56 protein-coding genes (2 of these 56 only partly in view) are annotated in these 56226 nt (G+C 59.8%); 26 read left to right on the forward strand and 30 right to left on the reverse strand.

Annotation, left to right across the window (positions count from 1 at the left end; all coding sequences use genetic code 11):
• The 3 genes from HNR46_RS00985 to HNR46_RS00995 all read right to left on the reverse strand — a co-directional run.
• A protein-coding gene (locus tag HNR46_RS00985) for a lysophospholipid acyltransferase family protein (protein ID WP_184014922.1) crosses the window boundary here: on the reverse strand, nt 1-814 show its 5' portion. The gene continues 413 nt to the left of window position 1, outside the view; the window shows 814 of its 1227 coding nt (coding positions 1-814); the start codon lies at nt 812-814; the stop codon falls past the left edge of the window.
• A gap of 87 nt (nt 815-901) precedes the next feature.
• Complete coding sequence (gene smpB / locus HNR46_RS00990; protein WP_184014924.1) at nt 902-1360, reverse strand: SsrA-binding protein SmpB; 459 nt, start codon at nt 1358-1360, stop codon at nt 902-904.
• Nucleotides 1361-1398: 38 nt separating this feature from the next.
• Nucleotides 1399-1605, reverse strand: a complete 207-nt coding sequence (locus HNR46_RS00995) for a DNA-directed RNA polymerase subunit omega (protein ID WP_184014926.1) — start codon at nt 1603-1605, stop codon at nt 1399-1401.
• A gap of 266 nt (nt 1606-1871) precedes the next feature.
• Between HNR46_RS00995 and HNR46_RS01000 the strand changes: the two genes are divergently transcribed.
• The 10 genes from HNR46_RS01000 to HNR46_RS01045 all read left to right on the forward strand — a co-directional run bounded on the left by HNR46_RS01000 (nt 1872) and on the right by HNR46_RS01045 (nt 13908).
• Complete coding sequence (locus HNR46_RS01000; protein ID WP_184014928.1) at nt 1872-2681, forward strand: hypothetical protein; 810 nt, start codon at nt 1872-1874, stop codon at nt 2679-2681.
• Between the two features lie 18 nt (nt 2682-2699).
• Entirely contained in the window at nt 2700-4391 is a 1692-nt protein-coding gene (locus HNR46_RS01005) for an AAA family ATPase (protein WP_184014930.1), read from the forward strand.
• A gap of 3 nt (nt 4392-4394) precedes the next feature.
• Nucleotides 4395-5048, forward strand: a complete 654-nt coding sequence (locus tag HNR46_RS01010; protein ID WP_184014932.1) for a paraquat-inducible protein A — start codon at nt 4395-4397, stop codon at nt 5046-5048.
• The gene (locus tag HNR46_RS01015) at nt 5045-5689 is read left to right on the forward strand and encodes a paraquat-inducible protein A (protein WP_184014934.1); all 645 of its coding nucleotides are present in this window, start codon (nt 5045-5047) and stop codon (nt 5687-5689) included. The genes HNR46_RS01010 and HNR46_RS01015 overlap by 4 nt, the downstream gene beginning before the upstream one ends.
• On the forward strand, nt 5686-7350 hold the full coding sequence (locus tag HNR46_RS01020; protein WP_184014936.1) for a PqiB family protein: 1665 nt from the start codon (nt 5686-5688) through the stop codon (nt 7348-7350). Before HNR46_RS01015 ends, HNR46_RS01020 begins: the two co-directional genes overlap by 4 nt.
• On the forward strand, nt 7347-7916 hold the full coding sequence (locus tag HNR46_RS01025; protein WP_184014938.1) for a PqiC family protein: 570 nt from the start codon (nt 7347-7349) through the stop codon (nt 7914-7916). The genes HNR46_RS01020 and HNR46_RS01025 overlap by 4 nt, the downstream gene beginning before the upstream one ends.
• Nucleotides 7917-7993: 77 nt before the next feature.
• On the forward strand, nt 7994-8425 hold the full coding sequence (ndk, locus tag HNR46_RS01030; RefSeq protein WP_184014940.1) for a nucleoside-diphosphate kinase: 432 nt from the start codon (nt 7994-7996) through the stop codon (nt 8423-8425).
• A 238-nt stretch (nt 8426-8663) separates the two neighbouring features.
• Nucleotides 8664-11606 (forward strand): ankyrin repeat domain-containing protein, encoded by a 2943-nt coding sequence (locus HNR46_RS01035; protein WP_184014942.1) that lies wholly within the window; start codon nt 8664-8666, stop codon nt 11604-11606.
• 2 nt (nt 11607-11608) lie between these two features.
• The gene (locus HNR46_RS01040; RefSeq protein ID WP_184014944.1) at nt 11609-13246 is read left to right on the forward strand and encodes a sensor histidine kinase; all 1638 of its coding nucleotides are present in this window, start codon (nt 11609-11611) and stop codon (nt 13244-13246) included.
• Complete coding sequence (locus tag HNR46_RS01045; protein ID WP_184014946.1) at nt 13234-13908, forward strand: response regulator transcription factor; 675 nt, start codon at nt 13234-13236, stop codon at nt 13906-13908. Before HNR46_RS01040 ends, HNR46_RS01045 begins: the two co-directional genes overlap by 13 nt.
• On the opposite strand, the gene mnmM is transcribed toward HNR46_RS01045, so the two are convergent.
• The gene (gene mnmM, locus HNR46_RS01050; protein WP_184014948.1) at nt 13874-14431 is read right to left on the reverse strand and encodes a tRNA 5-(aminomethyl)-2-thiouridylate-methyltransferase MnmM; all 558 of its coding nucleotides are present in this window, start codon (nt 14429-14431) and stop codon (nt 13874-13876) included. The two genes, HNR46_RS01045 and mnmM, sit on opposite strands and share 35 nt — an antisense overlap.
• 118 nt (nt 14432-14549) lie before the next feature.
• On the opposite strand from mnmM, the gene ilvC reads away from it, so the two are divergent.
• Nucleotides 14550-15596 carry a ketol-acid reductoisomerase gene (gene ilvC / locus HNR46_RS01055; RefSeq protein WP_184014950.1) on the forward strand — a complete coding sequence of 349 codons (1047 nt, stop codon included), beginning with the start codon at nt 14550-14552 and terminating at the stop codon, nt 15594-15596.
• 221 nt (nt 15597-15817) lie between these two features.
• Complete coding sequence (locus tag HNR46_RS01060) at nt 15818-17473, forward strand: MFS transporter (RefSeq protein WP_184014952.1); 1656 nt, start codon at nt 15818-15820, stop codon at nt 17471-17473.
• Nucleotides 17474-17579: 106 nt separating this feature from the next.
• Here HNR46_RS01060 and HNR46_RS01065 read toward each other — a convergent pair whose 3' ends face one another.
• The 12 genes from HNR46_RS01065 to HNR46_RS01120 all read right to left on the reverse strand — a co-directional run bounded on the left by HNR46_RS01065 (nt 17580) and on the right by HNR46_RS01120 (nt 31227).
• On the reverse strand, nt 17580-18044 hold the full coding sequence (locus tag HNR46_RS01065; RefSeq protein ID WP_184014954.1) for a hypothetical protein: 465 nt from the start codon (nt 18042-18044) through the stop codon (nt 17580-17582).
• Nucleotides 18045-18116: 72 nt separating this feature from the next.
• Complete coding sequence (locus HNR46_RS01070; protein ID WP_184014956.1) at nt 18117-18953, reverse strand: class I SAM-dependent methyltransferase; 837 nt, start codon at nt 18951-18953, stop codon at nt 18117-18119.
• 31 nt (nt 18954-18984) lie between these two features.
• Nucleotides 18985-19905, reverse strand: coding sequence for a 2-dehydropantoate 2-reductase (locus HNR46_RS01075; protein ID WP_184014958.1), 921 nt, complete (start codon nt 19903-19905; stop codon nt 18985-18987).
• Between the two features lie 7 nt (nt 19906-19912).
• The gene (locus HNR46_RS01080; RefSeq protein ID WP_184014960.1) at nt 19913-20827 is read right to left on the reverse strand and encodes a histone deacetylase family protein; all 915 of its coding nucleotides are present in this window, start codon (nt 20825-20827) and stop codon (nt 19913-19915) included.
• A gap of 62 nt (nt 20828-20889) precedes the next feature.
• Complete coding sequence (locus HNR46_RS01085; protein ID WP_184014961.1) at nt 20890-22104, reverse strand: glycoside hydrolase family 99 protein; 1215 nt, start codon at nt 22102-22104, stop codon at nt 20890-20892.
• 118 nt (nt 22105-22222) lie between these two features.
• Nucleotides 22223-23182: a cysteine synthase A gene (cysK, locus tag HNR46_RS01090; RefSeq protein WP_184014962.1), complete on the reverse strand. Its 960-nt coding sequence runs from the start codon at nt 23180-23182 to the stop codon at nt 22223-22225.
• Nucleotides 23183-23199: 17 nt separating this feature from the next.
• Nucleotides 23200-23919 carry a phosphoadenylyl-sulfate reductase gene (locus tag HNR46_RS01095; RefSeq protein ID WP_184014963.1) on the reverse strand — a complete coding sequence of 240 codons (720 nt, stop codon included), beginning with the start codon at nt 23917-23919 and terminating at the stop codon, nt 23200-23202.
• A complete protein-coding gene (locus HNR46_RS01100) occupies nt 23916-25637 on the reverse strand; it encodes an NADPH-dependent assimilatory sulfite reductase hemoprotein subunit (protein ID WP_184014964.1) in 1722 nt (573 codons plus the stop codon). Before HNR46_RS01100 ends, HNR46_RS01095 begins: the two co-directional genes overlap by 4 nt.
• Nucleotides 25638-25673: 36 nt before the next feature.
• Complete coding sequence (locus HNR46_RS01105) at nt 25674-27437, reverse strand: assimilatory sulfite reductase (NADPH) flavoprotein subunit (RefSeq protein WP_246417846.1); 1764 nt, start codon at nt 27435-27437, stop codon at nt 25674-25676.
• A gap of 125 nt (nt 27438-27562) precedes the next feature.
• The gene (locus HNR46_RS01110) at nt 27563-27973 is read right to left on the reverse strand and encodes an OsmC family protein (RefSeq protein ID WP_184014966.1); all 411 of its coding nucleotides are present in this window, start codon (nt 27971-27973) and stop codon (nt 27563-27565) included.
• The gene (locus HNR46_RS01115) at nt 27966-30575 is read right to left on the reverse strand and encodes a bifunctional serine/threonine-protein kinase/formylglycine-generating enzyme family protein (RefSeq protein WP_184014968.1); all 2610 of its coding nucleotides are present in this window, start codon (nt 30573-30575) and stop codon (nt 27966-27968) included. Before HNR46_RS01115 ends, HNR46_RS01110 begins: the two co-directional genes overlap by 8 nt.
• Nucleotides 30550-31227 (reverse strand): sigma-70 family RNA polymerase sigma factor, encoded by a 678-nt coding sequence (locus tag HNR46_RS01120; protein WP_184014970.1) that lies wholly within the window; start codon nt 31225-31227, stop codon nt 30550-30552. The genes HNR46_RS01115 and HNR46_RS01120 overlap by 26 nt, the downstream gene beginning before the upstream one ends.
• A gap of 184 nt (nt 31228-31411) precedes the next feature.
• Between HNR46_RS01120 and HNR46_RS01125 the strand changes: the two genes are divergently transcribed.
• Genes HNR46_RS01125 through lipB form a run of 5 tightly spaced genes read left to right on the forward strand, consistent with a single transcriptional unit; the run spans nt 31412 to nt 35208 of the window.
• Nucleotides 31412-31942 carry a hypothetical protein gene (locus HNR46_RS01125; protein WP_184014972.1) on the forward strand — a complete coding sequence of 177 codons (531 nt, stop codon included), beginning with the start codon at nt 31412-31414 and terminating at the stop codon, nt 31940-31942.
• The gene (locus HNR46_RS01130) at nt 31939-32763 is read left to right on the forward strand and encodes a hypothetical protein (protein ID WP_184014974.1); all 825 of its coding nucleotides are present in this window, start codon (nt 31939-31941) and stop codon (nt 32761-32763) included. Before HNR46_RS01125 ends, HNR46_RS01130 begins: the two co-directional genes overlap by 4 nt.
• Nucleotides 32764-32813: 50 nt before the next feature.
• Nucleotides 32814-34010 (forward strand): DEAD/DEAH box helicase, encoded by a 1197-nt coding sequence (locus HNR46_RS01135; RefSeq protein ID WP_184014976.1) that lies wholly within the window; start codon nt 32814-32816, stop codon nt 34008-34010.
• A 60-nt stretch (nt 34011-34070) separates the two neighbouring features.
• Nucleotides 34071-34574, forward strand: coding sequence for a crossover junction endodeoxyribonuclease RuvC (gene ruvC / locus HNR46_RS01140; protein WP_184014978.1), 504 nt, complete (start codon nt 34071-34073; stop codon nt 34572-34574).
• 10 nt (nt 34575-34584) lie between these two features.
• Nucleotides 34585-35208 carry a lipoyl(octanoyl) transferase LipB gene (lipB, locus tag HNR46_RS01145; RefSeq protein ID WP_184014980.1) on the forward strand — a complete coding sequence of 208 codons (624 nt, stop codon included), beginning with the start codon at nt 34585-34587 and terminating at the stop codon, nt 35206-35208.
• Nucleotides 35209-35292: 84 nt separating this feature from the next.
• On the opposite strand, the gene HNR46_RS01150 is transcribed toward lipB, so the two are convergent.
• Nucleotides 35293-36000: a YebC/PmpR family DNA-binding transcriptional regulator gene (locus tag HNR46_RS01150; protein ID WP_184014982.1), complete on the reverse strand. Its 708-nt coding sequence runs from the start codon at nt 35998-36000 to the stop codon at nt 35293-35295.
• Between HNR46_RS01150 and HNR46_RS20770 the strand changes: the two genes are divergently transcribed.
• From HNR46_RS20770 to HNR46_RS01165, 3 genes are read left to right on the forward strand one after another with little or no spacing between them, the layout of a single operon-like run.
• Nucleotides 35999-36430, forward strand: coding sequence for a BrnT family toxin (locus HNR46_RS20770; protein ID WP_246417847.1), 432 nt, complete (start codon nt 35999-36001; stop codon nt 36428-36430). The genes HNR46_RS01150 and HNR46_RS20770 overlap by 2 nt on opposite strands.
• A 10-nt stretch (nt 36431-36440) precedes the next feature.
• Nucleotides 36441-36713 carry a CopG family antitoxin gene (locus HNR46_RS01160; protein WP_184014984.1) on the forward strand — a complete coding sequence of 91 codons (273 nt, stop codon included), beginning with the start codon at nt 36441-36443 and terminating at the stop codon, nt 36711-36713.
• Nucleotides 36710-37117: a VanZ family protein gene (locus tag HNR46_RS01165; protein WP_184014986.1), complete on the forward strand. Its 408-nt coding sequence runs from the start codon at nt 36710-36712 to the stop codon at nt 37115-37117. Before HNR46_RS01160 ends, HNR46_RS01165 begins: the two co-directional genes overlap by 4 nt.
• An 8-nt stretch (nt 37118-37125) precedes the next feature.
• Here the strand turns inward: HNR46_RS01165 and recR are convergent, their stop codons facing one another.
• Genes recR through HNR46_RS01180 form a run of 3 tightly spaced genes read right to left on the reverse strand, consistent with a single transcriptional unit; the run spans nt 37126 to nt 41589 of the window.
• On the reverse strand, nt 37126-37725 hold the full coding sequence (gene recR / locus HNR46_RS01170) for a recombination mediator RecR (RefSeq protein WP_184014988.1): 600 nt from the start codon (nt 37723-37725) through the stop codon (nt 37126-37128).
• A gap of 7 nt (nt 37726-37732) precedes the next feature.
• On the reverse strand, nt 37733-38155 hold the full coding sequence (locus tag HNR46_RS01175) for a hypothetical protein (RefSeq protein WP_184014990.1): 423 nt from the start codon (nt 38153-38155) through the stop codon (nt 37733-37735).
• Between the two features lie 50 nt (nt 38156-38205).
• Nucleotides 38206-41589 (reverse strand): DUF7133 domain-containing protein, encoded by a 3384-nt coding sequence (locus tag HNR46_RS01180; protein WP_184014992.1) that lies wholly within the window; start codon nt 41587-41589, stop codon nt 38206-38208.
• A 112-nt stretch (nt 41590-41701) separates the two neighbouring features.
• Between HNR46_RS01180 and ftsY the strand changes: the two genes are divergently transcribed.
• The 4 genes from ftsY to HNR46_RS01205 all read left to right on the forward strand — a co-directional run bounded on the left by ftsY (nt 41702) and on the right by HNR46_RS01205 (nt 45108).
• On the forward strand, nt 41702-42553 hold the full coding sequence (gene ftsY / locus HNR46_RS01185) for a signal recognition particle-docking protein FtsY (protein ID WP_184014994.1): 852 nt from the start codon (nt 41702-41704) through the stop codon (nt 42551-42553).
• Nucleotides 42553-43584, forward strand: a complete 1032-nt coding sequence (locus tag HNR46_RS01190; protein ID WP_184014996.1) for a beta-ketoacyl synthase N-terminal-like domain-containing protein — start codon at nt 42553-42555, stop codon at nt 43582-43584. Before ftsY ends, HNR46_RS01190 begins: the two co-directional genes overlap by 1 nt.
• Nucleotides 43581-44690, forward strand: a complete 1110-nt coding sequence (locus HNR46_RS20775) for an HAD-IB family phosphatase (RefSeq protein ID WP_246417848.1) — start codon at nt 43581-43583, stop codon at nt 44688-44690. Before HNR46_RS01190 ends, HNR46_RS20775 begins: the two co-directional genes overlap by 4 nt.
• 85 nt (nt 44691-44775) lie before the next feature.
• A complete protein-coding gene (locus HNR46_RS01205) occupies nt 44776-45108 on the forward strand; it encodes a hypothetical protein (RefSeq protein ID WP_184014998.1) in 333 nt (110 codons plus the stop codon).
• Between the two features lie 119 nt (nt 45109-45227).
• Here HNR46_RS01205 and HNR46_RS01210 read toward each other — a convergent pair whose 3' ends face one another.
• From HNR46_RS01210 to HNR46_RS01255, 10 genes are all read right to left on the reverse strand, one after another.
• On the reverse strand, nt 45228-45731 hold the full coding sequence (locus HNR46_RS01210) for an 8-oxo-dGTP diphosphatase (RefSeq protein ID WP_184015000.1): 504 nt from the start codon (nt 45729-45731) through the stop codon (nt 45228-45230).
• Complete coding sequence (gene gcvP / locus HNR46_RS01215; RefSeq protein ID WP_184015002.1) at nt 45728-48562, reverse strand: aminomethyl-transferring glycine dehydrogenase; 2835 nt, start codon at nt 48560-48562, stop codon at nt 45728-45730. The genes HNR46_RS01210 and gcvP overlap by 4 nt, the downstream gene beginning before the upstream one ends.
• 69 nt (nt 48563-48631) lie before the next feature.
• The gene (gene gcvH / locus HNR46_RS01220) at nt 48632-49009 is read right to left on the reverse strand and encodes a glycine cleavage system protein GcvH (protein ID WP_184015004.1); all 378 of its coding nucleotides are present in this window, start codon (nt 49007-49009) and stop codon (nt 48632-48634) included.
• A gap of 14 nt (nt 49010-49023) precedes the next feature.
• Nucleotides 49024-50112 carry a glycine cleavage system aminomethyltransferase GcvT gene (gcvT, locus tag HNR46_RS01225; RefSeq protein WP_184015006.1) on the reverse strand — a complete coding sequence of 363 codons (1089 nt, stop codon included), beginning with the start codon at nt 50110-50112 and terminating at the stop codon, nt 49024-49026.
• A gap of 121 nt (nt 50113-50233) precedes the next feature.
• Complete coding sequence (fabF, locus tag HNR46_RS01230) at nt 50234-51484, reverse strand: beta-ketoacyl-ACP synthase II (protein WP_184015008.1); 1251 nt, start codon at nt 51482-51484, stop codon at nt 50234-50236.
• Nucleotides 51485-51544: 60 nt separating this feature from the next.
• Nucleotides 51545-51787, reverse strand: coding sequence for a hypothetical protein (locus HNR46_RS01235; protein ID WP_184015010.1), 243 nt, complete (start codon nt 51785-51787; stop codon nt 51545-51547).
• Nucleotides 51784-52527 (reverse strand): hypothetical protein, encoded by a 744-nt coding sequence (locus HNR46_RS01240; protein ID WP_184015012.1) that lies wholly within the window; start codon nt 52525-52527, stop codon nt 51784-51786. The genes HNR46_RS01235 and HNR46_RS01240 overlap by 4 nt, the downstream gene beginning before the upstream one ends.
• Nucleotides 52527-52949 (reverse strand): ExbD/TolR family protein, encoded by a 423-nt coding sequence (locus HNR46_RS01245; RefSeq protein ID WP_184015014.1) that lies wholly within the window; start codon nt 52947-52949, stop codon nt 52527-52529. Before HNR46_RS01245 ends, HNR46_RS01240 begins: the two co-directional genes overlap by 1 nt.
• Nucleotides 52946-53641: a MotA/TolQ/ExbB proton channel family protein gene (locus HNR46_RS01250; RefSeq protein WP_184015016.1), complete on the reverse strand. Its 696-nt coding sequence runs from the start codon at nt 53639-53641 to the stop codon at nt 52946-52948. Before HNR46_RS01250 ends, HNR46_RS01245 begins: the two co-directional genes overlap by 4 nt.
• Nucleotides 53642-53709: 68 nt before the next feature.
• A complete protein-coding gene (locus HNR46_RS01255) occupies nt 53710-54165 on the reverse strand; it encodes a hypothetical protein (protein ID WP_184015018.1) in 456 nt (151 codons plus the stop codon).
• Nucleotides 54166-54287: 122 nt separating this feature from the next.
• On the opposite strand from HNR46_RS01255, the gene HNR46_RS01260 reads away from it, so the two are divergent.
• Together HNR46_RS01260 and argH are read left to right on the forward strand one after the other, a co-directional pair.
• Nucleotides 54288-54788 (forward strand): Fur family transcriptional regulator, encoded by a 501-nt coding sequence (locus tag HNR46_RS01260; protein WP_184015020.1) that lies wholly within the window; start codon nt 54288-54290, stop codon nt 54786-54788.
• 107 nt (nt 54789-54895) lie between these two features.
• A protein-coding gene (gene argH / locus HNR46_RS01265) for an argininosuccinate lyase (RefSeq protein WP_184015022.1) crosses the window boundary here: on the forward strand, nt 54896-56226 show its 5' portion. 31 nt of this gene lie beyond the right edge of the window; 1331 of the gene's 1362 nt are visible here — the first part of the coding sequence; the start codon lies at nt 54896-54898; its stop codon lies beyond the right edge, outside the window.

Consider the following 56226-nt stretch of genomic DNA (forward strand, 5'->3'; position numbering starts at 1 on the left):
CGGTCACAGCTCGCGGGTCGCGACCATGGTGGTCCTCGGCCCCTGCTAGCAGGCGTTCGCAAAGTTGTTCCAAGCGGGATTGGAGCCCCCCCTGCCCCGCTTCGCCGAGGAATTCGGTCTCCTTCAGCGCCAAGACGCCGGTGCCCAGACGGATGATTCGATCATCGGTCGCCATGGCAGGCCGCGGGGTCCAGCCGATCCGATCTTCCAAGCGCGACAGTCGCGCATCGAAGGTGGCCTCCACTTCGGGACGGTGCTGGAACTGAATTCCCACAGGAAACAACCACGCCTTGCGCCCCGCCGGGAGTCGGCCTGCGGCCTTCAGGAGAATCGACGCCACGCCTTCCATCAGCGGGTCGAGTCGTTCATGGTGGTGGTAGATTTCCCCTTCCGGATAGATCACGAGAGGCTGGCCGCGTTCCAGCAAGCCGATGGCGGTTTTGATCGAGGAAAGGTCGGGGCCATCGCGATCCACGGAAAAGACGCCCATGGCCTGCAGCGACCAGGCGGTGACAGGAGAAATTTCAAAGACCTCCCGGGCCGCCATGAAATGGAGACCGAGGCGATGGCGGCGGCCCATTTCGATCATCAGATGGGGATCCGAATGGTCCGCGTGGTTGGGGGCCAGCAACACCGCATCACCGGCATCGACCCGTGCCCGCACGGCGTCAAAGCCCGCGTCTTCCACCTGATCGACCTGATACTTCCGGCGGAGAAAGTGGTAGCGATTTGCCGCCAAACCGAGCGGACGGAACCATGGCCGCACAGCGGGCGGACAAAAAGTATAGGGACGATCACTCCTCAAGCGACGCATTCCGGGAGTGTCGGAATCTCGCGACCGAGATTCAAGCTTCGCAGGAGTCGCTGAGGCGATCGCTGCTGCCGGTGCCCGAATGGGCTGTCACTGCCGGTTGAAACGGGCGACTTCTCGCTGGGCCTCGCGCAGTTCGACCTTCTTTTTCAGGTCGTGGCGCTGATCGGTGTGGGTCTTGCCCTTACCGACACCCAGTTCGACTTTCACCCGGCCGTTTTTCCAGTACATGCGGAGGCATGGCAGGGTCGAACCTTTGACCTCCATGGCGTGCTCCAGCTTGTGGATCTCCTGTTTGTGGAGAAGCAGGCGCCGGGGCCGGCGGATATCGTGCTGAAACCACTTTCCAGCAGTTTCCCAAGGCTGAATGTGGCAGCCATAGAGAAACATCTGCCCCCGATCGATGCGCGCGAAGGCATCGGCGATGTTCACCTTTCCTTCGCGGATCGACTTCACCTCGGTGCCCTTCAACTCGAGACCTGCCTCGTAGGTCTCCGAAATGTGGAAGTCGCGGCGCGCCTTGCGGTTGTTAGCAATATCGGCGCTCATGAATGGCACAATGGACCTGATGGCCCGGGCCGCAAGCCTCAGCCGTTGATCGGTTCGCCAGTGAGACGGATTTTGCCTTCAATGATTTCCTGAAGGGCAATATCAGCGGCACCCATGCTAGGGACCGTCGGGATCAGAGGCGAACGACCGCTGTTCAACTGGCGGACCCGCTTGGAAACCATATTGATGAGAACCAGGGGATCGCTCACGACTTCAGACGCCTTCTCGACAAGATCGCTTTTCATGGGTGTGCCTGCAAACCGGGAATGGGGCTTCGGCTGCTCGAACGGGATGATATTGTCTTGAGACATGCCAAGCCAGCCGGCCATTCCGCGGCCGGGACGCGGAGGAAATGGGCTTTCGGGGCACTTGACAAGACGAAACTCGGGCACATGAGTTATTTTCCCTGCAGAAACGAGATTTAGGCCCCTTGCGGCACGATTTCGCGGGTGTAAGCGCTTCACGATCACTCTCCTTGCCGATTCCCGGGTCCCTCTCTTAGTTTCGTTCCATGCACGTTTCGCGCCTCGCCGCTCTCCTCGCTCTCACTTTGGCCGCCTGCGGCCCCACCGCTCCTGCTCCCGCCGCCGGTCAGTCTTCGTCGCTGGCGCCCGCCCACAAAGCGGCGATTGGCCGGAAAATCTGGCAGAACGAATGCGGTGGCACGGTCGACGGTCTGACGTCTTGGAATGGTGGGGAGAACTTCCCCTCTCTCGGGATTGGTCATTTCATTTGGTATCCCGCCGGGGTTTCCGGGCCCTTTGATGAAAGCTGGCCCCGCTTTGCCGCCTATGCCGCCCAGCGAGGCACCCCGGTGCCACCGATCGGCCGCCAAGCGGATGCACCCTGGGCGAACCGTGCGGCCTTTCAGGCAGCGTTCCGTCGTCCCGATCTGAACCAACTCCGCCAATGGCTGGCCGGTCATGTGGAATTGCAGACCGACTTCATCATCGCCCGATCCCGCGCCTCCCTGCCGAAGATTCTGCAAGCTGCCACCCCAGCCGACCGCCCGCGCATCGAACGCAACTATCAAAAGGTCGCGACCACCGCGAACGGCCAGTATGCGCTCATCGACTACGTCAACTTCAAGGGCGAAGGCACTCACCCTGGCGAGCGCTATCAAGGCCAAGGTTGGGGACTGCTGCAGGTGTTAGCCGGCATGGCGGAGGTGCCTTCCGGGCAGCCTGCCGCCGCCGAATTTGCGGCCTCCGCCAAGCGGGTGTTGGGTCGCCGCATTGCCCAGGCTCCCGCCGAGCGTGGCGAGGGGCGCTGGAAGGCGGGTTGGTTCAACCGTTGCGATACTTACGCCCGCCCTCTCTGATTTCTGCGCTGCCTCGTCATGCCCCGCCTTCGCCTTCGCTTCCTCGTCTGCTGCCTGACTCTCTCGCTGGGAGCCGTTCTGTCTTCGGTCGCTCAGGAGGCCCGGCAGGAAACTCAGGAGGAATCCGCCACCCGCCGCAATCTTTCGGCGATCGAAGCTCAGTTGCCGCTTCTGGAGCAGGAGCAGAAATCGATGGCGGCACGACGTGCCGATCTGGAGAAATCTCTCACCGATGAGGAGAAGACCGAGATCGAGCGAGAAATCACCGAAAAGCGGGCCCGCATCCGCGAGATCCGCGCTAACATCCGATCGCTCGCCTCCGGTGTTCCGGAAGATTCCTGGGCCCGGGAGCCTTCCGCACCGCGCACCCTGAATGAGGAGTTTCAGGACGTTCTCAGCCCGATTCTTGAGCAGCTCCGCAGTGCCACCTCCGGCCCACGGGAGATTTCCGAATTGCGGGAAGACATCACCAACTGGGAAACCCGCCTGACCCTCGCCCAGCGCGCCCTGGAGCGCATGACCGGATATCCGCCAGACGAGCAGTTGGGCCCGGAAATGGCCACCCAACTCGAAGAGGTTCGCAAGCTTTGGGAAACACGCCGCACCGAAGCGAAGGGGGAACTCGAAGCTCTTCAGGCGAGGCTGGCTGAACGGGAAAACGACAATGAAGGTTTTGTCGAATCGCTGTCGCGAGGAGTGTCCGGCTTTTGGCGCGGCAAAGGCCTCAATCTTCTCCTTTCCATTCTCGCGTTTCTCGGGGTGTTTCTGATCGGTCGCCGGCTTCACGCGCTGCTCCGCCGCCACAGTCCCCTCCACAAACGCGAGAATGTCCCCGTCTATGCCCGACTTCTCGACCTTCTCGCCGGGCTTTTGATCGGGCTTTTCGCCACCTTTGCCTCGCTGTTGGTGCTCTACTTCCGCGGCGATTGGCTGCTGCTCTCGATTGCCACCATTGTGATCGCCGCCACGGTGATCGCCTCCCGCAATTCCATCCTGCCGTACGCCGAGCAAATCCGCACGATTCTCAATCTCGGCTCGGTCCGTGAAGGCGAACGGATCTTCATCGACGGCATCCCCTGGAAAGTCGAAACCCTCGGCTTCTACTGTGGATTCCGGAATCCGCAGCTTGGCGATTTCGTGCTGCGTCTGCCGATCCGTGAAGTGATTGGGCTGCGCTCGCGGCCCCTCCAGCGTAAGGAGCCGTGGTTTCCCTGCTCCGAAGACGATTGGGTGCTGCTCTCCGATGGGGTGTTTGGCAAGATCCTGACCCTCACCCCGGAATGCGTCGTGCTCCTCCAGCTCGGCGGGAGCCGCCGACAATATGCCATCCCTGATTTCCTCGCCCTGGCTCCGGAGAATCTCTCGAAGGGCTATCGCATCTCCACCTCCTTCGGCATCGATTACAATCACCAGGCCATCGCCACCACCGAAGTTCCGGAAATCCTCGTCCGTGGCATTCACCGCGCTTTGGTCGCCTCCGTGGAGCGGGAAAACGTGAAAAGTGTGAAGGTGGAATTCCGTTCCGCAGGTGCATCCTCGCTCGACTATGCGATCCTCGCAGACTTCAGTGGCGAAGTTGCCCGCAGCCGCAATATCCTTGAGCGCGTGATCCAGCGCACCTGTGTCGAATTGTGCAACGAACACGGCTGGGGCATCCCCTTCACCCAAATCACGCTTCATCAGGCGACACCCCCGCCCAGCGAAGCCTAATTCATGTTCCGCCATCACCCAGGACTGCCATGGCCCCGGCTCCATCGTCACGAGCAGGTCGCCTGCCCGTTTTGCGATGCCCTGCAGCCTGCACCGCGGCTGCGTGAGGGTGAGGCCGCGCTGTGCGGACACTGCGGCGAGGAGCTTTACCGCAATCGTCCGCGATCCCTCTCGCGCTGCGTCGGCTTCTCTCTGGCGGCGATCTTTTTCATGGTGCTGGCGCATGCCTTCCCCTTCCTCACCATGGAAGCCGCGGGCAATCGCACCCGCCTGGGTCTCTGGGAATCTGCTCGCGCCCTGTATCTCGATGGCGCCTTCCTGCTGTCGATCCTGACGGTGCTCTTCACCATCGTCGCACCGGCGGTGCTCGCCTGTGGATTGCTCTATGTCTGCGCCCCCCTGATGCGGGGCAAGGCGCTGCCCGGCACGGTGACCATTTCCCGCTGGATTCAACTTTCTGAACCGTGGTCGATGCTCGAAGTCTTTCTCCTCGGCTTCATCGTCTCCTTGCTGAAATTGGGCCACCTCGCCGAAATTCATTTTGAAACCGGCCTGTGGGCGCTTTCCGCGGTCGTCTTCTGCTTGGCGGCAGCGCTCGGCGGCATCGACCGCCGGGAACTCTGGGATCGCATCGAAGTGGCCAAGCTGTCCTCATGAATCCCGGCGTTTCCAAAGGCTCCTTTGCCATCGACCAAGGTCTCGCCAGTTGCTCGTGCTGCGGCAAGCTCAGCCCGCAGGAAGTCGAGCATTGCCCGCGCTGTGGCAAACGTCTCCATCTGCGCAAACCCCAGAGCCTCGCCCGCACCCTTTCCCTGCTCGTCGCAGCCATCGCCTTCTACATCCCCGCCATGGCCCTGCCGGTCATGATCGTGGATGGCGTCGGCACCAGTTCGGCCGGTGGGTCCACCGGTGGATCGACGATCATCGGCGGGGTCATCACTTTTTGGAAATCCGGCTCCTATCCGGTAGCGATTATCATCTTCACCGCCTCGGTGCTGATCCCCATCCTGAAGATCGTCTCCCTTTGCTGGCTCTGCCTGGCCGCCACCGGGCGCGCCGCGGGATCGCCCCACTCCCACGCCCTTGCCTATCACATCACCGAGCTGGTCGGCCGCTGGTCGATGGTCGACGTTTTCGTCGTCGCCATCCTCGTCTGCCTTGTCCGCCTCGGCAATCTCATGACCATCACTCCGGGTCCGGCCGCCATTTCCTTTGCGACGGTCGTGATTCTGACCATGCTATCCGCCATGAGCTTCGACCCACGCTTGCTGTGGGATCACCAGCGCCGCACCGCATGACCGACGTCCCACCATCCCCACCCACCGAAGAATTCCGCGCCTCCGTTCGTCCCCGGCGTCGGATCAGCAGCGTGTGGGTCGTTCCCATCGTCGCCTTGGCCCTCGCAGGTTGGCTGCTGTGGAAAAACAATGTCGATCGCGGCCCCTTGGTCTCCGTTCAGTTCGAGACAGCGGAAGGGATCGCCTCGGGAAAAACCGAGCTGCGCTGCCGCTCGGTGCCCGTTGGAATGGTGGAAGTCGTGAGCCTCACCAAGCAGCTCAAGACGCAGGTGCAGATCCGCGTGAAACCTGCCTACAGCGATTTGCTCCGGGCCGACAGCCGCTTCTGGGTGGTGCGTCCCCGGGTCTCCACAAGTGCCGTTTCCGGTCTCGGCACCCTGATCACCGGAGCTTACATCGAGCTGGATCCCGGCACCGTGAAGAAGCATTCCGATGAATTCGTCGGCCTTGAGGAGCCACCAGTCACCAGTCTCACGGTCCCCGGTCTCCGCCTCACCCTCACAGCCAAGGAAGCCGGGTCGCTCTCGGTCGGCTCGCCGATCTACTACCTCGGATTCGAAGTGGGCAAAGTGGAACGACGCATCCTCGACGTGGAAACCGAGCGGGTCGAGTTCCGCGTACTGATTCGCGAGAAGTATGCAGACCTGGTTCGCAAGGGCACTCGGTTCTGGAACAACAGTGGATTCGACGTCACCGCCGGTTCCGATGGTTTCAAATTCCGCACCCCCTCGGTTCAGGCTCTGGTGACTGGCGGTGCCACCTTTTCCACCCCATCTGAGCTCAAGGACAGCCCCGCGGCAGATGACGGCGACACCTTCACCCTTTACGACGACCAGAACTCGGCGGAGGACGCCTACTACCTCGCCGACACCCGAGCCATCCTGCTCTTCGACACGTCGATCCGAGGCCTTCAACGAGGGGCCTCCATCGAGTTTCACGGGATTCCTATCGGTCGCGTCATCGATATTTCCTTCAAACTCGCGGAACCCGGCGACACCCGCATCCCCGTATTGATCGAACTCGAATCGGAGGTGCTGCGCCGCACCCTGGAGCCCGATCTCACCGAGGGCCAAGATTTTGACCTGAGAATGGCAATCCAACGCGGCCTGCACGCCAAGCTCGCCTCCGCCTCGATCATCACCGGTGCCCTCTACATCTCCCTCGAGCTCGATCCCACCGAGATCCCCGAAACCATCGAAACGGTTCAAGGCTTGCCCGTGGTTCCCTCCACTCCGGGCGGCCTCGCAGAGATCCAAAACCGCCTCAATCGCATCCTCGCCAAAATCGAAGCTCTGCCGCTCGATGACACTCTCGCGAAATTCGGCCATGCTGCGGATGAAGCCACCGATACCGTCGCCGAGGCCCGAAAGACCCTCGCCACGATCGAGGAGACCGTCAATGAAGCGAAGACCCTCCTCGCCTCCGACTCCACGCAGAACCTCACCGCCGAGATCAACAAGACCCTCGCGGAGCTCCAAACCTCAGTGAATTCGCTCGGCCCGAATGGCGCCCTGCAGGGAGACTTGCGCCGTGCCCTCGATGAAATCCGGGCGGCCGCTCGGTCCTTCGACAAACTTTCTAACACCGTGGATCAAAAGCCCAATTCGCTGCTCTTCGGCCGCGAAACCCCAGGCGATCCCATTCCCCGCGCCCGCCGATGAATGTCCTTTCCCGATGCCTTCTCAGTGCTGTGCTGAGTCTCCCCGCGCTCCTCCTTTCGCACTGCGCGGATGCCAATCACTACTACATCCTCACGGCAGAGGGTCCGGCTCCGAATGGGGGCGGTGTTGGCATCGGCGTCGGCCCGGTGACCATTCCCGCCTACCTTGATCGCGACAACCTGGTCTTCCAACAGCAGGGCAACAGTCTGGCCGTAGCCGAGGCTCACCGCTGGGCCGGAGAACTCGATGAAAACATCGCCCAGGTCCTGGCCACGAATCTCGGCCGCCGCAAACATTCCGGCAATATCCGCTCCTATCCATGGGTCGACGACCACGGCTTGTCCTACCAGATCGTCGTCGACATCCGCCAGCTCCACGGCAACGACGAGGGTGATGCCGTGCTCGACGCCGTGTGGCAGGTCTACTCCCTGCCCGACCGTCGCTTGGTCAGCTCACGGAACTGGTCCGGAGTCGAAGCCCTCGAATCCGATGGCTACAATGCCCTGGCAGCGGCCGAATCCCGACTGCTCGCCCGCCTCTCCGATCAGATTGCCAGTTCGCTCTAAGCGGCGTTCCCTGCGCTTATCCTGCTCCCCGCCCGAAAGGACTTGCTACGGTCGCCCCACCCCCGTAACTCCGCGCCATGGCTCTCGAGACGACTCTCATTCTCTTCAAACCCGACGCCGTGGCCAAAAACCTCGTCGGCACCGTGCTCTCCCGCTACGAACAGGCTGGCTTCAAGGTCCGCGGCCTCAAGATGATGAAGCTTAGCGATGAAATTCTCGCCGAGCACTACTCCCACATTGCCGACAAACCGTTCTTCCCGGACGTGCGCGGATTCATGCAGGAGACTCCCGTGATTGCCCTCGCCCTCGAAGGCGACGACGTGATCTCCAAAGTTCGCGATCTCCTCGGCCCGACCGACTCCAAAGCGGCGGCGGCTGGCACCATTCGCGGTGATTTCGGCGACAAGGAAGGCGATGCCAAAATGCGGAACGTCTGCCATGCTTCCGACAGCCCTGAGGCCGCCGAAGCCGAGCTCAAGCGCTTCTTTGGCGAAGGCGAAATCTTCTGATCCACGCCGCCTCGCTCGCTGGGACTCCTCCCGCGATTTTCTTTCCCACCACGGCCGCTCCCTTTCCGGGCAGCGGCCGTTTGGCATTTCTGAGCACCTCCCTAACTTGAATCCTCTTCCTCCCTCGATCGAGCGGAGACGAGGAGGGGCGCTTCTCCCTCGACAGCCCGACCGCATCTCCCTCCATTCATGACGATTCCATGACAATCAGAATCCGGCATTCTGCTCCCATGCTGCCATGAAACGCCTCGCCTTGCTTGCCTTGTTTCTCCTCCCGCTGCATGCGGAAGAAGCCCCCCTCGACGATCTCCTGCGGGATGCTCTCTATGCGGAAGAGGTGGCTCGCGATCTCGCGAAAGCTGCTGAGCAGTATCAGCAGGTTCTCAAGCGTATCGAAGCCCATCGCCCCATCGCCGCCAGTGCCCTGTTCCGCCTCGCGGAGATCCGTCGCGAACAGGGCGACAAGGAGACCGCCGCGGCCCTCTATCAGCAACTCCTCCGTGACTACTCCACCGCAGTCGCAGAAACCCAGCTTGCGCGCCAGCACTTGGTGGAACTGGGCGGCAAGCTCCCTGAAGGCGCCCCGGCGGAAGACCCCAACCTCGTCCACCTCCAGGAACTGCAGGCCCTCGCCCGCTCCAGCCCCGATCTCGTCCAACAGTCCCGGCATGCGGAAGAGGCCGCCACCCGGGGGGATCTCCCCTCGCTGCAGTTTCTCGAAGAGTGCGGCAATGCTGCGGACCCTGCTCGCCTGCTCTCCTTGGCCGCGAAAGCAGGACATCTCTCGATCGTTCGTCACCTCCTCGAACAAGAACCCGCCCCGGATGCTCCCGCCAAGGACGCCGCGCTTTTTCGGGCCATCGAAGCGGGTTTCCCCGAACTGGCCACCCTGTTACTCGAGTCGGGAGCCAACCCCGATTTTGCCGATGCTCCCGCCTCCCTTTCAGGAGATCGCTCTCACCTCCAATCGACTCTCGACCTCGCCATCTCGCATCATCGAGTCGACCTCGCTACCTTGCTGCTCAAGCACGGCGCCGATCCCAATTTCATGGTGCCCGACCCGAATCATGGCGAGTCGGAAGCCCCCCTCCATCATGCCATTCGAGAAAGCGAATCCCTCGTCCACTTGCTGATCGACCATGGAGCGGATCCCAACTTGGCCACTTCCGTCAGTCACTTCACTCCCCTCCACGTGGCGAGTTATTGGAATCAAGAGCCCGACATCCTCCAGTTTCTCATCAAAAAGGGTGCGCAGCTGGAAGCGCTCACGGCCCCTCTTGCGGAAAGCGACTCCGCGTCCCCCGGAGAGTCCCCAAAGTGGCCGATGACTCCGCTTCACATGGCCTTGGACCGCAAGCATGAGTCCCAAGCCCTGCTGCTCCTCGATGCCGGTGCCTCCGCCCAACACCCCGGCATTCTCCGCGCGGCAGTGCGGACCGGAAACCTGAAAATCATCACCCGGATCCTGGACGCCGGAGCCCGGGAGTCGACCGAAGATGGCGATCTCCTTCGCCTCGTCGCCACCTCCCCCAGCAACCGGAACCGTTTACAGAAAAGTGATCTAGGGCCCGATGCCCTCGAGATCCTCAAGTTTCTGATTCAGCAAGGGTTCTCCCCGGCTGAGGAATGGCGGAAACAGGGGATGCCCGATGCGGCGGGCAATGCTCGGGTGGTCCTCGACGAAGCCTTCACTTTGCCCGAGCTCACCCGCCGATCCGCCATCACGTTTTTCTCCCGGCAATCTCAGCTCGTCCTCCCCCTGGCTTCGCCCGCCGAGTCCTCAATGCCTCCGCCCCTTCATCAACTGCTTCTCCATCCGGAGCTCATCTCGGCGTTTGAGGATGTCTTCGCTGGGAACAAGCTCGAATGGCGACGCTGGCGAAGCCCGAATGAGGGTCCACTGGAGTCGCTTCTTTTCGACCTTGCCAGCGACCGAACACTACCCCCGCTGCAGTGGGGAGATGTCATCGAATTGCGCTCCACAGCGGACCCTGCATCGACCTCTCCTGAGATGCGCGCTCCCGAGTTTCGATGGAATCTCAGGAAGCGCATCGACCTCCCCATCACCGCCGAAATCGCTGGCTCCAACCGCAACTTCCAGCTCCGGGGGGATGTGCTGGTCTATGACCCCACGCGCGACGTTCTTCCCCATGGCGATCTCGCTCAAGTCGCCCCCATGCTCTGGAATCCATTCCCGGTAGCCTCCACTGCCAGGGTCGTCATCCGCCGGGAAGGCTGGGGTGACATTATCTGGACCTGGGGAGACCAAGGTTTCCATCTGCAGGCAGGAGATCACTTGCGGCTGGAAAACACACTGAGCCCGCAAGAGGCGGAACACCGGTTCAAAAAGAATCGTCAAAGCTACGTCCATCTTCTGTTTCCCGACACTCCGTGCGCGATTCATTCCTCCCTGTCCTACCGCTCGGACCAGGGATTCTCCCCTTTCACTCTTCCCACTCTGGCTTCGCTGATCGCCGAAGCCTATGCGACCGCCTTTGACACTTCCGCCTATCCCCGTCCGTGGGAACAGGCCAACGTCCCCTATGCATGGAGCCTGCCTCATCCGGATTTCTCCTCGATCGTCATTCGAAGATTGAAAGACGATGAAACGGAGGAGGTTTTGCACGTCGATTGGGAAAAGGCGATCGCCGCCTGCACCCCTGAAACCACCGCTGATGATGTGCGCGAGGCCGACATCTCCCTTCAACCGGGCGACATCGTGGAGCTTTCCCTGAAGGACGATGACTCGCTGCCATGGAGGGGCTTCTCAGCGGCCACGGCTCGATTCTTCCATGGGGTCCTATCGGGGAGCGTTCAGATCTTTCCTCGGAACGAAAACCCGAGACTTCTTCGCCTCAACTGGCAGCCGGTCGAATGGAAGGAGACCGAAGTGGGATGGCTGCCACTTCTCCCCAAAGTCGGCTTCCCCACCTTCCGATATTTCGATCGCGTGCCAGCTCCCCACGGAAGCCTGGCCGAACAAGTCGGGGGCAGGCTCACTTCCATCGAGCGTGAAGGAGACAGCCAAGACGCACCCCTCTACAACTACTATATCAAAAGCGGTGACCGGCTGCTCACGGAGGCCCCACTCAAGGCCACTCAAAAAGTCGTTCCGAATACCAGGCCCTCCGAACGAACTCCCCGCCCCCGAGTCGTCGTCCCGCCCACCCCCAATCGCTGACCATGTCACTGCGCTGGCTCTATCTCGCAGTTCTTGGGCCGCTGGTGCTCCTTGCCACCCTCGCCTGGTGGGGCACTCGCGTGCAAATCAAGGCAGCATGGACCGACGCCAGAGACAACGCCGAGCTTCTCGCCCCCCAACTCGCACAAAGCCTCACCGCTGAGATTGCTTCCTCCTTTCGCCTGATTCCAATCTACCCGCATCCACCCAGCCCTGGACCGACCTCGCCGCAAGAGGAACACCTACAATCCGATGATCTCGATGTTCTCAACGCGCTGCGCGACGACGAGGATGCAGGAACTTCGGCTTCAGGATTGCCCCTTCGAGCGCTCGCTGCGTTGCGCATCGAAGCCCTCTTCCCCAACACTCAGGATCGCCAATCATTGATTCAGCTCCTGACCGAGTCGGCGCCCTCCGCACTGACGGCGCCCGCTCTGACTCAGCTCGGCACCACCACCGAGGTCCAATCCAACTGGCGACGCGACGAGGAAATTCGCCGCCAAACGCAGCCACTTCCCGCAAACATCTGGTCGATCCTCCCCCCCGCGATCCACACCCTCCCGAGCGAGGCAACGCCGCCTGTGGGCTTGGCCCGCCGCACCGAAAACCACATCGAATTCTTTTCTTCGGAGCAAGTTCGAGAGTGGCTGCAAACCCTTCAGCCCCCTTTATCGCCCGGGCTTCAAGTGGCGGTCTTGGCTGCTGGAAATCTTTCGAACCCTTCCCCGGATGGCCGATCGCTGGCGACGGCGAAGCTCGGCAGGGAGATCCCGCTTCTCCTGGAAGTTCGCGCTCTCCCAGAGCGGCTTGAGGCTTCTCTCCGTCGACAACAACGTTGGACTCTTGCCCTTCTCGCCGGAGCCATGGCCACCGCCGGCATCGCGCTTTTCACCATCCACCGCACCGTCGCCCGCGAACGCCGGCTCGCCGAGCTAAAATCGCAGTTCGTATCGAGTGTGTCTCACGAACTCCGGGCGCCTCTCGGGTCGATCCGCCTGATGGCGGAAGCTCTTCAACAGGGGAAAGTGGCCCATCCCAGCGAATTCCACACCCTCATCGCCCGAGAAGGCGCTCGGCTCTCTCACTTGATCGAAAACGTCCTCGATTTCGCCCGCATTGAGGACGGGCGGAAACGCTATCGCATGGAGGAAACCGATCTCACGGCCCTCATCCACGCCGCCATCGACCTCCTTCGACCGCAGGCCAAAGAACGGCAGGTCACTTTCGAAAGCCGATTGCCCGAACTCGTGGTCTCCGTCGATCCCGCGGCTTGGCAACAGGCCATGATCAACCTTCTCGACAACGCCCTCAAGTTCTCCCCCGAAGGAGGAATCGTCCGCGTCTCGGCTCATCAAATTCCAGCGCCACCGTCGCTCTCCATCGCCATCACAGATCAAGGACCCGGCATTCCCAAAGACGATCATGCGATCATTTTCGAACGCTTTCACCGACTCGGAAATGAACTGCGTCGCGAAACTCAGGGCGCTGGCATCGGCCTCAGCATCGTCAAGCACATCGTCGAAGCCCATGGCGGAGCCATTCACATCGATAGCCAGCCCGGACACGGCTGCACCTTCACCCTGATCCTCCCGCTGACCGCCCATCGCGGTTCACCCACCCCATCCCCATGCGCATCCTGATCATCGAAGACGAGCTGCCCATGCGCACCGCTTTGCTCGAAACACTCAAGGGGGAAGGCTACCGCACCCAGGCTGCCAGCGACGGCGTCACGGGGCTCGAACTGGCCTGCTCAGAGCCCTTCGACCTGATCCTTCTCGATGTCATGATGCCGCGGCTCGATGGCTACGCCGTTTGCCGTGCTTTGCGCCAGCGGGGCCGCGAAATGCCCGTCCTCATGCTCACCGCCAAAAGCCTCGTCGACGACCGCGTCGCGGGCCTCGACTGCGGTGCAGACGATTACCTTGTCAAACCGTTTAGCCTCCGCGAACTGCTCGCTCGCGTCCGTGCACTCCTGCGCCGCCAAGAACGCCACCACGCCGTCCCCGATCAGGTGACGCTCGGTCGCTCGCTGCTTAACTTTGCCACGGGCACCCTCACCCGAGATGGAGCATCCCAAGAACTCCCGGCCAAAGAACTCGGCATGCTGCGCCTCCTCATCGCCCGCCGTGGGGAAACCATCACCCGGGAAACATTTCTCGACGTCGTCTGGGGCTACCACGCCTTCCCCAGCAACCGCACAGTCGACAACTTCATTGCGACCCTGCGCTCACGCATCGAAGAGGATCCCTCCCGGCCTCAACTTCTCCTCACGGTTCGAGGTGAGGGATATCGCCTGGTCTGATCACCACCAGAAACGGAGCGCCTTCTCTGGCTGCGGCAAAGACTTCCCCATCCTGACTTTCCGCCCAGGAAACCACCGCGGCCGCTTCCTCATCCCCCCCCGGGTGCCCCGGATAGCAAACCACCGTTACCACGCCACCGGGCCGCACCACCGACCTTGCCGCTTCCAGAGCACGCAAGGTCTCCTCCGTCCGCGTGATCACGCCATGATCAGCCCCGGGCAGATACCCCAAATTGAACATCACCGCATCCACCGGCTTCTCCACTCGATGAGCCAACTCTGCGTGGCTTTCCTGGAAGAACTTCACCCATCCCGCACAACCCGCGGCTTCCATCCGCGCCTTAGATGCCGCAATCGCCGCCTCCTGAATGTCGAATGCCAAGACCTCACCGGTCGGCCCCACCAAGCGCGCCAGAAACAACGTATCATGCCCATTCCCAGCCGTCGCATCCACCGCCACGCCTCCCTCTCCCAGCACCTCCGACACCTGTTCATGCGCACGATTCGTCGCCCTTTTTGTCATCTCGGGGGCACGATGCCTTGAAACAGAAAACTTGACACTTGAAACCTGCGCAATTTTCGCCAGCTTCCGCCCTCACCTCCGAGGCACACACCTCGAATCCAGAACTACGACGACTACCATGGCCGCCAAGATCTACACCAACAAGGATGCCACCCTGACGCCGATCAAGAAGAAGACCCTCGCGGTCATCGGCTTCGGCTCCCAGGGCCACGCCCACGCTCTCAACCTCAAAGACAGCGGCCTCAAGGTCGTCATCGGTCTCTACAAGAAGTCGAAGTCCCGCGAAGTCGCCCAAAAGCTCGGCTTCGAAGTGATGGACACTGCCGATGCGGTCAAAGCCGCCGACGTCATCTTCGTTGCCGTGCCCGACACCAAGATCGCAGCCGTCTACGAGAAAGACATCGCTCCGAACCTCACCAAGGGGAAGACCCTACTCTTCTCCCACGGCTTCGCCGTTCACTTCAAAACCATCGAGCCACCGACCGACGTCAACGTCATCATGGTCGCACCGAAGGGCCCGGGCCACACCGTCCGCTCCCAATTCGTCGATGGCAAGGGCGTGCCCGGCCTGATCGCCATCCACAACGATGCCGACGGCAAGGCCAAGAAGATCGCCCTCGCATGGGCTCGCGGCGTTGGCTGCACCCGTGCCGGTGTCTTTGAAACCAACTTCCAGGAAGAAACCGTTACCGACCTCTTCGGTGAGCAAGTCGTCCTCTGCGGTGGCGCTTCGGCGCTCGTGAAGGCCGGCTTCGAAACCCTCGTGGAAGCCGGTTACCAACCGGAAATGGCCTACTTCGAGTGCCTTCACGAACTGAAGCTCATCGTCGACCTCATGAACGAAGCCGGGATCGCTGGCATGCGTTTCTCGATCTCCGAGACTGCCGAATGGGGCGATGTCACCGTGGGTCCGAAGATCATCAACGACTCCGTCAAAAAGCGGATGCAAAAGCAACTCAAGGACATCGAGTCCGGCAAGTTCGCCCGCGAGTGGATCAAGGAAAACGAAGAAGGCTGCAAGCGCTTCAACGAAATCCGCAAGGCCGAAGCCGCTCACCCGATCGAAAAGGTCGGTGAAAAGCTCCGCTCCACCATGAGCTGGATCAAGCAGAAGAAGCTCAAGAAGGGCGCGGCCCAAGCGAGCTACGTCTCCTCCTCCAAGTAAGCCGATCCCGGGAGCCGCACGGTTCTCGCAGCATCTCAACTTTCCCCAACCCGGTCCTCCTCAGGAGGCCCGGGTTTTTTGCGTCTTTCCCTGCGGCATTTCGTCACATTTTTGCGACATCTCCCGATAGGTCCCGCCCCCCCGCACCGTTCCTTCCGCCGCGGAAACTTGCCATCGCGACGGACGACCGCTAGAGACCCCGATACTCCAGACCAAAACCCATGACAGCAGCTACCCTCGATGACTCGGGCATTGCCCCGAATGCCAAACGACTCCTATGGGCCGGATTCACGGCCATCCTTGCCGCCGGTGTCGGCTTTGCCATCCGCAATGGCACCCTCGCTACCTGGAGTCAGCAATTCGGATTCACCAACCTCCAAAACGGCTTAATCGGAGGCGCCGGCTTTTCCGGATTCTGTTTCGGCATCATCATCGGAGGCGTCATTGTCGACAAGATCGGCTACGGAAAGCTCATCATCAGCGCCTTCCTCCTCCACGTTCTTTCGGCAATCGTCACCCTCATGCCGACCTCCGAGATGGGTCAGCAATCGGCCTTCCTCCTTCTGTTTTCCGGTACCTTCATCTTCTCGCTGGCAAATGGCACCCTTGAAGCCGTCGCCAATCCCTTGGTGGCCACCCTTTTCCCCAAGAACCGCACCCACTACCTGAACATCCTCCACGCCTCCTGGCCGGCGGGCATGATCATCGGTGCTCTCATCACCTTGGCCGTCGGCAATCACTGGTCGTGGAAAGCTCAGCTCGGGCTCTACCTCCTGCCCACCGTGGTGTATGGTCTGATGTTCTTTGGGCAGAGTTTCCCGAAATCGGATGCCTCCGCCAAGGGGCTCTCGCTCGGTGAAATGATGAAGGAAGTCGGCATCCTGGGCGCCAGCGTCGCTGGATTCTTGCTCTACTTGTTCACCCGCGATGCCCTCGGTGCGAACATCCTCGCCGGCCTCACGCAGTCGGACTTCTTCGTGAGCGGTGCCTGGAATGGACTCTCGATGCTGGTGGGAATCGGCTTCGTCGCCTGGGTCGCCGTGATCACCCGCGGTGCCATCGGCCACTGGCTGCTCTTCGTCCTCTTCCTCACCCACGCCGTGCTCGGCTCGCTGGAACTCGGCACCGACTCCTGGATCGAGAACATCAACGGCACCATCCTTACCCCGAGTGAGGGCAAAATTCTCTTCATCTTCGCCTCAGCGATGATGTTCGGACTCCGCTTCTGCTCCCACTGGATCGAGAACAAACTCAAGCTGTCCCCGATCGCTCTCCTCTTCGTCTGCTCGATCTTTGCGATCGTCGGCTTGTTCAGTGCCGCCGGCGTCAACGGCATCACCGCGGCCTTCGGTGCCATGTTCATCTACAGCATCGGCAAGACCTTCTTCTGGCCAACCATGCTGGCTGTGGTGGGCGACCGTTTCCCGCGCACCGGCGCCGTCGCCATGAGCATCATGGGCGGCATCGGGATGCTCTCGGTCGGTCAGCTCGGTGGACCCGGCCTGGGCTACGCCAAGGACCGTTTCACCGCTGAGCACATGGTCGCAACCGGCCATAGCGAAGTCCTTGAATCCCACCGTTCCGAAAAGCCCAGCAAGTGGCTCGGCTTCTCCGAAGTGACCGCCCTGGACGGTAAGGCGTTGGAAGAGGCGAAAAAACTGGCCGAAAGCGAACGCTCGGCAGGCCAGCAAGCCATGGTGGAAAGCGAGATCGCCGGTAGCCGCAAAACCCTCCGCTTCGATGCCATCCTGCCGATCGGTATGGCGACGGTCTACCTCTTGCTCCTGCTCTACTTCAAGTCCATCGGCGGCTACAAGGTGCTCACCATCACCCCGGAAGAAGCCTCTGGTGGTTCGCAAGGACCTGCGGGTTACTGATCCCGGCCAACCGGCTCAAGCTTTCCCAAAATTCGGGCGCGACCTCTCGCAGGTCGCGCCTTTTTTCATCGCAGAGGCGGGCTCCACCCATTCCTCTCGAAGGCTCTCACCCTTCGCTGGGCGGATAAATCACCGCCACCCGCTCGATGCCGTTCTTGGAAAACTCGTCCCAGTAGCGCTTTTCCAGATCGGCCGTGCGCTCCCGCCGTTGCTCCTCGCTCAACTTCTCCCAGTTTGCCAACCCGATCTGCCGGGCAAGGTCCCTGTCGGAGAGCCGAAGCACCAGATCCTCCCAGAAGCTTTCATTACGAAACTCCTCGTAGCATTCCCGGAAGAACGACCGGTCCTGAGCCTCGGGCTTCACTTGAAAACGCTGCTTCTCTTCGTCCCATTCGATGGCATCGCTGAGCCCGGTATTGTGGGCCTTCTCCAGAATCTTGTTTTCAAGACTGTCATAGGCGGAAACGCCGTCGTCCGAACCCGGCTTCCGATTCCACGAAGCGACATCGGCGGCGAGGCTCACCATCTCCACCAATGTCGCTAGTTCCTGTTCCGTGAAACGCAGATGCACGGGCGCAAGGAATCACCCCGTGCTGCCATGGGCAAGCCTTGAGGATCACCTGCGAACCCGGCCCCCTCTCCCTCAGTCGCTCGCGCGCACCAGCTTCAAGCCGAGGAACATGGGAAACTCCCGAGCGGCCCGATGCTCGCCTTTGCTTCGGATCCCGCCCGCCTGCGAACGCCGGTGACTGTAGAGTTCTTCACAACCGAACAAGGCCAAGCCCGCTTGACCGAATGCATTCAGCACCTCCGCCAACGGCCGGTGATAAAACAAAGTTTCCGAGCTCTCTCCTTTGCCAGGATGGGTCTTGATCGGAATTTCGAGGTCCACTCCATATCGATCGACCCGACGGTATTGAAGCCTCCGCCCCTCATCCCAACCCCAGTGTGTCTGGCGCGGAATCCGGAAACAGGGGTGCATGAAAATGACCACCATTTCGCCGCCTGGCTTCAAGGCAGCCGCGGCATTGCGCGCCATCGCCGGCAGGTCCGGAACGTCGTGGACCGCCATCAGGCAGGCAGCAAAATCAAAGTGCCCATCCGCCCAGGGGCTCGGCTCTGCGCACGCATCGGCGACGACGAATCGCACCGCGCGATCTCGCTCAAACCGCCGCTGAGCCGACTCGATCAAACGCGGGCTGGCATCGACACCGAGCACTTCACGCGCCCCCGCTTTCATCAACTCCGGAACCAAAACGCCTTGCCCGCAGCAAAGATCCAGACCTCGCAAACCGGAAATGTCCCCCAGCATCTCCAAAGTCGCCGGCAACACCACATGCTGGTGATAATCCGAGCCTCCCTTACCCACCAGCTGGTCATACCAAGCAGCCACCGGGTCCCATCCCTTCGACGGTGCTTTTTTCGCCGCTTTTTTCTTCGGGCGCCATCCGCCCTCTCCGCTCCGTCGTTGCCGATCCATGGGCCGATTGTCCGGGAGCAAACCGCCCCACTCAAGCCAGCTTCTCGCGAATCCTTGCAGCCAACTTTTCCATCCTTGGCACCGCCACCCCCAAAGACAAAGCCCGTCGCAGCGGCTCACCCCAAATCGCCTCGAACTCCACCGGACGACCTTCGACGTAGTCAATCATGCTCGAGGGACGATAAGGACCCATCGGTCGAGTGCGGCCGATTTCAAAGTCCACCAAACTGTCCTCCATCGCATAGCCCTGAGCACGGGCCACCGCCATCACCTCCCGCATCAAGCCCGCAATCTCTTCTTCAATTTCCGGCTGCGCCAACAGCACATCCGTGGTCACTCCTCCTTCCGCGATGGCCAAACCATTGAACGGAAAATTCCACACCAACTTCCGCCACTGAGCCGCCGGCAAAGTCTCGACCGCTGTCGACACCACGCCCGCCTGCCGGAAAGCTTCCGATAGCCGTTCTGCCCGCGGCAAACCCGGCTCAGGCACCCATTCCCCCAAAGTGACCTTGCCACCTGCCGTGTGCTTCACGTGCCCCGGCCCCAGACGATTGATGCAAACAAAGCACAACCCACCGCACACTCTTTCTGCGCCAAACAACTCCGCAAGCCGCTCACAATTGCCGAGACCATTCTGCAAAGTCACCACCTGGGTGTTGGGACCGACCATCGGTCGCAAGATCTCTTCAAACTGATCGTTCGCCGTCGCTTTCCATGCCACCAAGATCCAGTCCACCTCGCCAATCTCCTCGGGCGACCGAAACACCTTGGCTCCTTCAAGCACGGCATCGCCATCGACGCTCTCGATCACGATGCCTCGCTCCTTCACCGCTTCGTAGTCCGAGCGCAGCAAAAAATGCACGTCCTCCCCCTGCAACGCCAAACGAGCTCCATAGTAAAGTCCTACGGCCCCAGCGCCGACCAATGCGATTCTTCCTCCCAAATGCATGATGAAATCAGTGTCCGCGCAAGGCATCCGAAAGGCGTTTTGCCGTCTCCACCGTGTTGCGGTGAAGCTGCGCCGTGAACAGCGACTCCCGGTTGGTGCCTTCTCCGTAAAGCACAGCCACCGGGATGCGGTTGCGGATCAAAGCGCCCAATAGAACCTCATCGCGCCGCTTCATGTCTTCCAGCGTGAGATACATCTGTCCGAAGCGGTCGTCGCTGTGATTGTCCGCCCCTGCCACCCAAATCACCAAATCAGGAGCAAAAGTGTCCAAGGCCGCCGCCAGACTGCTGAACAGCTGCCGCAGATACATCGTGCCCTCCACGTAGCGCACCGTCTCCACATCCATCGATCCCGCACTCAGGGTTTCCCGGCGACCGGGACCGACGTGAATCGAATACGTGAAGACCCGCGGGTCATCCCGCAGCAGGGATGCCGTCCCATTCCCGGCTTGGGCGTCGGTATCGACGATCATGATTCGGATCCCAGGACGCTTGGCCTGCAAGTCGGCCACCGCAATCGCCACATCATTGAACACACTGAAGCCCTCCCCATGATCCCGAAACGCATGGTGGGATCCACCCGCCAAGGCGACGGCCACCCCTTCCTCCAGCGCCGCGTGGCACGCCAGACGCGTGGCCTCCACTTCCGTCACGCTGCGTTGATACAGCATCGGAGTCGCCGGCAGTCCGAGGCGGATCTGCTCTTTCATGTCGAGCTGCCCGCGATAGATCCGCTCAAGATAGCTCGTGTCGTGAACCCGCATCAGCAGGTGGCTATCGGCCAGCCCCACCTCCACGATCTCCTCGGCACGCAAGACCCCCCCCTCCAACAGCATGTCTTTGGATACACGGAACTTCTCGACCTGGAACGGGTGTCCGGCCGGCAAGCCAAGCTCAAGGTTCTGGGAGTAAAAGCAGCGCATTGCGGCAGCCCCAAGCAATCACAGGCCACCGGCCTTGCCCAATGATTTTCCCACGCAGAGCTTCAACGGTCCGGAAAGCTCGGCCACTCTTCGCTCCGTTCGTTTCTCAACCAGCCGCCAATCGCACCCGCTACCCGCAAGTACCGATCCTTCGGAACACCCCCTTCTTCCAAAAACGGAGCTCCCAACGGTGGATCGGGATCGAACTTCATCAGAGCAGTGCCTTCATCCATTTCATCGAACATGGCGAGATAGACGGCATCGCTGCCGGCCTTTTTCGCCGCGACTGCCTGCGACCAAAGAAATCGTCCCCCAAGCCGTGGAATCGCATCGAACTCGGCCTTCTGACCGCGAGATCTCATCAAATGATGCCAACTGAAGCCCGGAAACAACACCGGCAGATACCGCACGCCTTTCTCCCGACACCACGCAACATCCTTCGCCACCACCTCACGCCCTAGCCGCTCTGCGTCGTCGGGAGTCCCCAAGCGTCCCACCGCCCACGGGCTGATCACATCCGCACGGGCCAGCACCTCATGCAGCCGGGCATCTCCGACCGCATCGCGATCCAAAGTTCGCCAGTAATAAGGGACTCCCAGCATCACCGCAAAACCCTTATCGTGGAGATGATCCACCCAGTTCTGCCATTCGGCAAAGTCGGTCTGCCGATCGCCAAAGCCGATCCCCCAGGTCGCCACCACCGGCTTCCCCCCGATCTTGAGGTAGCTCTCCCCGTGAGGATCCCACTTCGAGGTTTCCAGCAACCGGGCCAAGTCCGACTTCAACACCTCCATCGGGCCCGATGGCAAACCACTTGTATCATACATCAGAGCCCACTGACGCCCCTCTGCCGTCGCCGCGGAGTCGACCTGGGTCAGCACCTGATCCAAAGTCCGCCGCATGACCGGGTCCCGCGTTTCGGTCGCGAAGCGCTGCAGAAACGCCGCATCCACCCCATACTCCCGCATCCACCGGAAATGCAGCCGAGTCACCTCCGGGTCCAACGAACTGAAGACCTCCGCCACCTTTCCGTCCCGATGCCGAAAAGGCGTGGGCCGACGCAAGCTCGCAGGCAACTCATCCACTGCCGGCCAAATCTCAATGCCCAGCTGCTCGGGAGTCGGTCCATTCGGGCCGCCGTAGTGCCTCCACCCGACCTTTCCTCCATCCCCCTCGCAGCGAAACCACCCCTGATACCCACAAAACACCTTGCCCTCCCATTCGTCCGCCCACGCGATGCCGACGAGAAAAACGAGAAACCAGAACGAGCGAGCCATCCCCCTTCCTACGTCACCTCCCGCTCCCGACTTTCCCTCGCGAAGCGGGGATGAGGAACGCAAAAAGCCCGGCCGCGAACGACCGGGCTGAAAGCCCCTGGGGACCCGCACGGTAGCCTCAAGCCTCAGCAACCGGGAGGTTCGTGACCTCTTCACGAACCTTTTCCGCAAGCAAGGTCGACAGGTAACGCTCCGTCGATGAGCAACCCACAGTGACGATCCGCTTGCCCGCGAATTCCGGCCGCTTGGCGAGCTGAATGGCGGCCCACACATTGGCACCCGTAGAGATCCCTGCTGGCAATCCTTCTTCCTGAGCCAGCGCCTGGGCCGTGGCGAGGGCGTCCTCATTGGTCACCTGAATGACTTCGTCGATGATATCCACGTTGAGGTTGCCCGGGATGAATCCCGCGCCGATGCCCTGAATCATATGAGGCCCCGGAGCGCCTCCCGAAATCACCGGGCTCGCCGTCGGCTCGACCGCAAACACCTTCAGATCCGTGCGCGATTTCAGCACCTCACCAACACCAGTGATGGTGCCACCGGTACCCACGCCAGAAACGAAGGCATCGATCTTTCCGTCCGTATCCCGCCAGATCTCCTCGGCGGTCGTTTCACGGTGGACCTGCGGATTGGCCGGGTTGTCAAATTGCCCCGGACCAAATGACCCAGGATTCTGCTCCACCAACTCCTTAGCCTTGGCGATCGCACCGCCCATTCCTTTGGCGCGAGGAGTGAGCACAATCTCGGCGCCCAAAAGACGCAGGAGAACCCGCCGCTCGATCGACATGCTTTCGGGCATGGTCAGGATGCAGCGGTAGCCTTTGGCACGGGCGACAAAGGCAAGGGCAATGCCGGTGTTTCCCGAGGTCGGCTCAATGATCAATCCGCCAGGCTGGAGAGTTCCATCCTTCTCAGCGGCCTCAATCATGGCCTTGCCGATCCGGTCCTTCACGCTGAATAGCGGGTTGAAGAACTCGGCCTTCACGCACACCTCGGCATCAAGGCCCGCGGTGAGCTTGTTCAATCGGATAAGCGGGGTGTTGCCAACCGTGGCAACCATGTTCTCTGCGATGGGCATAGTTTTCGAGTGTTGGGTTAAATCTGGAAATCGGTCTGTCCCGAGTCGAGGTGAAGACCGCATTCATACTTCTGACCATTGAAGCGGCTGGCTTCCGCATCGAGGCCATTCACGGCAGGAGCGGTGCTGTGCCAATCTCCCATCGTCGCGTAACCTTGCGCTGCCAGTGGATGAGGCGGCAAGCCACGGTCATGCATGTAGGCGGACACTCGGGCATCGACCCAATCGAGAATCGGATACACTTTCGTCATCCGGTTCTGCTTTTCCGCAAAAGGCCGCTCGGCTCGGGTGCTGGAATGGGAGCGCCGCAGACCACTGATCCATGCATGGGCATTCAATTCCTTGAGCGCCCGGTCCATGGGCTCGACCTTCGTCAGAATTCCATAGCGATCCAGACCCTCCTTGCCTTGCTCCCACAGCTGGCCATGCAGCGCCTCCATACGCGCCGAACTAAGCCGCGGTTGGTACACCCTCAGGTCGGTGCCAAAACGATTCACCAGCTCTTCCGCATACTGATAGGTCTCGGGAAAAAGATAACCTGTATCGATGAAAATCACCGGCAATTCCGGAGCGTGCTGGGCGATCAGATCCAGCATCACTGCCGACTGAAGCCCAAAGCTGGTGGATGCCACGAGGCGATCACCGAACACCTCGGAAAGCAGACGCAGCCGATCTCCCGCAGACAGCGGTTCGAGCTCGGCGCTCAATTCTTCCCCCGTCATCGATCGCGTCCTCATGCAGTTTCAAGGGCCTCCGGCTTGATATTGGCGTGAAAATCCGCGCCCTGTTCGGTAGCGATGACGTATCCAGCACGAATCACAAAATCCCCAAACTTTTCCCCATCTTCGCGCTCCTTGGCATATCGCTCCAGAATCGGAGAAAGCGTTTCGATGATCTTGGCCGCAGGCAGATCCTGACGGTAAAGCTTGTTAAGACGTTGGCCAGCGTGGCCGCCCCCAAGATACAAGTTGTAGCGATCCGGACCACGCCCCACGAAGCCGATCTCCGAAATGAACGGACGTCCGCAACCATTCGGGCATCCGGTCATCCGGATGGTGATGGCATCATGCCGCAAGCCAAACTTCTCCAACTCCTCCTCCAACAAGGTGAGGACATCAGGAAGATAGCGCTCCGCCTCTGCCAGCGCGAGGCTGCAGGTGGGCAACGCCACACAGGCGATTGAAGCCAGGCGCATGGCGCTGCGCTCGTGGCTACGGCTCATGCCAAACTTCTCCAACAGCGCCTCAATCTCGGGCCGACGTTCATCCGTCACGCTCGCGATGATCAGGTTCTGGTTTGCGGTCAGGCGAATGTCCCCTTGGTGCACCTTGGCAATCTCCCGCAGTCCTGTCCGCATCGGATATCCCGGCGTGTCGATGACGCGGCCTCCTTGCACAAACAAGGTGTAGTGGTGGACACCGCGCTCATCAGTCGTCCAGCCAAAGCGATCGCCGTTGTCCGTGAATTCAAAGGGCTTCACCTCATCAAGGTCGTATCCCAGGTAACGATGGAGTTCGGCCTTAAACCAGTCCACGCCACGGTCTTGAATGGTGTATTTCAAGCGCGCATGCTTGCGGTCGGTCCGGTCCCCGAAATCCCGCTGCACCATCACCACTTTCTCGGCGACGTCGACGACCTGATCCACCGAGCAATAGCCGATCACATCGGCCAAGCGCGGATAGGTCGCCTCGTTGCCATGGGTCATGCCCAGACCACCGCCAACGGCCACGTTGTAGCCCACCAGTTTCCCATCTTCGACAATCGCGATGAACGAGAGGTCATTGGCATAGAGATCCACGTCATTGGACGGAGGCACAGCAATGGTGATCTTGAACTTCCGAGGAAGATAAGTCTTCCCGTAGATCGGCTCGACCTCTTCTTCAGAGCTCTCCACCTTCTCCCCATCGAGCCAAATTTCGTGGTAAGCACCCGTCTGCGGAGTGAGGTGATCGGAGATCGCCTGCGCATCGCGCTGAACCTCTTCGTGAACCGAACTGAGATGGGGATTCGGATTGCACATCACGTTGCGGTTCACATCGCCGCAGGCCGCGATCGTATCCATGGCGGCATGATTGATTTCGGCAATCGTGCGCTTCAGATTCGTCTTGATGATGCCGTGCAACTGGAACGCCTGGCGCGTGGTCAGTTTGATCGTGCCATTGGCATAGTCGTCGGCCAGACGATCCGTTTCCAACCACTGCTGGGTCGAGGCCACACCACCCGCCAAGCGGATGCGCAGCATGAACGAATAGGCCTTATCGAGCTTGTGCTTGCGGCGATCTGGACGCAGATCACGATCATCCTGCATGTAGGTTCCGTGGAACTTGAGGAGCTGATTGCTATCCTCCGTCACGGCACCCGTCGAAAGGTCGGCGAGGTCGTCGACAATTTGGCCGCGCAGATAGTTCGAGCGCGTCTTGATACCCTCGTTGGCGGAAAGTGGTTTGTCGGACATGGAAATGAACGGTTGGGGATGAAATGGAATCAACAGTTAGTAAACGTCGCGCTGATAGCGCTTGGACTTCTTCAGGTCCTCCAGGTAGGCCTCGGCTTCCTCACGCTTGCGACCGCCTGCCGTGGTCACCACATCGATGAGAGCCTCGTGGACATCATGCGCCATGCGCGAGGCGTCACCGCAGACATAGAAATGGGCTCCTTCTTCCAGCCAGGCAAACAACTCGGCGGCCCGTTGACGGATGCGGTCCTGAACATAGACCTTTTCGGGTTGGTCGCGGGAAAAGGCAACGTCCAGCTTGTGCAAAGAACCATTCTTGAGGTGATCCTGCCATTCCAGCTGATAGAGGAAATCGAATTGATACCGTTGGTCACCAAAGATGAGCCAGTTTTTGCCGGACGCTCCGCTGGCAGCACGGTGCTCAACGAAGGACCGGAAGGGAGCGATGCCCGTGCCCGGACCCACCATGATGATCGGGGTGTCACCCTCCGTCGGCAGCCGGAAATTCTTGTTCGGCTGGGTGAACACAGGAACTGAATCGCCATTCTCAACGAGATCGGCAAGATAGGTCGAAGCCACACCCTTGCGCGGAGCACCGTGGGCATCGTATCGCACCGAAGCGACCGTCAGATGGACTTCTCCTGGATGCTCCAAGGGGCTGGAAGCAATCGAATAGAGCCGAGGTGGCAGTTTCCGCATCACCCCAGTCAGCGCTTCAGCCGACAATCCGTCCGGAGCAAATTGACGAATCGCATCGGCGATCCATCGGCCCCATAGATACTCCCTCAACTCCTCCTTGCCCTCATCCGCAAGCAACGCGGCGAGCGACTCCGAGGCGGGTGCCACTTCGGCAAGTTTCTTGAGCACGGCTTTGGATAGAGTCGTGATCTCAAAGTCTTCACGCAGGGCTTCCGCCAGCGGCTTGGCTTGGCCCCCTTTCGGTGTCACCGATTCTGAGCCACTAAGGCGAGCCGCCCGCAAAATATCCTCCACGACGTCGGGAGCATTCACCGGCAGCACTGCCAGGGCGTCGCCAGGTTCGTAAGTCAGCCCGGAACCTTCCAGGGAGAGTTCATAGTGCCAGGTTTCCTTGGCGGACCCCCGGCCATTCAAAAGCACCTTGTCGAGCAACTCGGCAGGGAACGGATTCTTCTTTCCGAATGTCGAACCAACCGGCGCCACCACCGGCGAAATTTCGCTCACCGCTGCCACCGCCGCCGGTGCCAGAGCCGTGAAAGCGGCCTCGACCCACTCCTGGTAAGAATCTTCGTAATCGACATCGCAATCCCGACGCTCCGCGACGCGTTTGCCACCCAACGTGGCCAAACGGGCATCGACATCTTTGCCCGTCTTGCAGAACTGCTCATAGGAAGTATCCCCTAGCGCGCACACCGAGAAAGATACCTTGGAGAGATCGACATCCTCCGACATCAGCCCCTTATAAAACGACGTTGCGGTTTCCGGTGGCTCCCCGTCACCCCAGGTGCTGACAATCACCACCAATCGCTCCGACTTGGCCAAATCGGCCGGCGAAAGATCGGCCATGTTCTTGACCGTGGGTTTGAATCCCCGGCTCTTCGCCGACTTAGCCGTGCGCGCGGCGAGCTCTTCGGAGTTACCCGACTCCGTTCCATAAAGAATCGTCAAAGGAACCGATACAGCCGCTCCAGCAGTCGCTGGCGCCGCCAAGGCAGGGCCCCCGCCCGTGCGAGCAGTCAGCCATCCGCCCAGCCACGATTGCTGGTCCGTCGACAGTTCGGCCAATAGCGCATCAAAGCGACTGCGCTGGTCGGAATTCAAGGGAGCGTGAGCCGGAAGCATACCTTAGTGTTTTGCTTTGTTTTCTAATGTTTAGGTGCAGGGACTGTGCATTCCCTGCTTGGTGGCGCAAGTGAAAATGCGAAAAATCAAGAGGTCGGGACGGCTTAGCCGACCCAATTCCAATGCATCACGACTTCAATATCGGGGTGGATGCTATGAAAAACCGGGCATCCCTTGCCTGCGGCTTCAAGCATCGGGCGCTCCGCGTGATCCGCTGGGAGAGGAATGTCCAAATCGACTTCAAGCTTCACAATTCGCCGCGGCGTGTCGGCGGACATGAACTTGCGGACGTTCACTTTGGCACCCTCCATCGGCAGTTCCTTTCGCTGAGCCACGATGCCCATGATGGTGAGCATGCATGACCCCAGAGCTGTCGCTACGAGATCGGTGGGTGAAAACGACTCGCCACGGCCGTTGTTGTCGACCGGTGCATCGGTGGCGAGAGTGGCTCCAGAAGGACCGTGGACCGCGGCGCAATGAAGGCCGCCCTGATATTCGAGTTGAATGCTAACCATCTTCGGCCGAAGTCTCCGACCTCTTGACCGATGAAACAACGCGTTTCGCGAGTACGACGCGGAAACCATAGGTTGAGTCCCTCGCCGTCGGGGGCTGCGGGTTCCGGGCGCCGATGTAGAGATCCTTCTCCAAGTAGCTGCGCCATCCGCCCCCTCGCAACACACCTGTCTCCATCGCCAAGGCAGTCGTGCTGTAGGAATCGGACACCCATTCCTGAACATTCCCGCAGAGATCGAAGATCCCATCATCCGTCGCCGGAAATGCCCCCACCGGAGCCGTATGGACAAATCCATCAGAATATCCGGGAATGATCCGATTGCTGGGCAAACCCGCGCCGATCCCCGCGAGGTTTCCCACCAATCCCGGCGGCGGCCAATTCGGCCCCCAGAGGAAGACCCGCGACTTCATCTGATCGCGCCTGGCGGGCGAAAAAGCCAACGGCTCAATCACTCCCGCCAATTCACTCCACTCCGCATCAGTAGGGAGCCGATATTCCAAAGTCGGGCCCAGGCGATCCTCCGCTCGTTCTTTGAGAGTCAACCAAGCACAGAAGCTTTCACATTCTTCCCGTGAAACCATGATCACCGGATGCTGATCCAAAGTCTCGCCGTCGGGCAGATCGTCAGCCCACTCAGGCTCGGGAGGCATGGGCTCGCGAGTCGCCACCGAATAGCTGCGAAAATCCACCCACCGTGTTTCCCACGCCGAAGCCATCCAGTCCTTGGCCATCGGCATCAACTTCATCCCCAATGAGTTTTCCCACTCCTGATCGAGAACCACACTCAAGTTCCGCTGCAGCGACATCTCCAGATGCGTGGTTTCCTTGGGTCCCAGATGGATGGTTCGTGACTCCGTTTTGTATCCCTCCAGTCGAGCTTGGATCTCGACCTCTCCCGGCTTCACGCGATCCACCAGCAAAGACGTCTTCGCGATCCCTTGGTTGATGCCATTGACGTAAATATCGGCCTCCGCGGGATGCGTTTGCACAATCAAACGCCCGAACGGAATGGTCCGCACCAGCAGCCGGAATGGCCTCCAGCCTTTTTCCCGGTTTTCCGCTGAAATCAATCCTTCGGAAAAGGAACCCACCGGCCTCGGGACCGCCTCGTGATCGACTTTCAGGAAGCCCGCCTTGATCCCGGAGCTGACATACCAGTCGCAGAAGGCTTGGGCCGCCTCTTGGGACACTGCCACGGTTTCAGGCAACTCACCCGCACCAGAAATGATCTCGGCATCCTGGGGGCCCGTTGCCTCCACAAATCGACCCCAGGCAGCTGGGCCCACGGGCAACAAACTCTCATGTCCCTCGCCCAGAGGACGAAACTCCTCATCCAAATGATCCATCCAATCCAAGTTCCGGATCGGAGGCGAATAGACGCTCAGCAAAGCCGTGATCGTCAGAGGCTCATTTCGGGCCGAAAATGGCACCACCGCCTCCAGTTCGTATGGCCGGTATCCATCCTTGACCATCCGCAGCGAGAGCTTTCTTCCCACCCGAGTTTCAATCACGTCCGTCGGAGTACGCCCCAAAAATACCGCCTCCCCCCCATCGTCCGAAAGTTGGTAAACAGCGGCTTCATCCGGAGTGCTCGTGACCTTAACGAAAGCGACTTTCTCCGCCTCTACCGGAGGAGGAACCGGAGTCACACCGGCCAACCGGTCCATGATTTCCGATTCATGACTCAGCTCCCACCCAGCCCAGGTCAGACCTGCGCCAAACAACACGGAAGCCGAAAATGCACCCAGAGGACGCCGCCGACGCCGACGTTTCCCCGCCCGCAAATCCGATAGGGACGCCGCCAATTCTCCCGCTGAGGAGATCGTCCGTCGAGAAATCTGAGGGTCGCAGACGCTGCAAATGATTCGATTGAGCTCCAACCATTGCCGACGCTCCGCTCCCGTCGGCAACTCATCCGGCAACTCGGGAAAGTCGAGCCGATCTTTCCCAGTGGCCATCTCGTAGAGCACCTTGCCCAGCGAGTAGACGTCCGCCTGCGCAGAACCCGGGCCCTCCGGGGGCACAAATCCTTCCGTGCCCACAAAAGTCCGCTGCCCACGTGCCGCCACCAACCCGATGTCCGCCAACTTGGCCCGGTTGTTGACGAAAATCACGTTCGCCGGCTTCACGTCCCGGTGGGCCAGGCCATTTTCATGAAGATGCTGAAGCGCCTCCGCAAGACGCTGCCCCGCATCAATACAAAATGCCGTGTCGAGGCGCTTCTTTCCCGCCGCCAGCACGTCTGACCGCAAGGTCCGTGCTTCATACTCGATCGGATTGATGTCCGCGCCGGAGACCACGTCGTCCCCCAGCTCCATCACGTAGTAGTAAAAAGCCGGCTCTCCGACACTGCGACCCACGTGAAGAATGTTCACTAGGCCCGGATGGTCGCGCGAAACCGGCTCGTATTTCAGAATCCCTTCAAACTCCCTCTCAAATCCTCGCTCATCCTCAAAGTCCTCACGCCAAAGGACTTTCACCGCCCGCAGAGCCCCCGTCACACCACGCGCCAGCCAGACCTCTCCATAAGCGCCCCCGCCAATGCGGCGCAGCACTTCATGGTCAGGAATGACGGGGTCAGGCCGGAGTCTCGTCGTCGGCATTCTCCTCCAAACGGGCTAGCTCCTGCTTCAATACCGCTCCAACGCGGTGTTTGGCGAGATACACTTGAGCCATGCTGACACCAAGATGGTCTTGAACCTTCTTGGCGTCCCATTGGCGGATCACGTAATAATCAAAAATCTGATACTGCTTCGGAGAAACCTTCGCCTTCACCCGGGACAAAGCGGCCTCCGCTACATTTTTTTTCCATTCCACGTCCCAAAGACGCTCAAGAAGATCTCCCTTGGGGTCCTCAAACCGATCGATCACGGCCGTTTTACGGTCGTCATCCCAGTCGCCCCCGGCCATGGCAGTGTCCTTTTTGCGCTTCCTAAACTGATCATTGATGCGCCACCGGGTCATATTCATCAGCCAAGTTTTGAAGGAACCTTGCTCCGGATCGTAGAGCTTCTTCTTACTCTGCTTGGCAATCGACAAAATCGTCTCTTGCACACAGTCGTGAGCCTCCTCCGGGCGCAGCCCGGATTTGATCGCCACCGCGTAGATCAAGCGCCAGTAAGTCTGGTAAAATTCATCCCAGGTCCTCTGGTCTTCCCAGTTGTCGAGCCGGGCGATGAGGCTCTTGCGGGTCCGCTCGTAAGCTTCCTGCAGGGCCTTGTCTCTCTCTTTGTCTTCCGTCTCCTCGTCCGGCATGCGGCCGACTCTACCACGAAAGAGGCGGTCTGTCTTTCACCGCTTCAACAATCCGCTGTTTCACAAAAAATTGCTTTGGCATTCCTGACCATCGTTCGAAGCGAAGCGCGAATCTTCCTCTTTTCCCGCCCGCTTCTTTGCGCCATGCTTTCCGAGTTCATCCCCCACCCCGTGTGCATCACCCATGCCACAGTCATCCCCCGAACCCTCATCCACTCGTCAGGTCGAGAGGATCCGAGAGATTCTCGTCGGCCGTCAGCTCAACCAAGTTGAGCACAGACTCGCGCGCCTAGAGGCCACGCTCCGGCCCATGCCTCTGGAGGCCGAGCCGTCGTCGGCCCTTGCCCAGGAGGTCACAGCCACTCTGGCCCAGCTCAAAGATGAGTTCGATGCCGAGCGGCTCCGTCAAATGGAGGAAACCCGCCGCCTCGCCCACCAAATCCAAACCGTGGCTCGCCAGCGCCGCGAGATTTCCGACGAGGCCCGTCAGGCGGTCGTCGACGAGCTCCGGCCCGGTTTTGAGCGCTGGCAGGAGGGTTTCATGCACTACCTTGAAATCCGCGAAAATCGCCTTCGACACGAAGTCGCGCGGTCTCTGCAATCCCTTCGCGACGAGTCCCCCCAATGGTCCCCGGAAATCCGTGATGCCCTCGGCCGCTTGGCAGGGGCCGCCTGCGATCTTTGCGAAGCCCTTCAGCCCCCCGATCCGTCATGAGTGTGGCCGATCTTTCTCCGCTGCCGTTGGGAACCTTTGCTGCCCCTTCCTCTCCCGGCACCCCGCTGCCCCCCCTCCCATCCGCCGAGGAGCCCCCTCTCACGCCGTCCTCCCATCCCTCCGCCCTGGAGGCACCCTCAGCACCCGGCGCTTCTTCGATGGAGGACCCGGAAGCCCCCTACACCGATGAGGATCTTCTGGAAGCCCTCTCTCCATTGATGCGCTCCGCCCACCCTCCAACTCCGCTCTCTTGCGAAGAATGGGAACCCGTTTTGAGGACCGCCTTCCGACGAGCACTTGCCCAGCACACCCAAGGTCCGTTTCAGGAGCCCGACCTGTTCCAAAAATTCCGCTGGAGGCTCCAAGCCCTGTTCTCGAGTCGCAGCTATGAGGAAGTCGTCGAGACGCGTAGTCATCGCTACCATCTGGAGGAGGTTTTCCTGCTCGACGATCGACACTTCAGTCTCATCTCCCACGCAAGCGGCAATCTCACCCGCCACCTGCATCCTCGCCGAGTGGCTCCCACCGTGGATCGCCTCGCTCAATACCTTGCGGAATCCCCATCCCCCTCACCCCGCGAGTTCCCCTTCGAAAATGGCATGCAGGCGGTGGTCCTCCCCTCCCCCCATGCCTGGCTGATTGCCTGCTTCCGCGGTCGTGCGGACACCGATGCTCTCCTCGATCTCGAATGCATCCTGCGGCGCATTCAGTTGCGCTTCGGTCCTCGTCTGGCCGCGGGTGATCCGCTCCTCGAGGAAATCCAACCCATGCTCGAAGAGTGCCTGCTCATTCATTCTCCCTTGGCTCCGATCGCGAGATAAGCGGAGAGTGCCCTTGACCGCTCACCCCGAGCCCAGTACGGCTCCCGCCTATGGGTTTTGATACTCTCGGTCTTTCCGAAGCCGTTCTCCAAGCCGTCGTCGAGTCCGGCTACGAAAATCCGACGCCCATTCAGGCGAAGGCCATTCCTCTCATTCTAGAAGGAAAGGATGTGATTGGAGCCTCTCAAACAGGCACCGGCAAGACCGCAGCCTTCGCGCTCCCCGCGCTTTCCAGAATCCAACCCATTGGAAAACCACAGATTCTGGTCCTCGAGCCCACCCGGGAACTGGCTCACCAAGTCGCCGAGCAGTTCGAAAAATACGGCAAACACACGGGATGCAAAGTGGCCCTCCTCTACGGAGGCGTGGGCTATGGCACTCAGATGGAGCAGCTCGCTGGCGCCGATGTGGTGGTTGCCACCCCCGGCCGCCTCGTCGATCACTTCTATCGCGCCACCATGCGCTTCGGGGAACTGAAGATCCTGATTCTCGATGAAGTCGATCGCATGCTCGACATGGGATTCCTTCCCCAAGTGCGGAAAATCGTGAATCTTTGCCCATGGGACGGCCGCCAAACCTTGTTTTTCTCGGCCACCATGCCGCCGGCGATCCAAACCTTCGCGCAGTGGTGCCTCCATGACCCGGTCGAAGTCGAAATCGCCCGCCGCGCCGTGGCATCCACCGTCAACCACGCCTTCTATCCGGTCTCGATGGACCAGCGTGACCAACTGCTCCTTGCCCTCCTCAATCAAACCGACTTCCACTCGGTGATGATCTTCACCCGCACCCGCAAGGAAGCCGATTCCGTCTGTGCGCTTCTCAAGACCAGCGGTCATCCCAAGGTCACGGCGATGCACTCGGACATCAACCAGACCGACCGCATGAAAGCGCTCGCTGGATTCAAATCCGGAGAATACGAGGTGCTCGTCGCCACCGACGTGGCCGCCCGCGGGATCGACATTTCCGGTGTCTCCCACGTCATCAACTACCGAGTTCCGGAAAACGCCGAAGACTACGTCCACCGTATCGGGCGGACCGGCCGAGCCGAAACGGAAGGCGACGCCTTTACCCTTCTCACCGCCGACGAACTCGACTTTGCCAAGTCCGTCGAGGTCTTCATCGACAAGACCATCGAACGCCGCAAGCTCGAGAACTTCGAATACATCTACACCGCCCTCCTCGACGATGACCGCAAACCTTTGCGGAAAAAGCGTCCTGCCGGAGGCGGCAAAAAACGGCGCCGCTGAGGCTCGCCCCTCCGCGTCCACCGGACAGGCCTCAGAATTCACCGCTTCACGCCCCGGATCGTGCGCGTTCTCTCCATCGACCCCGCCATCCGAAATACGGGATACGCCGTTCTGGAGGGCGATCACCGGAGCGCCCGCGTCATCGTCTACGAGGTCATCTCCATCCCCGCGCGGATTGCCCAATCGGCAGCCTTGGCCGCGGTCAGGACCCACCTTGCTCATGTCATTCGAACCCACCAGCCCGATGAGGTTGCAGTCGAAGGCATCATTTACGTCCAATCCCACCGCACCGCCATCACCATGGGAGCTGCCCGCGCAGCTTCTTTGATCGCTGCCGCCGACGCTGGGTTGCCCATCTACGAATACGCTCCCACCAAGGTGAAACAAGCCGTCGTGGGCAATGGCCGCGCCGACAAAGCCCAGGTGGCCTTCATGATCCGCGCCCTCCTCGGCCTCTCGGAAACCCCCGCTCACGATGCCGCCGACGCCCTGGCGATTGCCCTCGCTCACCTGCAGGCGAATGATCCCCTCAAAGCCCGCTTGCTCGACCGGAAACCGATTTGATCATCCCTCCATGCAAGTCTGCCATCATTCCTCGACTGTCCCCTACCCTGATGGGCTCACCTTGCAGGAAGCCAGCGCTGCGGCCATCCTCGAAGGGAGCGGTCCGGAAACGCTTCACCTGCTGGAGCACACCCCAGTCTACACCATTGGTCGCCGCCGCGATCAATCCTCACTCCAAAACCGACAAGCCCTTCCAGCTCCCGTCTTTGAAATCAATCGCGGTGGCCAAGCCACCTATCATGGCCCCGGACAGCTGGTCGGCTACCCCATTTTGGATCTCAGAGAACGAGGCAAGGACCTCCACGAACATCTTCGCAAACTCGAAGAATCGTTGATCCTGACCTGTCAGGACTTCGGAATTCCAGCGAGCCGGCGCGATGGCATGACCGGGGTCTGGGTCGAGAATCGCAAACTTGCCTCCATTGGCGTGGGAGTCACCAAATGGATTTCCATGCACGGCTTCGCCATCAACGTCACCCGTGATTGCCTCCTCCCGTTTTTCGCCATCACACCCTGTGGCATTGACGGCGTCGTCATGACCTGCGTCGAAAATGAAGCAGGTCGACCTGTTTCTGTGATCGAGTTTGCCCAAGCCTACACTCCCCGCTTCGAGCAATGCTTCGCCAAGGCGTAAGGCCTCGACATGACGACCGGAGAAAAGGGGGCTCGGCGCAGCACCGAGCCCAACACAGGCCTCTAACAAAGCTGGAGCTCAGGCTCAGCCAATGTTCGTGAACACCACCTGCACGTCGTCGTCGTCCTCGATTTTTTCCAACAACGACTCCACTTCCTCCATCTGAGCGTCGGTCAGCTCAACCGGCTGCGTAGGAATTCTCTCCAAACCCGCCTTCTTCGGCGAAATCCCGAGCTTTTCCACGCCGGCGGTGAGGTTGGCGAACGAGGTGTAATCCCCGATCGCTCGAGCGATGCCGTCCTCCACTTCCAGCTCCTCCAACCCGTGATCGATCAACTCCAGCTCGATCTCTTCGAGTTCGACCCCCTCCGCTTCGAATTCCACTACGGCCTTGCGGGTGAACATGAAATCCAGCTGGCCACTATTCACCATCTGCCCGCCGTTCTTGTTGAAGATCGTCTTCAGATTGGTCACCGAGCGATTCGTGTTGTCCGTTGCGCACTCGATGTAAAACAGGGAACCATGAGGGCCTTTGCCCTCGTAACTGATTTCCACAAAACTCGCTGCGTCGTTTCCCGTCGCACGCTTGATCGCCGCATCGATCTTATCCTTCGGAAGATTCTCGGACTTGGCGGTATGGATGGCGAGCCGCAAGGCCGGGTTCATATCCGGATCCGGCCCACCGTTTTTGGCGGCGAGCGTGATCGACTTCGACAATTTCGGAAACACCTTCGACATTTTGTCCCAGCGTGCTTCCTTGGCCCGGCGGCGGCATTCAAATGCTCTTCCCATGGATTCTGACGTGTTGGCGGGCAATTCAACCGATCGACCGCGGAAGCGCAACCGTGGAAAAACGACAGAATGCATGAACGAACCGAATCAGGTTCCCGCCCTTTCCGCTTCCCCCGATCCCCATTCCGCGATTTGCTCTGGCCACACGCTCATGGAACTCGACCTGATCGACGTCAACTTTGACCTCAAACACATCAAACCTCGGGAAATCGAGGAAGCGCTGGAGGACCCCTTCGCGCTCCGTTTTCTTCCCGAGGACGACCGGGCCGACGGCGAGACCCGCTTCTATGCCATCGGCAAAACGGTCGCCGAGCGTGGCATTTTCCTTTGCTTTTGGACCAACGGCAAAACGGTTCGGGTCATCTGTGCGCGAGAAATGAGCGAGGGCGAACTTCGCTTCTACGAGCGCAAATACGCCGAATTCAAGTGATCCCATCCCGATGAAGACTCTCACCCACTGGAACCAGATCCCCGAGTTCGAGGACGAAGAGCAAGAAGCAATCTTCTGGCTCGAAAATGAATTGGATGGCCGCCTCATGGCAGGCTCGATTCACCAGCCCGACTCCCGTGAATCCACCACCATCACTCTGCGTTTCGATCCCCGAATGCTCTCGCGAATCAAGCGCATCGCCCGCTCACGCTTCCTCAACTACCAGTCGATGATGAAGCAATGGCTGGCGGAGCGGCTTGAAGAAGAGGTCCGCAAACAATGATCCGCTCGCCTCGGTTCTGGTTCGGAGCATTCGCCATATGGGTCGCAACCCTGTGGTGGCTTTCCTCCGACGTCCGGGAACTGCCCGCACCCCAAGACTGGGTCAACGTCGACAAATTTTATCACTTCGGATTTTTCCTCGGAGGAGCCGGCATTCTCGCCTCCGCCGTGTACTGGCACCGTGGCGATTGGCCATTTCGTCGACGGTTCTGGATCGTGGTCGGCATCGTCGCCTTGGTCGGCGGACTGGACGAACTGCATCAAAGCTTCGTCGAAGGACGCAGTGGAAATGACCCCTTCGACTTCGCGGCCGACTTCCTCGGCGCCTGCGCCGGCACTTGGCTTTTCGAGGTACTGAGACCCAAGATATTTCGCCGTCGCTCCGTCCCTGCACCGACGACCTGATTCGCGGATCAAAGGCCCCGACGGCCCTCCAGGGCCCGCGCCAACGTGAGAGCATCCGCGTGCTCCAGTCCACCCCCTGCGGGAAGACCCTGCGCCAATCGGGTCACTTGGCATTTTCCTCTCAACAAATCCGCCAAATAATTGGCCGTCGCCTCCCCCTCCACATCCGCTCCGAGGGCGAGAATCACCTCCTCGATCGACTCCTCCTCCAAGCGTTCGAGCAACGAACCGATTCGCAGATTCTCTGGAGTCACGTTGTCCAGCGGAGATAGGCGACCGCCCAAACAGTGGTAGCGACCCTGAAACGCTCCGGATCGCTCCATGGAAATGACGTCCGTGGCCTGCTCCACCACACACAGGATCGGCTCGCGGCGCGGATGAGCGCACACCGAGCATCCTTCCGGCGTCGCAAAAAATCCACACCGGGCGCAGGAACTCACCGTTTCGTGTGCCCCCAACAAGGCCGCCGAAAGGGCCTGTGGGTGCGCCCGAGGGTGCTGAACGAGCCAAATCGCGATCCTCTCGGCACTTCGGGGACCAACACCTGGCAACTGCTTGAGTTCTTGGATCAGTCCGAGGACCGCTTCCGGGTATTCGATACGAGCCATGTTGATCTCACTTCGGTTCGCGGTGGCGAGCCGCGTAAATCATCGCTCCTACCAAAACCCAGAGCAAACCGACCAAGGGCGCGACCAAATACGGAACCCGCCCACACAACGCCAAAACCGGAATCCAGCCGAGATGCACCACCAAAGTGGAGATCGCAATCACTCCACGACGCCACGTACCTCGCACATGCAGCAATGCCCAGCTGCTCAGGAAATAGACCGCGCAAATCCATGCCCACGCCTGCCAGGCAATCAAAGGCTCCAAGCCACCTTCCAGCCCCAAGCCTCTCAAGCGCTCCATCAGCGAAGCGTCCCACTGCCCACTCACTCCCATGGCCTGAATCACCAGGGCCACCACCAACGCCATCACCGAGATGGCACTGGCTGCGACACCCGGGTGAGGATCCGGTTTGAAGGTGGGTTCTGACATGGCTTCGACGGGACCGTAGTGACTCCCCGACTCGGGCTCAAGCGACACTCTCAGTGTCCCCCCTCCCGCTTTCCGTGCTGGACCGCAAGCCACTCCACCAAATCGCGGATCTCACCCCGATTCAAAATGGCGCCCATCGGCGGCATCGCCGAAATCGGCTCACTCATGGATTCCAGATCCGCCCGATCCAGAATGCGCCGCTCCCCAGCCATATCGATTTCAACTTGATCATTGTCCTCCTTCATCAGGACTCCTCCGAGCACCGAGCCGTCCTTCAGCGTCACCGTCACCACGCCAAAACCCGGTGCGACCTTCGCCTGCGGATTCACGATCGATTCCAGCAAATAACGCCGGTCTCCACGGTCAGCGACTCCTTCCAGATTGGGACCCGCCTCAGTCACTCCGAAATCCCCACCGATTCGGTGGCATCGGGCACACTGGGCGCGACCATCATTGAAAAACAACTGCTTCCCGTGCTCCGCATTTCCTCCCTCCAACGCCACCATCCAGGTTCCCAAAGGCTCGCCACCGTCCTCCAACTTTTTGGAGAAGTCCGCCAGAGCCGCATCAACCTTCGGAGACTTCATTTGATCGGCCGCGTCCAACAACTCCAGTCCCGCAGGATCTTTTCCACCCGCTTCGGCCAATCGATTCAGTCCTTCGACAATCAACGTCTCCATGGCCTCACCGCCCACATCCGGCACCATTTTCCACGCGGTTTTTTTGCGCCGAGGATTTGGGGAAAGCACCCCTTGAGAAACCCCCGCAGCAGCCATTTCCGGTGAGATTTCTGCCAACTCTGCAAGTGCCGAAAGAGCCAATGCATCGTCTTCGCCCGCCGCAATTTCCGCCAACTTCGCGTCTCGGTCCGAAGGATTTTTCAGAACCCAACGTTTCAAAGCGGCCTCTTGCGCTTCGTCCGGAAGCTCGGAATCCTGAGCGATCTCCAACCATCTTTGCGCGGAAACATCCGAGTCATCCAATCCCAACTTCCCGATTAAGCGAATCGCGGGCTCCAAAATCTCCGGGGAGATTCGGGTCAATTCATCCACCATGGGACCCAGCACACTGGCCACGGCAACTCGACCCTCCGTGCGCGCCGGCACATAGGAACCGTTGGCTCCATCGATAGGAGTCGGAGCATCCCAGATTTCGAGAACCCGCAGAGCCTCGCGGCGCACCGATAGAGGCAATCCCCGTTCGGCAGGCAATGCCGCCAACCAACGCAGCTCCTGCTCGGTCCCAAGATGCAGCGCATTGTGAATCAGTCGCCGCCACGTCATCTCTCCGAGGTTATAGGGAATCCCTTTGCTCGCTCGACTGGCCAGATAGGGCCGCGCCGACTCGATGTTCCGGTCATGAATCATTCGAATCACTTCCTTCAGCACCCGCATGTCCGCATCCTGAAGAAAGGCTTCGATCTTCGGAGAACCCTTTCGCCCCAAAGCCACCACCGCCGCCAACCGCAGCCCCACCTCGTCCCTTCGCGCCAAGGTCACCAACTGCTCATCAGTCGAAATCATCGACAACGCATAGGCTCCCGCATGCCGCAGATAGGCATCCTCCTCGCCGTGTTTGGCCAACATTTGCCAAATAAAAGTCATGCTGCCCAGCGCCAACGAGCGACCCGCAGCAATCGTTCCGAAAAACTGTCCACGTGGATCGTCCCCGAGAATCAACGAACCAAAATTCGCAAGATCGGAGACACCGCCAACCTCTCCGAGAACTTTGACCGCCTGCGCCCGAACTTCAGCGTCCGGGTCCGCCAAAAGCTTCTGAAAAACGGGCAGGAATTGCTGAACTCCTGACGTCCGGGGCAGATCCTCGAAATCATGATCATCCATCACCGGAGTATCCGCCACCGCACCCCGACGCATGATCACGCCCAATCCCCAAATCCCATGCAGCCGCTCCAAGCCTTCCCCCTTCATCGCCGCCGTGACCAAAAGGGCTGGACCTTCCGGCCGACGCGTCAACTCCAGTTGCGCCCGGATTCTGAGACGCATGTCAGGATGGCGCAACCAAGCCGCCAATTGATCCGGTGCCACCGTTTCCAGGCCCTCCCGCATCGCTCGGGCCACCTCCTCAGCCGCATCCGCCAGATAAGGATCCTGAGCAGAAATTTTCACCAGCCGACCCTCTTCATGGGAGGTCCAGCCTCCCGCAAAATCGGAAACCATCATGCTGCCGTTCCAAGCATAAGAGACGTCGGTAGCCGTCACCCCCCACACCAGTTTCCGCGGCTCCGCCAAAGACATGCCGGCACCCTTTTCATCAACGCGGAACGACCACAGTCCCGATCCCGCAGGCGTCGCCGTGTAGTCGCAAACCACGAATCGCCCTTTCTCGGATTCCAGGAAACCCGTCCCCGGATAGTAGTCGAGGCCCGAAGGCCCGTTCGTCAAATACCCCACGGGAGGAACCAAATAGGCAGGCTGATCGTCATTGGCCGTTTGCCAGGACTTTTCCGTCATCCAAGCAGAGGCCACATCAGGCCCAACTCCCACCGGACCTCCAAAACTCATCAACACCTGGTGACCCATCCGCCACCCCGAATCCCCACCATCGACCACATACACCACCCGCGCCCGATCCCCTTGATCTGCGTTGTTGTCGACCGTGATCGGATTCCCATGCACATCAAAAGCAAGTTCCTTGGGATTCCGCAGGCCCGTATGGACCACTTCAAAATGGGTCCCATCTGGATCGAACCGAAACACCGCCCCCTGATCAGGAAAATCGTATCGCCGCCCTTCGCGTGTCGTGATCGCAAAGCCACGGTCTCCCACCGTCCCCCAGATCCGACCATCCGGACCCAACACAAATCCATTCAAGTCGTGTCCAGATAGCGACACCTTCACCCCAAATCCGTCCTGCAGCACCTTGCGACGGTCAGACTTCAAATCCCCATCGCTATCTTCCAGAACCGTGATCTTCGGAATGCAGGCAAAGTAGACAGCCTTGTCATAAGCAAAGATACCCGCCGCCGTTCCATCGAGGGGTTCATCGAAGTCCTCTGCAAAAACCTCCGATCGCGCGAAAACTCCCTGCTCATCGGGATCCGCTAAAATCCGGATCCGCTCGGTTTTCGCCGTAAAATACCCCTCAGGAAACTTGTGAAGCCACTTCTCGATCAGCTTCAAGCGATCCGCAGTGGTCCTGGAGGCAACATCATCCTCCAGCCAGTACTCGTGATTGCGATTGTCCTCCACACCGAATCGGAAGCGATGGGTCTCCGCCACATACCACCGTCCCTGAACATCTTGGGAAATTGCCGTCGGCGAGGTAACTCCTTGATTCTCGTGGGTAGCCACCACTTGAGCCGTCGCACCTTCCGGCAGAGAAAGCCCCGGCACTTCCGCACTCGCCGTTAGGTCCGTCGTCGCTCCACGAGCTACGGCAGCCAGCGTGACCAACATCGCGCATCTCAACATCACGTCGGCACCATAAAGATCCGGAGCCCGCTGGCAACGTCTGTCCTTCGTTTCCGTCAAGTCGTGCGAAACCCTTGCCCCCACTCTCATCCAGCCCTAGAAACCCGCCGCCATGGCTGGATTTCTCCGCTCTCTTTACAATCGGTTCTCCAACACCGCCGAGATCGACTGGGACGATTTGGAAGCCTCCCTCGTCGCCGCCGACCTCGGACCCCGTTTGGCCATGAGCTTGGTCGAGGAACTGCGCGATCTCGGCCGCCAAATCACTGCTGACGACGTGGTCGAAATCACCCGTCAACACCTTGCTCAACGCCTCCCTCCCGATCTCCCTCCCCCCCTTCCTCCCAGCTCCGACAAGCCCTTCGTCTTCCTCATCGTCGGCGTCAACGGCGTCGGCAAAACCACCACCTGCGCCAAACTCGCTCATTGGCTGCAACGTCGCGGATCTCTCACCTACCTCGCCGCGGCCGATACCTTCCGGGCGGCCGCAACCGAGCAACTCCTCCGCTGGGGGCAACGTCTCGACATCCCCGTCATCACGGGGCCCGCGAACGCCGACCCCTCCTCCGTCTGCTTCAATGCCCACCAGCAGGCCATTCGCGACGGCGCACGATACCTCATCTGCGACACCGCAGGCCGGCTCCACAATCGTCACAACCTGATGGAGGAGCTCTCAAAAATCCGCCGAACTCTTGCCAAACAGGATCCCGCCGCACCGCACCTGACCCTGTTGGTATTGGACGCTTCCACCGGTAGCAATGCCCTCCAGCAAGCCAAGGAATTTCACAAAGCCTCGCCCCTCGACGGCTTCATCCTCACCAAAATGGATGGCTCTGGCAAAGGCGGCGTCGCGGTGGCCATTCACGAGCAACTCGGGATTCCTCCCCGCTTTCTCGGCACGGGTGAAGAACCAGCGGACTTCGCCCTTTTCCAACGTGCCCGGTTCCTTGAGGACATGATCTGATGGCCCCTTCTCTGACCATCCGCGGCACCGCTTGCCTCACCTGCCTCGGCGATGACCTCGCCGTTCAGGCTGCGGCTGTGCAGAAAGGCCAATCCGGATTGCGCCCCCTCGCTGAACTCGACGGATCGCCTGCCGACTTCAGCGATCTCCAAGCGGGCTGGATTCAGGACCGCTCGCGTTTGGCCCACCGCATCTGGTCTCCCCTTTCCATGGCCGCCCTGATCGTGGCCCAACAGGCCGTCGCCTCCTCAGGCTGGCGCGACCTTCATGACGTGCCCATCTTTTTTGCCACCAGCCGAGGATCCGTAGCTGGCGTCCGGGAACCTTGGCCAGGTCGCCGCCCGACTCCTCTCATGACCGCCAGCAACTCGTTACCCGCGGAACCTGCGGCGGCAATCAGCTCAGAATGGGGCACTCATGCCCCATGGCAAACGGTCTCCAGCGGCTGTTGCGCCGGCCTGGATGCGCTTCACCTGGCCTCCGTCTGGCTCCGGTCAGGGGAAGCTCAGCGGGCCCTAGTCGTCGCGGCCGATCTCCCCCTCACCCATTCCATCCTTCAGGACTACGACACGGCCGGAATCCTCGCCCACGGAGGCGGACTGGGCATGCACCCATCCGAAGGTGCCGCCGCTCTCTGCCTGGAATCGACCCCCTCGGGAGAAGGACCCGAACTCGTGGAAATGCTCTCACTTTCTGAGCCCGAAGCGCGTTTTGGAGGCAACCGCCCCCTTCCCCTCCTCGCGGAGGCCCTCGCCGGGCTCGCCTCACGCCACGGCAAACCCGACCTTCTCGTTCCTCACGCCAGCGGAACGGCGAAACATAAAATCCATGAAACCCAAGCCATTGAAGCCGCATGGTCACAAGCTCTTCATCTGGCTACCTTCAAACAGGCGACCGGTCACTGCGTCGGCGCTTCCGCGCTGATCGAAGTCGTGCTCGGACTTGAGCTCCTCCCCGCTGCCTCTTCTCTCCTTAAAATTGCTTCCGCCTTGGGCGGAAAGCATTCTTGCGCTTGGATTCGGCGCTCATGACATTTCCAAAGCTCCACCTCGAAGTCTCCATCGACCACCAGCGGATGGACCTTTTCGAGGACGATCAACTCCTCCGTTCATGGCCCGTCTCCACAGCGGCCCGAGGACAAGGGTGTCAGACCGGGAGTCTGAGAACTCCCACCGGTAGATTTGTTATCTCCGAAAAAATCGGCGAGGGCTGTGCCCTCCACACTCGATTCATCAGTCGACTCCCCGTCGGCATTTGGGACAACACTGAAGCCGGAGACCCCATCCTCTCCCGTATCCTCTGGCTCGATGGTCTAGATGCCGACAATGCCAATACCCACGGACGCTTCATCTACATCCACGGCACCCACCAGGAATCCCGACTCGGCCACCCTGCGAGTCATGGATGCATCCGAATGGCGAATGCTGACGTTGTCGAACTGTTCGACCGCGTCCCAGTGAACACCCCCGTCATCATCCACCCTCCCTCTCTTATGCAAAGAAAGCTCATCTTCTTCGACTGCGATTCGACCCTGTCTACCATCGAGGGCATCGACGAACTCGCCCGAGCTCAGGGGCCTGAGACCTTTGCCGAGGTCGAAGCTCTCACCCATGCCGCCATGAATGGTGAAGTTCCTATTCATGAAGTTTTCCCACGCCGGATGGAGATCATTCGCCCCAACAAGGCACTTTGTGATCAGATCGCACAAACTTACGTAGAGACCCTTACCGAAGGTGTCACAGAGGTCATTCGTCGTCTTCAGGCGGATGATTGGACCGTTATCATCCTCTCAGGAGGCTTCAAACCACTCATCGAACCCCTCGCTTCCGCCCTAGGTATCGAACATGTCGAAGCCGTCCCTTTAGTCTTCGACAATCACGGAGAATACCTCGACTACGGCAGAGATTACCCCACCACCCGCAACGGGGGCAAACCCCAGATAATCAAAGACTGGCGTATCGCCACTCACGCAGCTCACACCATCATGGTCGGCGATGGAATCTCCGATTTGGAGAGTCGCCAGGAATGCGATTTGTTCATTGGTTTTGGGGGTGTTGTGGTCCGAAAAGCCGTCCAAGAACAGGCCGACTACTACATATCCAGTATGTCAGATTTCCCATTCGACGCACTTCCCTGATGTGTTATTTGGATGTCCTGACTTATCCCACAAGCTAACAAAGACTCTTGCACAGTGCGATATCGCCACTTATCGTTGGCCCGCAATGAGCACCAAAACCGCTAAGAACAACAAAGGAAAACGCTACACCGATGCTGAAAAGCAAGAGGTGGTCGATTACGTCAACGAGATCAACTCATCGAAGGGACGTGGTGGACAATCGGCTGCTTCCAAAAAATTCAAAATCTCACCTTTGACCATCTCCGGATGGCTGAAGAAGTCGGATTCCGTCCCAACCGGTAAGTCGACGGCTTCTGTGGGAGGTTCCATTACCAAGAAGCTCGCAAAGCTTCAGGACCTCCATGGTGAGATTGCACGGAAAGAGAAGGAACTTGAAAAGCTTCGGGCCCAATTCGAAGCCCTCAAGGGATCACTCTAACCTTCCCCCGTCTTCACAACTTCCCCCGGGACACCCACACGCACCCCGTCGCCGCCCCTCCGCGGTCACGGGGTGTCTTTTTAGATTCATCTCCTTCCCCTTCCGGGAAATTTAAAAAATCAGTCCGGAATCGTCACCCCTTCGGTCACTTCCCGCCAGACCAGCTCTTCACCTTGGAAGACGAATCGACCCAAAAATGTCTGCTCCATTAAGAGCAGCGGGAGCCAAAAGCGATCGTCGCTCCACATTCTCTCATAGGGAATCTCCTCGATCGGCACCCATAGCGGTACCGCCTCCTCCGTTTCCTCAGGGGTGCCCGTGAAGTCCTCGGCGCGGTAAACATGGCACAGGATATCAGGGAAGTCAGACATCGAAAAATGCAGCTCCCCGAGCTTCCGGGGCTCAAGAACTCGGATTCTCAGCTCTTCTTCCGTTTCCCGGAGAGCGCACTCCAACGGGGACTCTCCGGGATCGATCTTGCCCCCGGGACCATTGATCTTCCCTGCTCCCAGGCCTCGCTTCTTCTCAATCAATAGGATCTGACCGTCCCGGATCACGAACATCAATGTCGCGTGAACCGGGGCGGACCAAATTGCCCAATCCATCGGAGCCGCTTCCATCATCCAGCAGAGGCGGCTGCGTAGGCTTCCACACTATCGCAGGTGCATACCAAATTTCGGTCGCCGGCCACGTTGTCGATACGCCCAATCGAAGGCCAAAACTTGTGTTGGCGTTGTCCAGGCAGCGGATAAGCAGCCTGCTCTCTGCTATAGGAGTGCCCCCAATCGTCCGAACAAACGTCTTCTGCCGGGTGCGGGGCGTTCTTGAGGACGTTGTCTTGAGCATCCGCCTCACCATTGACCACCGCCATGATCTCACCGTGAATGGAGACCATGGCATCGCAGAATCGATCCAATTCCATCTTCGATTCCGATTCGGTCGGCTCAATCATCAGGGTTCCCGCAACAGGCCAGCTCATTGTCGGTGCATGATAGCCATAATCCATGAGCCGCTTGGCGACATCTTCCACGGTGATCCCGGATTTCGCCGAAAGCGGGCGGACGTCGATGATGCACTCGTGCGCCACCAAACCGTCCTGACCCGTGTAAAGAATCGGGAAATGATGCTTCAAGCGGCTTGCCACGTAGTTCGCATTGAGGATCGCCACTTGGGTCGCTTCCGTCAGCCCCTCCGCCCCCATCATGATGATGTACATCCACGAAATGGTGTTGATGGATGCGCTACCCCAAGCCGCGGAACACACGGTTCCTGCAGTGTCCGCCAAAGTTTCGTGACCCGGAAGATACGGCAGGAGATGCGCGGCCACTCCGATCGGTCCTACCCCCGGCCCTCCACCCCCGTGTGGGATGCAGAAAGTCTTGTGGAGGTTCAAGTGACAGACATCCGCCCCAATATGCCCAGGGCTCGTCAAACCCACCTGAGCATTCATGTTGGCACCATCCATGTAGACTTGGCCACCAGCCGCATGCACACGCTCGCAAATGTCGATGATCGTGTCCTCAAACACACCGTGAGTCGAAGGATAGGTCACCATCAGCGCAGAGACCCGATCAGCATGAGCGTCGATCTGCTTCTGCAGATCGGCCACATCGATATTTCCCTCATCATCGCATTTCACCCCCACCACTTTCATCCCCGCCATCACTGCCGACGCCGGATTGGTACCATGTGCCGAAAGGGGAATCAGGCAAACGTCTCGCTGATGATCACCGCGATCGAGGTGATAGCGGCGAATCGCCAGCAAACCGGCATACTCTCCTTGAGATCCCGCATTGGGTTGGAGGGAAACTCCCGCAAACCCGGTGATCTCAGCCAGCCAACCTTCCAATTGATTCAACATCTCGCGATACCCCTCACTTTGTTCCGCAGGAACGAAGGGGTGAATCGAGCCCACTTCCGCCCAACTCAGAGGCAGCATCTCGGAAGTCGCATTAAGCTTCATCGTACAAGACCCCAAAGGAATCATCGACTCATTGAGTGCCAGATCCTTGGACTCAAGACGCTTGATATAGCGAAGCATCTCCGTCTCCGTGTGATAGCGGTTGAAGACCTGCTGGGTCAGAATCTCGGACTCGCGAGCCAAGGAGGCTTCCCAACCGCCCGCTGCCGGTTCGAGATCGACGTATTCCACGCCCAGAGCACGACAAATCGGCTTCAAATCCTCAGCCAAGGTCGTCTCGTCCAGACTGATCCCCACTCGACCTTCGTCCAACCGACGCAAATTGTATCCTTCGAGCGCCGCCATCCGGACCACCGTGTCGCTTTGGGGCACCTCAACGACCAAAGTGTCGAAAAACTGCTCGGTCGTGACCTTCAGCCCGCCGTTCACCAAAGCAGCCTTGAGGGCTCCGGTGAGGGAATGCACGCGCTGGGCGATGTTCTTGAGTCCTTCGGGGCCATGGTAGACCGCATACATCGAGGCCATCACCGCCAGTAGGACCTGTGCAGTACAGATATTGGACGTCGCCTTGTCGCGGCGAATGTGCTGCTCGCGAGTCTGCAGAGAAAGGCGGAAGCCCGGACGTCCCTTGTCGTCGTGGGAAACCCCGATGATCCGTCCTGGAAGCTTACGTTTCAGGGCATCCGAGCACGCCATGAAGGCGGCATGAGGACCGCCAAAGCCCATCGGGACACCCAAGCGCTGGCTGCTCCCCAGGCAAATATCTGCGCCGAACTCGCCCGGAGCCTTGAGTAAGGTGAGGGCCAACAAATCTGCGGCCACCACGGCCAAACCCTGGGCCGCGTGCACTTTCTCAAAGAAGCTCGCGAAATCACACACTTCTCCGCAAGTATCCGGATATTGGACCAAGGCGGCGAAGAAGCCTTCGACCTGGCTGGGTTCGAAACTCCGCCAATCTCCTGACACAATTTCGATGCCCAGGGGCTCCGCGCGAGTCCGCACCACATCGACCGTCTGCGGGTGGCAGGCGTCAGAAACAAACATCACCTTTCCCTTGGGCTTTCCGGAGAGGGCCAAGCTCATGGCTTCCGCGGCTGCAGTGCCCTCATCCAACAAGGAAGCATTGGCAACGGGCAAGCCGGTAAGACTCGTCACCATCGTCTGGAAGTTCAACAGCGCCTCCAATCGACCTTGGGCAATCTCAGCCTGATACGGCGTGTAGGCCGTATACCAACCGGGATTCTCCAGAATGTTGCGCTGAATCACGCCAGGTACCCATGTGCCGTAGTAGCCTTGGCCAATGAAGCTCTTCAGCACCTGGTTGCGGCTCATGATACCGCGGAGTTGATGCAAAGCAGCCGTTTCAGAAAGCGGGCCAGGCAGATCAAGCGGCCGTGTCGACCGGATCGAATTCGGCACCGCTCGGTCGATCAGGGCGTCAAGAGTTTCGAATCCAGTGGCTTCCAGAAGGGAAGCGCGATCGGCTCCGATGGAACCGAGGTGCCGAGTGGCAAATGTGTCGTGCAGGGACATGTCGGTGGTGGAAACAAAAAGCCGCCACCCCGGATGGACGGGGTCGCGGCGAAATCCAGGTTCAAGCCTTCATCCAATCAGGGCGCGGTATCCTTCCGCATCCAAGAGAGCATCCAATTGAGAGGCATCTTTGATCTTCAGTTTGAAGATCCATCCCGAACCATAAGGATCGGTATTGACCAGGGAGGGATCGGCCTCAACCGCATCATTGACCTCGATGACTTCTCCGGAGATCGGGGCGTAGATATCACTTGCAGCTTTCACCGATTCGACCACGGCCGTCGGATCGCCGGCATCCACCGCTCGACCCATTTGCGGCAGCTCGACAAAGACCACGTCCGTCAACTCCTCCTGCGCGTGGTCGGAGATGCCCACCACGGCTGTATCGCCCTCAAGGCGGACCCATTCGTGGGAGCTTTGGAATCGCAGGTCATCAGGAACATTCATTGGCTATATTTGGCTTAGGCCGGGATGGTGGTTGGTTTGTAAAAAGGCTTCTTAACAACTTGGGCGGGAAAGCGGCGGCCTCGAACATCAATCCAGACCTCGGTGCCCGGTTTCGTGAACGCGATGGGCAAGTAGGCCATTCCGATCCCCTTTCCGAGGCTCGGTGAAAGCACCCCGCTGGCCAACTCTCCCAGCACTTCACCATCAGCATCCGTCACCGGATAATGAGAGCGTGGCGGAGCACCTTTTTCAAGATATTCAATCCCGACAAGTCGCTGATCCAGACCCTCTTTCTTCTGCGCCACCATGGCGTCTCGCCCGACAAAATCGCCCTTGTCCAACGCGACAAAAAATCCAAGTCCGGCCTCAAGGGGCGTCCGCTCCGGAGAGAGATCGCTGCCATTCAGTGGATATCCCATCTCCAGGCGCAAACTATCGCGGGCACCCAGTCCACAAGGCGTGGCTCCCGCCTCCATGAATCGCTGAAAAATCGCACACGCCGACTCGCTCGCACAAAACAGCTCGAATCCATCTTCGCCGGTATAACCGGTTCGGCAGACGATCGATCCATCCGCCAACCGTGCCAGTCCGTTGCGCGATGGTAGCTCTTCCCCAGGAAATGCGCTGGCAAACGCAGCCGAAGCCTCAGGGCCCTGAATGGCCATCCCGGCCCACTGGGAGCTTTCATCCGAAAACTCCACCTCTCCTTGCAAATGGGAGGTCATCCAGGAGGCGTCTTCCGCCACTTTCGACGCATTCACCACCAGAAAATACCGCTCGGGAGATTCCCGATAGACAATCAAATCGTCAATCACCCCACCCTGCTCATTCAGCAAGAAAGTGTACTGCCCGGTGCCGTCGCTCAACTTGCCAAGGTCATTCGCGAGGAGGCCATTCAGCCAACTTCCCGCATCCGCACCCGTGACAACAAATTGTCCCATGTGGGAAATGTCAAAAACACCGACCGCCGACCTCACCGCTTGGTGTTCGGTTAAGATCGAGGAATACATCACAGGCATGTTCCACCCGGCAAAGGGGACCAAACGCCCGCCGAGTTCGAGGTGGAGATCTTCCAGAGGAGAACAGAGCAATTCGTCGGACACGGCGGCAAAAGTGGTGAGCCGACTTGAAAAAGTCAATGGAACCGGGGCTTTGCGGCCTCCGCATACGAAAAAAGCCCGACGTCACCGTCGAGCTTCTCCGCATAAGAAACGCTGCGTAGGATCAAACGTATCGCTTCACCAACAAGGATGCATTGTGGCCACCAAAGCCGAAGCTGTTGCTCAAGGCCACCTCCACCTGCTTTTCGATGGCGACATTCGGAACGCAGTCCAGATCGCATTCTGGGTCTTGGTTCTCGACATTGATCGTCGGAGGAATGACGCCGTCACGAATCGCCATCAGGCAGGCCAGCAGTTCTGCCCCGCCAGCGGCTCCTAACATGTGGCCCGTCATCGATTTGGTCGAACTGACCTTAAGGCCATTCTGCACCCGATCCCCGAAGGCCCGTTTGATCGCCTTCACCTCGGCGATATCTCCCAGACCCGTCGAAGTGGCATGGGCATTGAGATAGTCGACATCCTCCGGATTCACTCCCGCGTGGCGCATTGCCATTTCCATCGCACGAGCAGGACCGGAACCATCCGGTGAGGGTGCGCTGAGGTGATAGGCATCCGCGCTGGCACCATAGCCCGCCAATTCGGCGATGATGTTCGCGCCGCGGCGCTTGGCGTATTCGAGTTCTTCGAGAACCACCACCCCGGCACCTTCTCCCATCACAAATCCATCGCGATCTTTGTCAAACGGGCGCGAAGCCCGCTCAGGATCGTCATTGCGAGTGCTCAGGGCCTTCATGCTGCCAAAGCCTGCGAGGCCGCAAGGAAGAATGCTCGCCTCTGCGCCACCGGCGACCATCGCATCGGCATCCCCAAACTTGATGATCCGCCAAGCTTCTCCAATCGAGTTGTTGGAGGTCGCACACGCCGTGACGATCGCCATGTTCGGTCCACCCAAGCCGAATTCCATTGAGAAAACGCCACTCGCAATGTTGGCGATCATCATGGGAATCAGGAAAGGCGAAACCTTGGCGCCTTCTTTGATCACCAACTTGGAGTGCTCGTTCTCGAGCGTTCCCAAGCCCCCGATGCCACTGCTCACAATGGCACCAACCCGCGTCCGATCGAGACCTTCTACGGCCTCCAAGCCCGAGTGATCGAGCGCCATCCGTGCGGCCGCTACGGCCAACTGGACGTAGCGATCTGCGCGACGAGCGTCTTTCGGATTCTTGAAATACTGCTCGGCGTTGAAATCCTTCACCTCGCCCGCGATGTGGCAGTTGTATGGGGTCGGATCCAGGTGGGTGATGCGGGCAATGCCACTGCGTCCCTCTTTCATCCCTGCCCAGGTCGATTCCGCATCGTTACCCAGTGGGCTGACGCAGCCCACTCCGGTGATCACAACTCGTCTCTCGCTCATCATGCTCAGTGCCCTCTCGGTTTGCCGTCCTTAGATCGCCTCAGGAGGATTTGGCAAGTCTCATCCCAAAGGTGTCGGTCCCTCCTGTCCAGTCGAGGCGTGACATTGCGGGCAGTGGTGCTCGTCAAATCGGCCGTCCACCTCGAAAACTGCGAGACACAGCCGACACACCGCTTTTTTCTCCAAAGCTTTGCGTTCGGTCTTGGCGTGCTTCGATCTCGAAAGGATGGCGAACAGGATCACAGCGAGAAACGCTCCTCCCACCAACCCCACCACCAGATCGCTAAAATCCATCTCGATCATCGGTCACCATGCATGCATTCGACCACCCACCAATGGCGGGTGGCACTTTCGGTTTCCACACGCCCCTTAAGAAGCCAAGCCACCGCACGAGACGCCGTTTCACTCGGATCCAACGCCTGCACCGTCAGCACCTGCCCCTGCACCCCTGTCTCGATCAAATAACGCTCCCCCAACCAACCTGCAGCCTCTGCAACAGGCACCCTTCGCGATGGCACTTGAATGCTGTCGGACTCAGATCCACCCATCAGGCGAAAGCTCAGCGCCGTCGTCCGCTCGACGGGAATCTCGGGCAAGGGAAGCGGATCGGGTAAGGGGGGCAACATTTGGATGCTGGCGGCCATGAGGTCACGCTCATTCCCTTTGGCGAGGCTCATGGCCGCGAGAGTTGGGACATAGTCCGGATCCGATGGCGCCCAGGTCGATGGGGATTCTTGCCTCCATCGGGATTCTCGGCGTTCCCCATCTTCTCGAAATGGATATGGACCCGCATCCTTCGCCATCCGCTCAAGCGCCGCGCCCATGGCGTTGGTAGGAATCAATGTCATCACTGCCCGACGCTCCCCGCCGGCCCGTGCTTTGCCAATTCGCACCTTCACCCCCACCGCCAAAATGACGGCCGCCGACCCCACCAAGAAAAAGGCGACCAGAAACGACATAGTATTCGACACCGGCACTCGCCAGTTGAAGCCCAGCCCCGACTCGCGGTCGCGTTTCTGAAGCGTGATACGACGACGAAACATCAAGGAACCTCCGTTGTTTTCGCCCCCCCCAGCAAATACACCCGAAACCCAGCATTCAGAACCTGCTCGGCGATGCGACGCTCCACCCCCGCAGGAATTCGCTGTTCGGTCTTGATGTAAGCCACAGGAATCGGCCCTCCTTCTCCGGTTTGCTCCTTCAAACGGGCCACCAAATCCTGCTCGCTCAATCGCTCCCGCCCCAGCCACAGGACCACCGGGTCCCCTTCCGTGAGCGTGATCACTCGGGCATCGGCATTCCGAGGAATCTGATATTGCGAAGCCGGCATCTCCACCTGCACGCCAGATTGATTCAAAAACGTGGGCCCCATCAGCAACGCCAATAGCAGCAACGTGAACAAATCCAGCACCGGGATCGCGTGCAAGAATCCGATCCGTTCAGGCAAGGTCGAAACGAGCTTCATCGCTGACGATTCAGGCGTTCACGGGACTCGATTTCGTCACGAATCGACACGATCCCCGTCTCTGCCCGGGCATCGCAGATGATATTCACCATCTCGATCCCCGTGCGCTCGATGCGGTGAAAGAGCCGCTTCGCCCGCCCCACAAAGTAGAGGTAAAATACATAGGCCGGAATGGCGATGGCCAACCCGAATCCAGTCGTCACAAGTGCCAAAAAAACCCCCTTCGCCAACTCGCTGGCCGGCATGACCTGCTCACCCGCACCGAGTTCCTGAAACACCTCCAGAATCCCCATCACGGTCCCTAACATCCCCGCCAAGGGCGCAATCAGCGCCACGGCAAGAATCGCTCGCAGGTTCTTCTCGATGCGCGGAACCTCCAACTGCCCCGCTTCCTGGGCGACGTCGCGCAAATCCGGCCGCGAAAGATGATGCCGGAGCAACACGGCATGCGCGACTCGCGCCACCGGCCCAGGGGCTCTCGCAGCCTCATGCAAAGCTTCGGCAAATGCCTTGCGACGGGCATGATTCGACAAACCCACCAAAAGATCCCCGACATTGATCCGGGCACGGTGAAAGAAAAACATCCGTTCCACCACAAATACGGCCCCGAAAAACGCCAACCCCATCTGGAGGAAGACAATCGGCCCACCGCTCTCGACCAGCGTGGGGGGATCCAGAAGTTCAGGTGTCATGACCAAAATTTAGGCATTGCGCCCCGACTTGACCAGTCCGGGCTGATACGGAGGAGATTCTCCACGAATCACTCCCAAAGATACGAACGACGGCGGGCGATTTCCCGGTCCCCACGGAACAGTCGACATTGCCAGGCCAGCACTCGCCCGCCCTTCAAATACGAATCCCCATTCACCACGAACTCCGCCTTTCCCGACGTCTCGGAGGCATCGAACGAAGCCTCTTGGCGGTGAATTTGACTCCCCGTGCTCCCCTGCTGGAATTCAAAAAGCACCTTCACCGGCTCTCCCTGGGAAGCATCATTCCAGCGAACCACGTAGTAATGCCCAAGACGCTGCTCCTGTTCCCGCAATCCAATCGCGCCATGCAGGAGATTCTCCTGCTCAGCACGGACCATCGGCTCATCCTGCATAGAGGGAGTTTCAAGATTGCGAAGATGGGTCGACCGCACCTCCAGCGCTTGGGGTGCCGCGCAGGACACCACCATCATCGACATCATTGCCACGAGCCGCCATTGCTTCATGCGGCTCATTCAAGCCGTCCGTGGCCGATTGCCAATCCGGAAAGCACGAAGATCCTCTTCCGCCCGCCAACACACAGGGAAATGCCTTTCCGAGCCGCGCCGTCCCCGCCTAGTGTCGCCCCATGGACGAAGGCGCCGCCGCCAAGCTCGACAATTTCATTCGCAAAAAAGGCCTGCGGCGCACGCCTCAACGGGATGCCATCGTACGTCTCGCCTTCGCCGAGGACGAACACTTCACATCCGAAGAGCTCTTCGACCGGGTCCGTCGGCATAACATCAACGCCTCTCGGGCCACCGTCTATCGGACCATCGCCCTTTTGGTCGAAGCCAAGCTCCTGCGAGAAATCGACCTCGGCGGGGACACCAAGACCTACGACCCCAATTTCCTCGACAAGCCCAGCCATAACCACCTGGTATGCATCGATTGCGGCAAGGTCCTGGAGTTTGAAGATTCCCATGTGGATCTCCTCAACGACTGCCTCACCCGTCGCATGGGCTTCCGCCCGGTGTCCCAGACCATCAAGATCGAGGCCTGTTGTGAAAAACTTCGAACCCAGGGATCCTGTCCCAATCTCATCCAAGCGCGGCTCTCACGCAAACGACTGCCAGCCCGCAAACGATAGTCTCCAAGTTTTCTGTTCCAAGCGGCGGACAAACCACCCATCGTCCGCCCGCGGCGCCGGCTCCTCCGGACGCCCGATCCGAACCTCTTAAATTGCCCGCCAGAGTCATGTGGAAAGGCCGCTTCGCCAAGGAAACCGCCGAACTCGTCCAGCAAATCGGTGAATCCGTCAGCTACGATTGGCGCCTCTATCAACACGACATCGCTGGCTCCATTGCCCACGCCCGTGCCCAGTACAAGGCGGGCTTGCTGACCGAGGAGGAGTTTTCTCAGATCGAATCCGGCCTGCGTGAAATCGAAGCCGACATCAATGCCGGCAACTTTGAATTCCGCACCTCGTTGGAAGACATTCACATGAACATCGAGGCTGAGCTGACCCGCCGCATCGGCCCTGCTGGAGCCAAGCTGCACACCGCCCGCTCTCGAAACGATCAAGTAGCCACCGACACCCGGCTCTACTGCCGGGCAGAGATGGAAGTGCTCGCCGCCGGCATTCGGGATCTCCAACGCGCCTTGCTCGACCGAGCAGAAAAATATGCGGCCACCGTGGTGCCCGCCTATACCCACTTGCAACGCGGTCAGCCCGTCACCGTGGGCCATCACTTCCTCGCCTACGTCGAGATGCTGGAACGCGACCTCGGTCGCCTCACCGATGCGCGTACGCGGGTCAACGTTTCACCGCTTGGTTCGGGAGCGTTGGCAGGTTCGACCATCAATCTGGACCGTCATGGAATCGCCAAGGAACTCGGCTTCGATCGCGTCTCCACCAACTCGATGGATGCCGTCGCCGATCGCGACTACATCGCCGAGTTGATTTTCGTCATCGGCCTCTGTGGTGTTCACCTTTCCCGACTTTCTGAAGACCTGATTCTCTGGACTTCTGCCGAGTTCGGCTTTGCCGCGCTTTCCGATGCCCACACCACGGGATCGTCGCTGATGCCTCAGAAGAAAAACCCTGACGTCTGCGAACTCACTCGCGGCAAGACCGGACGGCTTCTCGGCAACCTCGTCGCCATTCTCACCGCCATCAAAGGACTCCCTTTGACCTACAATCGGGATCTTCAGGAGGACAAAGAGCCCCTCTTTGATTCCATCGACACGCTCAAGCTCACGCTCGCCGTGAATGCTGAAATGATTGCTGCCATGGAAATCCGCGAGGAACGCTGCCGTGCTGCCGCTTCTGACCCCATGCTGCTTGCCACCGATCTCGCCGATTGGCTGGTGCGCCAAGGAGTGCCCTTCCGCCACGCCCATGAATTGGTGGGAAAAGCGGTTGCTGCATCTGTGGCAACCGGCACGCCGCTTGATCAACTCGATCTGGCAACCATCGACCCCGCCTTCACTTCGGACGCTACCTCGGTGTTTTCGCTCGAAACCGCCCTCGCCGCACGAACCAATCCGGGAGCTCCCTCCATCGAGAACGTTCGATCCGAAATCGC

Origin of the sequence: Haloferula luteola (assembly GCF_014201715.1) — a bacterium.
Classification (GTDB): domain Bacteria; phylum Verrucomicrobiota; class Verrucomicrobiia; order Verrucomicrobiales; family Akkermansiaceae; genus Haloferula; species Haloferula luteola.

Bases quoted from the DNA above. Each gene is read 5' to 3' on its own strand.
- HNR46_RS01020 (WP_184014936.1), top strand. From the start codon at position 5,686: ATGACCGACGTCCCACCATCCCCACCCACCGAAGAATTCCGCGCCTCC.
- HNR46_RS01135 (WP_184014976.1), top strand. From the start codon at position 32,814: ATGGGTTTTGATACTCTCGGTCTTTCCGAAGCCGTTCTCCAAGCCGTC.
- gcvP (WP_184015002.1), bottom strand. From the start codon at position 48,562: ATGTCCCTGCACGACACATTTGCCACTCGGCACCTCGGTTCCATCGGA.
- mnmM (WP_184014948.1), bottom strand. From the start codon at position 14,431: ATGACAAAAAGGGCGACGAATCGTGCGCATGAACAGGTGTCGGAGGTG.
- HNR46_RS01080 (WP_184014960.1), bottom strand. From the start codon at position 20,827: ATGCGCTGCTTTTACTCCCAGAACCTTGAGCTTGGCTTGCCGGCCGGA.
- recR (WP_184014988.1), bottom strand. From the start codon at position 37,725: ATGGCTCGTATCGAATACCCGGAAGCGGTCCTCGGACTGATCCAAGAA.
- HNR46_RS01010 (WP_184014932.1), top strand. From the start codon at position 4,395: ATGTTCCGCCATCACCCAGGACTGCCATGGCCCCGGCTCCATCGTCAC.
- HNR46_RS01115 (WP_184014968.1), bottom strand. From the start codon at position 30,575: ATGCCGACGACGAGACTCCGGCCTGACCCCGTCATTCCTGACCATGAA.
- HNR46_RS01250 (WP_184015016.1), bottom strand. From the start codon at position 53,641: ATGACACCTGAACTTCTGGATCCCCCCACGCTGGTCGAGAGCGGTGGG.
- HNR46_RS01260 (WP_184015020.1), top strand. From the start codon at position 54,288: ATGGACGAAGGCGCCGCCGCCAAGCTCGACAATTTCATTCGCAAAAAA.
- HNR46_RS01005 (WP_184014930.1), top strand. From the start codon at position 2,700: ATGCCCCGCCTTCGCCTTCGCTTCCTCGTCTGCTGCCTGACTCTCTCG.
- HNR46_RS01045 (WP_184014946.1), top strand. From the start codon at position 13,234: ATGCGCATCCTGATCATCGAAGACGAGCTGCCCATGCGCACCGCTTTG.
- HNR46_RS01110 (WP_184014966.1), bottom strand. From the start codon at position 27,973: ATGGTTAGCATTCAACTCGAATATCAGGGCGGCCTTCATTGCGCCGCG.
- ilvC (WP_184014950.1), top strand. From the start codon at position 14,550: ATGGCCGCCAAGATCTACACCAACAAGGATGCCACCCTGACGCCGATC.
- HNR46_RS01100 (WP_184014964.1), bottom strand. From the start codon at position 25,637: ATGTCCGACAAACCACTTTCCGCCAACGAGGGTATCAAGACGCGCTCG.
- HNR46_RS01070 (WP_184014956.1), bottom strand. From the start codon at position 18,953: ATGGATCGGCAACGACGGAGCGGAGAGGGCGGATGGCGCCCGAAGAAA.
- HNR46_RS01095 (WP_184014963.1), bottom strand. From the start codon at position 23,919: ATGAGGACGCGATCGATGACGGGGGAAGAATTGAGCGCCGAGCTCGAA.
- gcvH (WP_184015004.1), bottom strand. From the start codon at position 49,009: ATGAATGTTCCTGATGACCTGCGATTCCAAAGCTCCCACGAATGGGTC.
- HNR46_RS00995 (WP_184014926.1), bottom strand. From the start codon at position 1,605: ATGAAAAGCGATCTTGTCGAGAAGGCGTCTGAAGTCGTGAGCGATCCC.
- HNR46_RS01190 (WP_184014996.1), top strand. From the start codon at position 42,553: ATGGCCCCTTCTCTGACCATCCGCGGCACCGCTTGCCTCACCTGCCTC.
- HNR46_RS20775 (WP_246417848.1), top strand. From the start codon at position 43,581: ATGACATTTCCAAAGCTCCACCTCGAAGTCTCCATCGACCACCAGCGG.
- ndk (WP_184014940.1), top strand. From the start codon at position 7,994: ATGGCTCTCGAGACGACTCTCATTCTCTTCAAACCCGACGCCGTGGCC.
- HNR46_RS01035 (WP_184014942.1), top strand. From the start codon at position 8,664: ATGAAACGCCTCGCCTTGCTTGCCTTGTTTCTCCTCCCGCTGCATGCG.
- HNR46_RS01015 (WP_184014934.1), top strand. From the start codon at position 5,045: ATGAATCCCGGCGTTTCCAAAGGCTCCTTTGCCATCGACCAAGGTCTC.
- HNR46_RS01175 (WP_184014990.1), bottom strand. From the start codon at position 38,155: ATGTCAGAACCCACCTTCAAACCGGATCCTCACCCGGGTGTCGCAGCC.
- HNR46_RS01040 (WP_184014944.1), top strand. From the start codon at position 11,609: ATGTCACTGCGCTGGCTCTATCTCGCAGTTCTTGGGCCGCTGGTGCTC.
- smpB (WP_184014924.1), bottom strand. From the start codon at position 1,360: ATGAGCGCCGATATTGCTAACAACCGCAAGGCGCGCCGCGACTTCCAC.
- HNR46_RS01130 (WP_184014974.1), top strand. From the start codon at position 31,939: ATGAGTGTGGCCGATCTTTCTCCGCTGCCGTTGGGAACCTTTGCTGCC.
- HNR46_RS01000 (WP_184014928.1), top strand. From the start codon at position 1,872: ATGCACGTTTCGCGCCTCGCCGCTCTCCTCGCTCTCACTTTGGCCGCC.
- lipB (WP_184014980.1), top strand. From the start codon at position 34,585: ATGCAAGTCTGCCATCATTCCTCGACTGTCCCCTACCCTGATGGGCTC.
- HNR46_RS01120 (WP_184014970.1), bottom strand. From the start codon at position 31,227: ATGCCGGACGAGGAGACGGAAGACAAAGAGAGAGACAAGGCCCTGCAG.
- HNR46_RS01180 (WP_184014992.1), bottom strand. From the start codon at position 41,589: ATGTTGAGATGCGCGATGTTGGTCACGCTGGCTGCCGTAGCTCGTGGA.
- ftsY (WP_184014994.1), top strand. From the start codon at position 41,702: ATGGCTGGATTTCTCCGCTCTCTTTACAATCGGTTCTCCAACACCGCC.
- HNR46_RS20770 (WP_246417847.1), top strand. From the start codon at position 35,999: ATGGATTCTGACGTGTTGGCGGGCAATTCAACCGATCGACCGCGGAAG.
- HNR46_RS01060 (WP_184014952.1), top strand. From the start codon at position 15,818: ATGACAGCAGCTACCCTCGATGACTCGGGCATTGCCCCGAATGCCAAA.
- HNR46_RS01075 (WP_184014958.1), bottom strand. From the start codon at position 19,905: ATGCATTTGGGAGGAAGAATCGCATTGGTCGGCGCTGGGGCCGTAGGA.
- fabF (WP_184015008.1), bottom strand. From the start codon at position 51,484: ATGAGCGAGAGACGAGTTGTGATCACCGGAGTGGGCTGCGTCAGCCCA.
- HNR46_RS01125 (WP_184014972.1), top strand. From the start codon at position 31,412: ATGCCACAGTCATCCCCCGAACCCTCATCCACTCGTCAGGTCGAGAGG.
- HNR46_RS01025 (WP_184014938.1), top strand. From the start codon at position 7,347: ATGAATGTCCTTTCCCGATGCCTTCTCAGTGCTGTGCTGAGTCTCCCC.
- HNR46_RS01160 (WP_184014984.1), top strand. From the start codon at position 36,441: ATGAAGACTCTCACCCACTGGAACCAGATCCCCGAGTTCGAGGACGAA.
- HNR46_RS01210 (WP_184015000.1), bottom strand. From the start codon at position 45,731: ATGATGGAAGCGGCTCCGATGGATTGGGCAATTTGGTCCGCCCCGGTT.
- cysK (WP_184014962.1), bottom strand. From the start codon at position 23,182: ATGCCCATCGCAGAGAACATGGTTGCCACGGTTGGCAACACCCCGCTT.
- HNR46_RS01245 (WP_184015014.1), bottom strand. From the start codon at position 52,949: ATGAAGCTCGTTTCGACCTTGCCTGAACGGATCGGATTCTTGCACGCG.
- HNR46_RS01085 (WP_184014961.1), bottom strand. From the start codon at position 22,104: ATGGCTCGCTCGTTCTGGTTTCTCGTTTTTCTCGTCGGCATCGCGTGG.
- HNR46_RS01240 (WP_184015012.1), bottom strand. From the start codon at position 52,527: ATGTTTCGTCGTCGTATCACGCTTCAGAAACGCGACCGCGAGTCGGGG.
- HNR46_RS01205 (WP_184014998.1), top strand. From the start codon at position 44,776: ATGAGCACCAAAACCGCTAAGAACAACAAAGGAAAACGCTACACCGAT.
- HNR46_RS01150 (WP_184014982.1), bottom strand. From the start codon at position 36,000: ATGGGAAGAGCATTTGAATGCCGCCGCCGGGCCAAGGAAGCACGCTGG.
- HNR46_RS01165 (WP_184014986.1), top strand. From the start codon at position 36,710: ATGATCCGCTCGCCTCGGTTCTGGTTCGGAGCATTCGCCATATGGGTC.
- HNR46_RS01235 (WP_184015010.1), bottom strand. From the start codon at position 51,787: ATGATCGAGATGGATTTTAGCGATCTGGTGGTGGGGTTGGTGGGAGGA.
- HNR46_RS01255 (WP_184015018.1), bottom strand. From the start codon at position 54,165: ATGAAGCAATGGCGGCTCGTGGCAATGATGTCGATGATGGTGGTGTCC.